Genomic DNA, 57,671 nt, shown 5'->3' with positions numbered 1-57,671 from the left:
AAAAAGGCAATCATGTCGGCATCCTGCTCGATTTGTCCGCTTTCTCGCAAATCGGAGAGGATCGGACGCTTGTCCTGTCGGCTTTCAACCCCGCGGCTTAGTTGAGATAGAGCAATGACGACCACATTTAATTCCCGGGCCATCGTTTTTAGGGCACGGCTGATTTCACTGATTTCCGCCTGACGGTTTTGTTTGTTTTTCATGTTGCCCTCGATTAGCTGCAAGTAGTCAATAACGACGAGCATGCGAAACGGTTCACCATACTCTCTCCTTAGTTTTCGAACATTGGACCAAATGTACGGGACATCCATTCCGGCCCGGTCAAAAATATGTAAATTCACCTTGGATAGCTTTCCGATTGTTTTGGTTAACTGCTCCCAATCTTCCTCTTCAAATTCTTTTTTTGGATTCTTCATTTTCAAACTATTAATTTTTCCTGTTGACCCTACCAGCCGTTTCACAAGCTGTTTTTTCGACATTTCCAATGAAAAAATCAGGCTGATATCGTGTTTGGCCGCATTTAGGGCGATATTGAGAGCAAAGGCGGTCTTCCCCACACCTGGCCTGGCACCAATAATCACCAAATCGGATTCCTGGAAACCGCCTGTCATTCGATCCAAGCTGGTAAAGCCGGAAGGAATACCGGCAAGTTCACTGTGTTCCTTTTCGCAATCGTGGAACAAAGTCTCGAGGGATGTTAGAATGTCACTTTGGTCTTCACCCGTTTGTTCGTCCTCAATCGCCATCAGGTCTAAGATTCCGTTACTTAATGTTTTACTGATTTCATCTTCGTAGGCATTCTCCATGATTTTACCAGCGACCTCAATCGCTTTTCTTTTTTGGTGGTACTCCTTGACGAGTTTTTCATAGAAAGAAAAATGGGCCGTCGTTGGTACATTGCCTGCCAATTGGCTAATATAACTAACTCCGCCCAACTCCTTAAGATTTTCGATTCCGATTTCATCCATAAGCGTGATGATGTCGATAGGCATTCCTTTCTCGTCAAGGCGGCGGATCGCGGTATAAAGCTTCCGTAAATGCCAAGAGTAGATCTGTTCCGGCTTAATGGTACACTCCTTAACCAATCCTCCCTCAAGAAAGAACGAGCCGATCAGTACTTCTTCGGCCTCCTTATTAAATGGGCCAAGCTCCTCCATGCTTCTCACCCCCTCATAATCCCTAATAGGTCTCTCATCTTCGCCAGTTCTCGCTGCACAACTTCCGGTCTGGCCGGGACGAGTCTTGCTGTAAAGATCCCCTTTGTTTCATTCGGGGACGGTACCACCTGCTTAGATTCGGATTTTTGGATCAGGTCGGCCACTTTTGGTGGAAAGGAACTTCCTGTTACATAAGCAAACAGATTTTCCTGAATCTCTTCTATCGAAAAATCCTTTAACACTTCATGCCAAAGGTTTAATTTTTCTTGATCAACGATAAACTGGTCATAGAAAACTTTGATTTTTTTCAGCAATTCAAACGTTTCGCGCTTAGTCATTTAGATCAAAATCCTCCTCCAGAATTGGTTTCCCGCTTGTTTTCTGGTTCAGATAGGATTCAAACTTTGGACCAAATAACGTTTCCGGTCTTAAGAATTTGCTCATACGCGGGTCTGACAGCCATTCGGAAGCCTTTTTATCGATCACTTTCTTAAAATCTTCAACGGTAAAGCCCTCACGCCATCTCGCTTGGATCAGGTCCTTTGTTTTTCGTGTTGTCGGTTTGTAGGATGCAAAGGTTGCTTGATTAAGGTGGGTGATGATCTCGACATAAAGGGGTTGATTCTCTGTTGTATTCTCTGAAGTACTCTCTGTTATTGCTTGGTTCAGACTTGCTTCCTCCACCGTCTCATCTACATCCATCGATGACTCATCTTGAGTCTCGGAGGATTCAAGTTGAATAGACTCCAATTCTTCTATTTGTTGGTAGTCAATCGTATACCATTTCGTTTTATCCATTTTCGTCGAATTCCAATTTCCCGAAATTAAATATCCTTGTTTCTCGAGGGAATGAATAGCCCGCTTGATGGTACTCTCTGACCAGAACGTGAATTGCTTCTTCCAATCCTTATAGGTGTTGAAAATCCACTTTCGACCTTCAATCAAATGATTGCTTTTCGAAACCCAATAATGAATTTGCTGCAAAATGATTGCCTCATTTAAACCAAGCCTTGCTGCGAGTGTCGGACTCACCATCAATGGGTTCTCATTAATAAGTAATTTGCTCATATGCTTATCCTCCTTTTACGCTTGCTGCTCGACGAATGACTGTTTTACTGATTGATCAATCGATCGTCTCACTGCTTTCACTATATAAATAGAAATCTAGATGGAAAAAGGACATGCTAGCTGCAAAATATTAAAAAAAAAACGAAACATTTGTGTCTTAGGTGCTTTCCTTTGATAGGCAGCATGCCTTTTTCGCTCCTGCTCGATTGTTAATTCTGACCGATTTTGTGATGGCTTTCCTTGCGTTTTCCTTTAAATTTATACTCTCCCTTTACTTCCACAATGGTGATCCCTTTTTTTCGTTCCACCATTAAGCTGTTCGGGTATTTTATATTCGTTGTGATTTTGTCTCTTAAACCCTCAGCCGTCCGTCGTTTTTCCCGAAAGGCTGATTCCTTCATTTCCAATTCAAAGGTGTGGCCATTGCTTAAGGTTATGAGTGTTCTTTTTAAGCCCTTTGGCAGGGTTTCGCGAATATGGTTCAGTACAAACCAGACACAATCCTTCTTCTTATAGGACTTCGTCGGAAACAGCCAAATATCCAATTCACCATTCATTTTAATCGGATACATCTTCCGGTTATCCCCAAGAAGATCTTTGGAACTGTCGAGTGCACCTTTTAGATTAGAACCGTATTGTTTTAATGATTCATCGATCAGCTTTTCAGGCGACATCGCGACTAGAAAGCTGTCGTCTCCTTCGATGACGAACGTATAGAATTCTCCATGTTCATAATAAACCCCATATAAGAGAATGGTTTTTCCGTTTATCAAATAAGTGGATTTGATTGTCATTGTTAGCCCTCCTTTAAATTTTTCATGATTGCTTTTTTTAAAATAAAGGGTATACTAACATAGTTGGTATACCCAACTAGCGAGAACCCATGGACGACGTCTGCCAGGACTTATCCGTCTATGGGTTTTTTAGTTTTTCCTTCACATCCGCCTCACCTCCTTATTTGCCCCAAGTGATTCTCTGCCTTGAATCATTTGACCACTATTGGAAATAAACCTCTCATCTGTAATCCATCACAAAAAACGATATCCTAGTCCCTAAATACTAGTAAAGTCTCATAAAATTCCATTTATTTGACTTCGACCTCATTATATCGTTTATGATTATTCTTGCAACCTCAGTGAATAAAGCGCTTGCATTCTCATTTACCTTTCTCAATAGGGTTAATTCTAAATAGTGGAAAGAAATATTGACAAAATTTATTTTATTAGTATAATATTTCAGTTTTTTTGAAATAACATGTTTTTTGGCGTAAAATCAGTCGAAAACAGCAGAAAAAAATAGAATTTTGGTAAAATATGATAGATTTATGAATTTTGATAATATTAGCTTTTTAGCCAAAAAAAGCATTAATCATTATTCAAAATTTAAAAAACGGAAGGTGAGCTCCACCTTCCGTTTGGATTACAAAATTTTTCTTAGAAATAAATGGTTAATTACTAAGTAGTGTTGGTATTGTCACAAACTCGTAGCCTTTTGCTCTCAACTGATCAATGATTTGAGGCAGAGCTTTCAATGTCCCATCCAGTTCTCCTGAACGCACTGCAGCGCAGTGTTGAAGAATGATTCCCCCCGGCGAAATGTCCTTCATTACATGTTGTAGAATAGCTGGAGCCGATGTTCCTTTAAAATCAAATGTGTCTACGGACCAGTCAATGATACGATACCCAAGCTCGTGGATCAGTATTACATCTTCGGCACTCACCTTTCCATAAGGTGGTCGAAACAAGTTGCTTTGCTTTCCCGTAATACGCTGAATCTGGTGAGCTGTTGAAACAATTTCTTTCGTCATCTTTTCGTTGGAAAGTGTATATAGTTTCGGATGATCCCAAGAGTGATTCCCAATCGCATGCCCTTCGCTAACGATACGTCTCGCCATATCTGGATAAAGTTTGACTTTCTTTCCTAGCATAAAAAAAGTTCCTGGTACTCCCTTTGCACGCAATATGTCTAAAATCCTTGGCGTATAGTAACGATCTGGTCCATCATCAAATGTGAGCGCCACTCGTTTCTGCTTAGGATTCCCCTTATAGATCACTACGCCTGGAAATTGATTGGAAAGGCTTTGCGCCTGCTGCCTATGCTGTGCTTTTGATAATCCGAGTTCGACATCGTTCCCACTTTTCAGTGACATTGATTCCTTTTTCTGTTCAGACGTACATCCAAAGAGAGAAGCCAAACAAAAGAGAAAACAGAATAAAAACGTAATAGTACCACGATTCATAAAATCACCTGTCCACAAAATTTATAATACCAATATAGTTTTTGTATTATTTGTTAAGATAATTCTTTCAACACACATATACAAAAACAAATAAGACTATATTCAGGTTAATGAATAAAGTAAAAAAGAGCATAGATTGCCGAATCCAATGCTCTTTTTATGAGATATACTACGATAAATATTTGCTGATTTATATGCATTTCCTTTTCATTAATAAATGACCGTAATCTTCATTCACCCTTTAAATTTTATTTTTTTGCTAAAAACTGAAAAATGGCCGAGAAGTCATGTTCGGCTAATCCTTGTTGTTTAGCTATCGCATAAATTTCCTTTGCGACATTGGCACTCAGTAATGGCATGTTTTGTTCATATGCTGTTTGGGATACAAGCTGTAAATCTTTTTGCATCAACTTTAACGGGAAATCAGCAGCGTAGTCGTTCTGAAGAATTTTATCCTTCTTCCCCTTCAATGCAGGAGCTGTTACAGGTAAGTTTAGAAGTGTTTCTACAACGGTTTCTTTTGCTAACCCAAGTGCCTCCCCGAGATTCACTGCTTCTGCGAAGGCTAACATTGATTGAGCTAGCATCAAATTAATCACTAGCTTAATGGATGTCCCCTTCCCTGTTTCCCCCTGATATAGGACTTGTTTCCCCATCGCTTCCAATATGGGCATTACTTCGTTTAGATCTTCCTGATTCCCGCCAACAAAGAAAACCAATTCTCCTTTTTCAGCTGGACCCCTTGTTCCTGACACAGGTGCATCCAAAAAGCGTATATGACGTTTTTCCGCCTCTAACGCCATTTTTTGTGTAAACCCGGGATCAACAGTACTGCAGTCAACCCAAAGACTGCCTTCTGTCAATTGATCCAAAAAACCATTTTCACCTAAAGCTACTTCTTCGACGGCTTTTGGAGTTGCGAGCATCGTAAAGATTATTTTTGACTGAGCAGCCACTTCCTTTGGTGAATCTGCCCATTTAGCCCCTTGTTGAAGGAGGTGATCCGCTTTTTGTTTTGTTCGGTTATAAATAACTAACTCCTGGCCGCTTTTAAGCAAGTTCCCAGCCATTCCGCTGCCCATGATTCCTAATCCTATAAATCCAATCAAACGAAACATCTCCTCTTCTTGTATAACCATATACATTTTATTTTAACTATCACTCAGAATGTATATTCGCAATATATAACATATTGTAAGTGTATCGAAGTTCACATTAAAGTTAATTGATTAATGACAAAAAAGAGTGGCTGTCACCCTTCATAGAGGTTTTTAAAGAAATAAGAGGAATGATTTTTAAAGGTTATGAAAATGTGGAAAGGTAACATTGAGGTATTAATTTGAGAAAGAGGATTAAGTAATGGTGGATTTATAAGCCCCTGGTTTGATAAATAAGCGGAGAAACCTCTCTTAATTTGGAAATAGCACTTAAAATAGCAAAAATAGACGGAGAGATTCCGCCTATTGACTCGAAAAACATGAAAATGGGGGATTTTCCGTTGCATAACCGGAAATCCTCCGTTTATTTACCCCGAAACGAGCTCCATTTTGCAAATAACTGAAAAATCTCCGCTTAAAATATCACTGGTTACTCAATTAAAGATAAGAATACTTATGTTTCTAAGCATTTTTATAAGGTAAATTGTCAATCAAATTGAGGTTAAATTTGTGGGGTATAACAGCCATTGTACCCCTACAATTGGGGGTGTATTTCCCTATTCCACCCAAATGGCTTTACACCAATAAAAAATGAGTGTCAATTTCATATACAAATTGGCACTCATTTTAACTTACATTTATCCCGTTAGAAAAATAGCATCCTTTTTAATTACATTGTGTAATATGACCAGTTATAAAAACCTATCCTCTCATTTATGGCTGTACCAAATAGGTTTTGTTATCAGCGATGGCAAACAGGGTATTGTTTTCCACCTTCATCACTTCGTTCTCCGGCAAAGAATAGGTTTTCTTTTTGGTCGAGTTATAATACATGTGGCTGTTGACCAAAAGAACGTTTCCATCCTTGGTAATCGCGACTTTGTCAGGATCCTCCGGGTGGGTCAAAGTGTTAACTTTCCTTTCTTTCCCTTTATTCATTACGTAAACGTCGATCACCTTTCCCTCACCATTCAATTCTCCGTAGTAAAACGAATCGTCATAAACGGCAAGCGGTACACTGTTGGACTTCACCATAGTGTCCATCATGTTTTCCCTTTTCCATATCGTATGGTTTTCGTTGCAGTAGAACAACTGGTTGACAGTCGAGAGCATCATCGGTCTTTCGATATAATTTTGATTCAGCGGGACGAGGGTAAACGTTCCATTTGTATCAAAATGATACATTCTCGTAATATGATCATTGCCGATTAGTGTATAAACATCGTTCGTATAAGGACTGTAGACAATCGATTTAAATGTGCTGGTATTGGTTACAGGGCTAAAGGTCATGATTGTCCTTTCAGGTTGGGAACCAATAGTATATGTTTTGAGCGTAAGGGAATTTTCTCCTGATTTATCTCCAATAAAAAGGGAATCGTTCCCAATCCATTTTAAATAGACGATTTGATATTCATCTGCTGTTGAATAGACATTTTCATGTGTTGTCATATTCATCACATGCAGTTCGTTATTTTCATTCACATATGCAGCTAATTGATGATTGTCGGAAATCGAGATGAGCTTAGCTTTTTCATTTGCAGCAAGCGTCATCTTTACGTTTTTCGTTTCTGGAGCGTTTTGCGCTGATGTGTTTTTATTTTCTAGAATACTATTGTAATGATATAAAACACCGAATTCCGCCCCTGTAATCAATAACAAGGCTAGTAAAAAATATTTCATTTCTTCCTCCTAGTGTTCCGGCATGACGACAAAGCTGGATGCAATTTTCCGTTCCCCCAGCACGTCTGTCGGCTGATTCACAAGTACACCGTCTTTTACCATCGTGGAGCTAGAACCTCCGTCTAAGTTCGCCGCATTGACGGCTCCGTATTTAAGCATTAAATTCATCAGGTCATTTAAGGAAGCGCCCAGATTGTTCATCCCGTGCACAAGTCTTCCGTCGGTCACAATCATGATGACCGTTCCGTCTTCTCTCTGGCCGATAGCCGTCCGAGGGGCATACCCCCATCCACCGTCTCCTTTCACGACACCTTGACCATTTTTAACTAATACAGGTCCGAAAGTTAACGCTTCAGTCACATGCATATTCATCAATTCTTCAGGCGAATAGGCTCCTACAACCAGCACTCCGTTTTTTGTAAAACCTACGATGGGGTTCTTCCTGCTGCTTGTTTTAGTGATAAATTGCCCTTTATGGATCGTGGTTCCTAGCGGGATGCCTCCCGTCCCCTGGTAAGCAACATCTTGAAAGGCTCCTCCGTTGATACCGGCAACCGCACCAGCATCATTCACCATTTCACTCACGGTTTCGCCTACATGCCCTTTATATTTTGTGACCTGGAGATTGATTCGTTTAGGGTCATGGACCAGCATGATTTTAGCGGAAAAAGTAGAGTCTTTGTAATTTTCCACCTCAATCGAGGAATCACTCACATTCTGAAACCCGCCTCTTAATAAAGAAGAGCTTCCGGAATCTGTTGGCAGTTGGGTGAACATACTTGGTGTTGAATTATTTAATTTCACAGTCCACAGTGAGAGCGGTCCCAAATATTGCTCATGCATGGTGGTGGAAATCGCCCCAATCACATAGTTTCTCAGATTCGGAAACGGTCCGTGAAAGATTAGAAGAGAACTTGATATCCATGTATAAATTGCCGTCAATATAGTCAATAAAGAGAATTTTAGAACTCTCAATGTTAGTCACATCCTTTTTTCTTTAATAGATTATCATAAAAAATAAATCTTCCATATTTCTTCATGAAATATTAATAAAAGATGACCATGAACCTATGGTTCAATAACAAAAAATGGGATTCGCTGCTGCGATCCCATTAATATCTCTTGCCCCTGTTTAGGTTTTAATTTTTTGGCCTAATAGTGTTGGTACTGTAACAAACTTGTACCCTTGTTGCTGCAAACTATTAATAATTTTCGGCAATGCGTTTAGTGTTCCATTCAGTTCTCCCGGACGACCACCAAAACTATGTTCGAGAATAATCCCACCTGGTGAAACCTCCTTCTTTACAGTTTGGAGGATGACGGTCGCTGAATTACCTTTCCAATCTAATGTGTCAACGGACCAGTCAATTATGCTATACCCAAGATTGTGGATTATGCCCAATTCGGCTGGGGCTAATCTTCCGTAAGGCGGGCGGAACAAAGTAGTTCGACGGCCCGTAATCTGCTGAATTTCATTTTGTGTAGCAACAATTTCTTGTGTAATTTGTTCGTTTGAAAGTTTCCAAAATTCCGGGTGATCCCATGAGTGATTCCCAACAGCATTGTGATCATCCACAATACGCTTTACCATTTCCGGAAACCGTTTGGCCTGTTTTCCTACTATAAAAAATGTTCCTGGTACTCCATTCGCATGTAAGATGTCCAAAATCTTAGGTGTATAGTAATTATCCGGCCCATCGTCGAATGTAAGAGCCACCTCTTTAAGGCGGGTATTTCCCTTATAAAAAACAATATTTTGGAACTGCCGAGCAGGGCTCGTTACCAATTTTCGATGCTGTATTTTTGGCAAACTGTAATCTGCTTCTTTTCTGTTGACTGCTGCTACTTGTGAACTTACTGTACTCTCCGGTATAGATATACTGGTAAAAAAAGCGGCCATGATCAAGAGCAATAATAAACATAATGCCATTTTTCTTGGATTCATCCTAACATCCCTATCTTTAGGTATTGTAAAATCAGTATATTGTTGAATTGATTTATAATGCCATTTGATTTTTTATTCTGCAGTTGCTGATAGGAACAATCCTTATTCTTTATCTTTTTCTACTCTATTTATTATATATTCGATTCCAATAATCTGTATTAATAAAATTTAAATTCCATACAGCAGACCCTCCAAGGTGATATTGGCTAATCAAATTCAAATAAATGTTAAATGATTTTACTGTCGGTAACCAAATTTTATAATGGAGGTTATTCGCAAAATAAGAAATATAATACTCTCCTAAAGTCGAATCCCAAGTTAAATTTCTGTGATTTTGTTCTGCTAAACTTTCAACATATTGAATAGGTTCAGCAGGATCCTTTACAATACTGCCTTGCTGATTTTGTTCCCATATTCTTGTATACGTAGGTAGTCCTAAAATTAGTTTTTCAGAAGGAATTCCTGTTTGGATAAATTCCTGTAAATTCTGGTTTAACCATGGTAAGGATGTAACTGGACCAGGGACGGGATCACTGGACCAGTGCTGATCATACCCCATAAATATAATATAATTACAATATTTACCGATTACAGTGTGATCAAATGGTGATTGATTATTATTTTTTCCATTTGGATCCGGAGGTAGATCAATCGAAAGAATAATAGAAGTTTTGTTTAGTTCAGCCGATAAATTTTTAATAAATTGGGAGAATGCTTCACGATCTTCTTTACTTACGTTTTCTATATCTATATTGACCCCATACCAATTATGAATAAGAGCTACTTGGTGAATTTTTTTAATCAAATCCAGAACTTTCTTCTGATTTATCAGGAATGCATGCACTTTCGTTTTTGTATCAGTGTTCATAATGATTCGAGCCCAAACCATTTTTCCTTGTGCTTGAATGGAGTTCGTTACAGTAGAGTTGGAAATAACTTGTAGGTTATATTGATTGTCGATCGTTGCTAATGCTGGTGACACAACTTTTAGATTCTTATAACCAGTTAATTCTGGAAGACTTTGATTATTTGCAGAAACCCAGCCAATGGTTACCGATTGCTTTAGAACAGACTCTAATCCATTTTGAAAAGTAGTGGAGTTTTGCTTTTGATTTGATTGGTTAAATAAATCATGATAGTGAGCAACATGCCCAGTCCAATAAACAATAATACTTGGGATAACCATAATGATAAAAAAAAGGGAAAGGAAAAATATCCAGACTGATTTATGTGAAAGAAGCTTGCTGGATTTAACTTTAAAATGATTATAGTTATTCGTGATCAATCCCTCTCTTTCCAACCTAGCTATTATTTCAATGATCTTGTATTTGCCATATTTCCCTTTTATTTATATGTAAGTGAACAAGTTAAAGAACAAAATCTATTAACCACCTATTTTTGTGCTATTTTTGGAAAATTCAGTAATTTTTACTCATTTTGTAATTTTTACAAGTTTAGTATAATGGTAATACACCAAGAATTAACCTTAGGTCAAAAAGTCAGGCTTAAGGGGGTGAGAAACTATGTTAAAGGACATTTTTTTCTCAGTAGTAATTGGTGGGACGGTTGGGCTTCTTGGTCATGTTCGGAAAAATGGGAAAATCATCATGCCTCGAAAAACAAAAAAGTTCATTTATCTAGGCTTTCTTGAAGAAATGCTTCTCGGTGCAATTTCATCGCTTCTCCTCATGCTTTATTTAGCTCCAATTTCATCAATAGAAAAAGTGTTGGTTGGGATCATTGCAGGGATTGGTGGAGATGCAGTTCTTATTAAAGTTAAACTCTTAAAAAAGTCCACTAACATAAAATGATCCAAAATATCCTGTATAGGATATGATTCCTTCCGTGAAGACAGTATGAGAAACAGCATACTGTATATCATTGAGGGAATTTTATGTTGGGCCAAAAAGGACAAACGGCCCCTTAAATATATCCATTATTTTGAAATTATAAATCATCCTGAAGTTATTTAGTTTACATAACTATATTATAATACCCCTTTTGAACATGGCATCAGCATATCCAATCATTTCAACAAGACCAAATAAATTCAGACCAAAAAATTTAATAAATTGTTCATCTTTTTTCCGTCCACTCCCTGCATATAATTTCTCAAAGTCGAGATAAAAAGGAGGCGAAAAACATGGATGAAAACAATGAACTTCAACCGGAAACCACCCCAGAAACCTCTCCAGAACTAGCCAGAAATCCAGAACCAGATTTTAAAGCCCAAATGAAAAAGGAATTAAAGGAAGAATTGAAGCAAGAATATATTCAACGCAAAAAGAAAAAAGTATACAAATTATTTAAATATTTGATTGTCTTTCTTTTGGGACTGTTCATCGGACTTCTTGTGGGTCATCATCATAATGGATACCGGCATGGAGGCTATATGATGAACGGTAATTATAAGATGGAAATGCAGCATAAAATGCAAATGGGGAAACATAACGGTCCATGAACCAATACAAAAAGCACAGCATAAATCATGTAATAAAATCGCGTGGTAAGGCTATTGTAGAGTTTTATAATTAGATTAAGTACATTTAGAGTGCAGATTCCAAATCAGACGCAAGTCGAGTAATAAAAAAGTTGATTTTCCTCATTTGGAAGATCAACTTTTTCTACTTTGTGAAGACATGTACTGAACTAACTCCCTGCCTGTTAGTCAGTCAACAAGTCAAAAGATCGGCAATTCCACCATAAAAGTGGTCCCTTCATTTTCTTTACTTCTTACATGGATGCTGCCGTTATGCAAATCGATAATGGTCTTGACGATTGATAGCCCCAGCCCGGTTCCCTCGACCGTTCGGGTACGTGCCTTGTCTGCCCTATAAAAACGTTCAAATATTTGACCTAATTCATGATCATTCATGCCGATTCCTGTATCTTCAAAAGCTACGATGACTGATTCTTCCTTCTGATCGATCGATATCTCAATTGTTCCATTTGGTTTGTTGTATTTTATAGCATTGGCAAGGAGGTTATCCCAAACCGTATTAAGCAAGGATGGATCGCCGTCTATCTCTATATCCGGCAAGGAGTAGCTAAGCATAATCTCCTTTTCACTTATAGCCCATTGATAATTTCGAACCAATTCCTTCAATTGTTTTCCGAGATTATAGGTTTTTTTCTTCATAATATCCTCATTTCGGTCTAATGAGGACAGGAGCAGCAATTGTTTTGTTAAGGTCGAAAGCCTGCTGATTTCACCGTTAATGATTGATACATATTGGCTTCTTTCTTCTTTGCTTAAAGATTCAGTATTTAACAGGGTTGTATATCCTTTTATATTAGACAGAGGTGACTGTATATCGTGGGAAATATTCGAAATAAATTCCTTTCTCATGTCATCTATTTGTTCCAATCTTCTCGCCATCCGCAAAAAACTGTTGGAAAGTTCTCCAATCTCATCATGACGGGACACATTCATTTTGACATTAAAATCTCCATTTGCCAGCGATTTTGTCGCTTTTGTAAGGTTTGAAATCGGTTTTACTAGATACTTTGTATTAATCACAACCATAACAATGGTCAACGTAATGGCGATTCCCAGAATCCAGCCGAATAAAATGTGCATCTCATTGAAAAGGAATTGGATGTCTGGTCTGATAAAAAGAGCAAAGGTTTTTCCATTGTACTTCAATGGTACCCCAATCGTATTTTTAAGTTCATTGGCAAAAAAGCCTGTAACAAAAGTCCCTTGTGGAAAATGAAGCATACCATGAAAAATCTGACCATTTAATACTTCCTTTTCAGTTGAAACAGAAAGACTTTGATCCCGAAAAGGCCTACCAAAATAGGTTTTGTTTCGGTTGGTTTCTACCAGACACATTTGATAGCCAACTTTAGAAATGCTATCCAAATACTGTGTTAAATTTGTTTTAGGGTGACCCTCGACAAATTCAGCAATATCCAACGCGACTTTTGTATTTTTATTGTCATTATAAGGTTTTAACTTTTGTTGATAATAGAAATTTGAAATGACAAAGGCTAAGATAAAGCTAATAAACATCATTCCAATGGTTATGACAATAAATTTCACATAAAGTGTTTTCATAAGCGTTGGGACTCCAATAAATATCCCACCCCACGTACTGTTTTGATTTGAAAATCATCTGTCATTTTATTAAAACGGTCCCTTAATCTTTTGATATGAACATCTACCGTTCTTGCATCACCTTCATAATCCAAACCCCAAATTTGTTCAATTAAATGTTCCCTGGAAAACACTTGTTTAGGATTCAACATGAGATAAGATAATAGCTCGAATTCTTTTAACGGCAAGAGCAATGTGCGGTTGCCTACCCGAACTTCATAGCTCTTTTTGTTAATAGCGGTATTCCCAATTTTCAGTATGGATTCATCCGTCTGGTGATCATATCGTCGCAGCAATGCTTTGATTCGGAAGATTAATTCTTTGGGTTCAAATGGCTTGGTGAGATAATCATCCGTTCCCGCTTGGTATCCTTGCTCCTTATCCTCAATTTCACTTTTGGCTGTTAAAAGGAGCACTGGAATATCATACAGTGTTCGAATCTGTTTCGTAAGAGTGTATCCATCGATAAATGGCATCATCACATCCACTACGGCTAAATCACAGGCAGCCTTTTTCAATATTTCTAATGCTTCCATACCGTCTTTTGCTTGGAATACATGGAAGCCCTGTTCAGATAGGTGAATATTCACAAGCTTTATTATATTAACATCGTCATCCACAATTAAAATATTGGTCATCTATTTTTCTCCTATACTTTTTGCACTATCTGTCCGTCACTCATTTTAATGATATGATCAGCAAATGCAAGCATTTCTTCGTCATGTGTCACCATTAATGTAGCAATGTTTAGTGTTTTCGTTAAATCTCGGATTAACGTCATCACATCTTTCGATCGTTTTGAATCCAAACTTGCAGTTGGTTCATCTGCAAAAAGAACTTTTGGTTTATGGATAATGGCACGGGCGATCGCAACCCGCTGCTTTTCACCGCCGGATAATGAGGCAGGATAGGCATTCTTCCGATGATTCATTTCAACCCATTTCAAGATTTTATCAATTTCATTTTTTTGTTCACGTTTCTTTATTTTCGATTCAGCTACATCCAACATCAGCATCAGCTGCTCTTCTACTGTCAGGAAAGGAACGAGATGTGCGAATTGGAAGATAAAACCAAATTGAGTCGCCCGTATTTTTCGGACTTGTTCTGATTTCATCGCCGTTATATTTTTCCCTTCGAATCGGACTTGCCCATCTGTAGTGGACTGGAGTCCGGCTGCTATCGTAAGGAGGGTACTTTTACCGGAGCCTGAAGCACCAACTAATGCTGTAATCTCACCTTCACTAAGCGAAAGATTAACCCCTTTTAGGATTTCCTCTTTCACTTCACCGTTTGTAAAAGTTTTTCTCACTTCATCTATTGTAAATATTTCCATCTTAAACCTCTCCTTGTTGAATTGCGTGTAATGGTTCGACTTTTTTGATTTGGATACCTGAAAGAGTAGCTCCGACAAATCCAATCATAAGGAAAACAAATGACAATTGTACGGTTGTTTCAGGGGTTAAGCTAAAAGGCATACCTTTAGGTGCAATCCGATTAAAAGCCTGACTAAGTGCAATAGAAATGCTAAGAGCAATCACCGTAATCCAAATCATCTGCGTCCACATCATTTTAAACAAGGTACTGGTCTTAACTCCAAGCGCCTTAAGAATACCATATAAACCCATTTTTTGAACATTCATCATGTAGAAAAAGATTGCAAACAGCATTCCGCTAATGACAACTAAAAACCAAATAATCATATTTAGGGACATTTGCTCTGCTTGATAACTCGAAATTGTATTAAGAAACTGATCCTTCGAAAAGGAATCCATCCCTGCGAATGTTTGTGTTGAATTCCCTCCAGGGATGAAAATCAATTGCATTTCATTAAGCCTGTAAATTTCTTTGTAGTCCTTCATACTGACATAGGCGACTGGAGCATGGCTGAATTTGCTGTGCTCTACAAAGCCTTTAACAATAAACTTGCCATTATATTGATTTGTGGTTAATGCATCTCCAACCTTTATACCAGCATCTTTCATCGAACGGTCCAGTATGATTTCCCCTTTTTTTACGTTTTTAAATAACTTTGAATCGGTCGATGCCACAAAAGCAACGCTTTGTTGCTTACCATCAGAATTATTTAAAAATCCCATTTGAATGGAAAATGCAGCAGCATCTTTTTGTTTGTTTAAAATTTCTTTCTGGAGACTGTTATCGATTCTTGACAAGCTGTAGGTTTTAGCTGCCTCTTTCGTCATATAAAATTGCCCGTCAGGCAAATCTTTTATTAATCCTGCACTTTCTTTTGATAATCCATTTGCCAAGCCGGAAATAATAAACGTTAATAAACTAATGAGAAAAACAATTGATCCTAAAATTAAAAATCTGGATTTATTTTTTTTCATTTCTTTCCATGCAATGTTCATCTTCATTCCCCCACACTCGTTTTAACATCTTTAGTTTATAATCGCTATGTGAATGGAACATGAACAAGAAATTACATTTTGAACTTAAATTCTCTTTCACATAAAAATCCCCTTAAAATAAGGACAGATTTTTGTTTTTATCTTCATTATCACATAAAAAAGGGCATCGGAAATTTCCATGCCCTGTTTTTTGCTTATGAAATTTGTGGTCAGCAAGTTCCTTTGTGTTGCTGGTCTTCGGATTAAAATGGCTCGATGGCTTTCTCGTTTTTACCGGTTTGAGGCTGATTTTCAATATTTCTTGCTTCGGCTTCTTTGGGAATTTCTTTAAGGCGTTGATTTACTTCCTCAACTTGAGTAGTATTTCGCAATTCATCCATTTTCAAAAACCTCAATTCATTAAAATATTGTTGATAAACATAATATGCCGCAGTGATGAAATTTTTATGACTGGTGAATCAGACCGACAATATTTAAATTGGCGAAAGATCGGAGACGAAAATTAAGTTATATAGGCTAGTGATTTCTAATTTTTTCAATCATTTGTTTGATAACGGATGGACCTGACTCTTGCGGATAAAAAACGATAGCAATTACTAACGTTAAAAGAATGATCCCTATCCAGGCCATAGTAAGAGGAGCAGCTTTTAAATTACGAGTAGAAATAAATCCAATTATGAGAATCACAGAATTTACTAAAAATATCATTGGAAGAGCTACAATCCTCCCAAGACCTGTATAGGGAAAAAACCATATTAATATGAAAAAAGTTATTATTGTAGGTAAAATTGCAGCTAAATAGTATGAGAAAAGTTTGACCCCAATCACATTATCACCTTTCTTAATAGAAAATTATTGACCGATGTAAGGGAATCTTTGTCAAGTCCCTGCGTTTTAAAAAAACAAATTGGAATTATGAAACACATATTTTAAAAAACTGACTATGTAGTTTATATTTTAATTGTTTTTTATTAAAATGTATAGAAAAAAAAGCCATTTTTTCCAAATGACTTTTTTACTTAACTTTTATACAAAAGGTATATACTTGTCTTCCGTATGTTTAACGTCCACTTTATCCAAGTAAACATTAATTTTGTTACTTTGCTTTGCCTAATTGCTATTTGTGGCACGTAGGACCTTTCTAGGTGACTGGGTTGCTTTGCCTGATTTCTTTTTCGGGCACGTAGAACCTTTCTAGGTGACCGGTTGCTTTGTCTGGTTGCTTTTTCGGGCACGTAGAACCTTTCTAGGTGACCGGTTGCTTTGTCTGGTTGCTTTTTCGGGCACGTAGAACCTTTCTAGGTGACCGTTTACTTTACCTGATTCCTTTTTCGGGCACGTAGAACCCTTCTAGGTGACCGATTGCTTTGCCTGATTTCTTTTTCGGGCACGTAGATTCTTTCTAGGTGACTGGTTGCTTTGTCTGGTTGCTTTTTCGGGCACGTAGAACCTTTCTTGGTGACCTGTTGCTTTGTCTAGTTGTTTTTTCAGGAACGTAGAACCTTTCTAGGTGACTGGTTGCTTTGCCTGATTTCTTTTTCGGGCAAGTAGAACCTTTCTAGGTGACCGATTGCTTTGCCTGATTCCTTTTTCGGGCACGTAGAACCTTTCTAGGTGACCGGTTGCTTTGTCTGTTTGCTTTTTCGGGCACGTAGGACCTTTCTAGGTGACTGGTTACTTTGCCTGATTCCTTTTTCGGGCACGTAGACCTTTCTAGGTGACCGGTTGCTTTGTCTGTTTGGTTTTTCGGGCACGTAGAACCTTTCTAGGTGACCGATTGCTTTGCCTGATTCCTTTTTCGGGCACGTAGAACCTTTCTAGGTGACCGGTTGCTTTGTCTGGTTGCTTTTTCAGGCACGTAGAACCTTTCTTGGTGACCTGTTGCTTTGTCTAGTTGTTTTTTCAGGAACGTAGAACCTTTCTAGGTGACTGGTTGCTTAGCCTGATTCCTTTTTCGGGCACGTAGAACCTTTCTTAGTGACCTAAACCGAATCCTGAATGACCGAGAATAAATCACTCACATTTTTAGGAATTATTCCTTTTGGCTTTTGTAACTTTTTCAGCCAACTGATTTATGAATTCATTCATTCCCAAACCATTAGCTTTATTAAACACAAGTAAATGATTGAATCTGTCTTAAGCTTATACCCATATAAACCCATCTAAATCCAGTCCAACGCCATCCTGACACAGAGTTTCGACCAACATGGGTTGGATAAAACCAAAATTGCTGAAAACCTCTTAGCCAAATATACGTATATCTGAATAAACATCTTCTAATACTACCCGGATCTACTGCAAATGGCTGTACCCCTGCTTGTTGTGTTTGTGTAGGAACAAAAGACGGCGGTGGTGATGTCGGCGGTCCAGCACTTGGCCCATGGCCAGGTGGTGCAAACGAAGGCGGTCCGGCGCCTGGTCCATGGCCAGGTGGGGCAAACGGAGGCGGTCCTCCATGTAGTCTCTCATCAATAAATTCAGGGTAATAATCCTCCGCTTGGTACGGAGTGAAATATAAATAATCTTCTTGGCTATATGGATAGTAACCATGCTGAGGGATATGACTAGGATACATAAAAGCACTCCTTTACTTCTTCATCTCACATCAGCATATTCCGTAGTCATTCACCTATCAGCTTGTTCTCCTAAAAATGGGTATTTAATTGAATAATTAATAAAAATTCCTGAAAAATCGGGCTTATTCTTTTGATTATTTAACCTAGCTAGATGCATACCCTAGAGTGTAGCCGATATACATCTTTATCCTTTGTGAGCATATAGATAGATCTTAAGAAGCGTAATCTCAAACAAAATAAAAAGCCCTTTAAAAGGGCTTTTTCTTATGGCTCTAATAAACGAATGATGAGCCAACGATGATTAATAAGATAAACAATACGACGATTAAAACAAAAACATTGCCTCCGCCAAAACCGCCGCCATAGCCAAAGCCGCCGCATCCACAACCACCAAAACCATATCCAAACATTATAAAACCCTCCTTTTTTACTTATTCCTTACAACATATGTTGAAGAATTAAGAAGGGAAAGGGCTCTTTCACTATGGTGTATGGGTAGGACATCCCCATAAATTACAACAAAGTTGAGTTTTTCAGGAATCTACATATTCTCGAACTAAGATTTCCAAAAAAGCTAACTTCAAGAGAAGGTTGATCCATTAATTTAGCATGGACCTTTTATAAGTGGTATTACAAATTGAATACCCATTAAAATATACACACGATGATCCATTCCTCCTAAAGGGCTTTTGTTTGATTAAAATAACAATAGACACACCAATCTTCATCCGGGATATCCTTCAACCTTCTCATATCGTTTTTATTCGGATGGACATAAACGAATGCTTGAATGCTTCTATTGCCTATATGAACGGTCTGTTCCACTCGATTGTAAAGATTGTTTTTTCCATTCTTCTCGTACCCCTCCAATCGGTCGAGATCTGAAAGCTCGGAATCATTCACCAGATATAGTTCGCCGTATACACTGCCATCATTAGATGGGGCTAAAAATGGGTAGCCGCAAAATGAATCGTAAAGCTTGCCATTTGTCCAGCACTGCCTGGAAATATTGACGGCATCCTTTAGTAAATAGTGATTGGGCTCTCCTGTTTTTAATGTGCCATAAACGAAAACATAGTGGTTCTTCTCCATGCTTATCACTCCTAAATCATGGTAAGTATATGACGAAGGCAGTTACAGACCTGTAACCGCCTTATTACGTTTTATTTTAGTTAGTTCTGGTTATTCCTTAAAAATGCCTTTTCCCGTTTCCATACTGATTGGTAACGATGAATGTTCATGTATGATTTTCCACGAATTATTTTCGACTTTTAATCCAAATGTAAATCTATTAGTCATCTGGCGTAGTTTCTCTCCAGCCCCATTGTAAGCTATGAAAGACACATTACTATGTATGAAGGCAAGTCCCCCATTTTCTTCAACAACTAAATCATTCCATTCTACTTTGAGTTGAACACCTTCCTCTTTCAAGCCGTTAAACCAACCATTCACAGCTGCCTTCCACTTCGAAATCCCTTTACACTCCCAGTCTTCCCAACAATCATAAACTTGAATGTTCGTTGCGTAGGCTGAAACAAACTTCTCAACATCCTGTTCAAAAACAGCTGCCTTATAATTTTTTATAACGTCCTGAACCTTAGTAAATCCAGCATTCATCATCTAATCTCCCTATTTTTTGATAATTTGCAATAATGAAATAATATATAGTGGAGTTTAACATAAAGTATGAGTGAAATCCATTTTAGCACCTATAAGTTGTACAAGTTCTTTGACTCTAAAGCGAGTTTGAAAAAATAAGAGGAGAAATTTCTTTTAATTAGGAAATAGCACTAAAAATTGCTTAAATAGACGGAAAGATTCCGACTATTGACTCAAAAAACGTGAAAATGGATAATTTTTCTTTGCTTAATCGGAAAACCTCCGCTTAAAACCTCGAACCGAGCGCTATTCTGCAATCTAACCGAAAAATTTCCGCCTATTTATTGGTTTATTGAGTAAACACATATAAATCATTGGTGCAATTAAAAAAGCCGACCTTCGTATTGAAGAATCGGACTTATTTATAAGCTCTTGAGACATGTAGCTATATACGTTTCCTTATTTTAATGGCTGTTGGGAACCAGGTGGAATGTAAAATGGCGGTACTTTAATCCATCCGCGTTTACGCATTAATTGTTTTAATCGAGCTGCGAAGGCAAATTTTTCTGTTTGAAACTGAATAAATAATAAACCAACATCTGTGCGAATCGATTCAGAGGCAGCACCGGCTGCACGTACAATTAAACTTACGATTTTTAATGATAATTCGTTTGCTATCACATCATCCGTTAATTTCGCTCCAAGAGGGATACTATTTGGGTCTGTTTTTGGCATATCTTCAGGAGCAGGAGGCAGCGGAATTCCTTCCTTAATCATGAAATCATGCAGTCTTCTTCTTTGACTGGTTCCTAATTTCATATCTTCTTCAAGTATGGTTTTTAGATCGTCATCTGTTGTAGTATTTATACCTGCTTGAACAGTTGTTTTAGCCAATTCAAGTCCTGCTAAGTAAATCCAGCAAGACATCACTTCTCCAACATGAAGTGGTTGGTCTTCGTCTTGATCTGTCAGTGATTTCATTGCATCCATGACAGTTTCCCAAATATTTACCATGCGAAACCCTCCGAAACTGGTAGTATACAGCATAGTGTTTGTACGGAAGATTTTTTTATTCAGAAAGCCTAAAAAGATATATACCAAATAAAAAGAAAAGAATTTCAATATAACATGTATGGTATTCAGCCATTACACTATTTCGATATACCCCTCTGTTCCATGGACGCGAATTCGTTGCCCGTCTTTTATCCGTTTGGTTGCATTTTCCACTCCTACAACTGCTGGTAATCCATATTCACGTGCGATAACGGCTCCATGGGTCATTAATCCACCCACTTCGGTGACGAGGCCTTTTATGGATACAAACAATGGTGTCCAACTCGGGTCTGTAAAGGAAGTGACTAATATATCGCCATCTTCTAGTTCAGCCTCTTCCATATTTAAGATGACACGAGCGCGTCCCTCTATCACTCCGGAAGAAACAGGCAGCCCTGCAATCGCATCGGCTGGGAGATTTTCTCGTTTGTACTCACCCGCAATGATTTCACCATCAGAGGTGATCACACGTGGGGGAGTTAGTTTTTCATATAAGTTGTACTCGTCTTTTCGTTGGCTGATGATCTGGTAATCCAGTTTGTTTGTACGTACCACTTCGTGAAGTTCTTCAAAAGTGAGATAATATATATCTTCCTTTTCAGGAAGAACGCCCGCTTGTACGAGTTGTTCGGCTTCTTTTAGGAAAGCCTGCTTATATACGAAGTAGCGATTAACCATGCCGTATTTTGGATATTCACGATAACCGATGAAATTCCGGATACGATCGATCATTCGTTTTGTCTCTTTGGCCTTTTGTTCACCATCCGGCAATTGCTTCAATCGAACTAATAACTCTTGTTCTTTTTTCAAAGCCTCCTCTTTCCCCTGCTCAAATTTCCGCTTGCCAGCATTAGGCTCAAAGTTTTTGATGTTAATGAGAATCATGGGGATCAGTGTAGTTGGTTTTTCACTCCAACGAGTTTTCGTAAGATCGATTTCTCCGCTGCACCGCATTCCATATTTGTTGAGATAAGAATAGATAGCGTCCCGTGCTTCCTGTCCGCCATTAAACTGAACCAGTTCTTCCAAGAAGTTATCATCTTTTACATGTTGTAAATAATTAATTACTTCTGGATATGGACGAATCACATCTGCGACATCCAATAATGCTAGACCCATTTCCGAAGTAATATTGTTTGGGACAGATTGAGAAAGTATGTCTGCTACGTTTTTTTCACCTAACCATTCCATCATTTTTTCATTGATCCAATGTGAAGCATTTATAGCAGTCATAAAAACAGCTGTACTTTGTGGGTCAAATAAAATCTTCTTTAACTCTTTGATATCTTCCAAAATAAAATCAAATAGTTCCGATCCAGATTTCGTTTTAATGTTTTGTTTTACCTCTTCTATCGATGTTTGACTGCGTTTAATCAACTCATGAACAATGGTCGGATTGTTTTCGATTTCTTCCGGAATATCTGTATTGTTTCTTCTGGGACTCGGTGCTTTTTGATCATTTGGGAACTTATTTTTAAAATCTTCTCGCTCTACAACAGTCGTAAGTGCGTCTTTCATAAGCGGGTCGTGTTGTCCCATGGCACTTAATAACATGTCTCTGCTAACCGGTGAAGCCAGATGAGGTGTGACATCCACAAACAATCTTCCACCAGCTTTACGCATAGGTGCAGGAGTTATTAACAGGTGAAAAGACAATCCCAAAGGTTTCATGGGGTCGGTCATCATTTGTTGGTGACCGACAGATACGTAAACATGATTTTCTTCATCATTGGCTTCAGGTATGGGGAAAAGCGTCGTGATTGGCCGACTTTGGACGATATAAAATGTATCATCATCAACCAAACACCATTCGATATCTTGCGGACAGCCAAAATACGCCTCAAGTTTCCTGCCAATCCTTTCAAGCTCTAACACTTGCGCTTCTGATAAGGTCGATCGATTCTGCTGATCCGGCGCAATTTTCTTTTCCTCTGTTCCGCCTTCCTTACGTGCATATATCGCCAGCTTTTTGGTAGAAATCGTCTTCTCCACAATCCTGCCTTCCCGCACTTTATAATTGTCCGCAGACACTAAGCCAGAGACAAGTGACTCCCCCAGTCCAAAGCTAGCATCGATCGACAGCACTTTGCGGTTTGAGGTAACTGGATCCGCTGTAAATAGTATTCCGGAAGCTTGTGGAAAAATCATCCTTTGAATAACCACAGACAGATAGACATTAAGGTGATCAAATCCGTTTTGAATTCGATAAATTACAGCCCGATCAGTAAATAGTGAAGCCCAGCATTTCCTAATATGTTGTAAAATGGCCTCTTTTCCTTTGATGTTTAGATAGGTATCATGTTGACCAGCAAAGGAGGCATATGGAAGATCCTCGGCTGTAGCACTTGAACGAATAGCATAGGCCTGCTCGAAGCCAAAAGTTAAGAGATACCGATTGATCTCTTCTTCGATCCCCTTTTTGATCTCGATCTCCTCAATCAGATCACGAATCTTCTTGCTAAGTACACGAATACTTTCTCGTTCGTCCACTTTTAGAATTGCGAGTTGATCCAGCAATTGATGAAACTCCTCATTTTTTCCAATGACTCTTTTATATGCCTCAGTGGTAACACAAAATCCCTCTGGTACAAGAATTCCTTCCATCCTCGAACATTCCCCTAAATTCATCCCTTTGCCACCGACTAGCATTTGTTTCGTTTTATCGATCTCCCGAAACTCAAGGACATATGGTTTCATTTCTTACCCTCCCCTTTATCGCTCCATTCCAAGTCGAATCATTGACAAACATTTTTTTCTGATCAACTAATTACTTTTAAATGGTTCATTGAAGAAGCAACTTCACATGATTAATCCTAACAATTTAATAAAAAAAAAACAGACTAAAAATGGGTTGTTAAAAATGGTATAATTAAATTAGGGAAAAGGACAGTTACCGATTATTTATCGGAACTGTCCTTTTTTTGTTTTGAACAATCCTGCCCTGTTTGCACAAAAAGAATATGGGACAATCAAGAGCAAGTTGGTACAAGCAAGTTTCCTTCTTTACCATATATTATTAAAAATGGGACAAAGGAGACATAAAATGAATTGGGAGAATTTAGGGTTCGTCATTTGTAAACCGGATGCTGTGTACTTAAATCTAGAACAAGGGATTTTATCATTTTTGCAGAAAAAAGGTCTTAAGATCCTTACTTGCAAATATGTGACTGTTACGCCGGAGCTTTGCCGGGATTTATATTGGAAGGAAGGTAACAAAGAGTGGTGGCACGAACTAGAAGCTGAATTCTATAATTTAGGGGAAAGTTTATGTGTGCTGGTTCAAGGTACACCAAAATCACCGTACAAATCTGTTTCCGAGCTGATTGTGAAAAAATTAAAGGGAAACTTCAGACCTGAGAAAGCAAAGGAAGGGACTGTCCGAAATACGTTTGGATCCATGAATGGAATATTTAATTTATTTCACGCTTCAGATTGTACAAGTGCTACGAAAAGAGAAGCTGCCATATTTTTTACAACGGAAGAGTTAGAACGATTAACAGAACAAGGTACCCCATACGTTCTTAAACAAAAAGAAAAGCAAAATCTTGATTTTATTGATATATACTTTCGTATCAAGCAGCAATGCATACAAATTTCATCCTTGAATTCCTGTGTGAAGAAAAAATATAAAAAATTTATTGATGAGAAGCACACTCAGTCGTTGAGTGTAAGCAATTCCATGAAGCAAATTTGGCTGTATAAAACCTTGCAAGAGGAATATCAGATATTTTACAAGTACATTCGCAAAGACAAATTATTGAAGAGTATTACTGATTATAAACGTTTTAAAAAAATAAACTTTGATGAGCTATTTGGTGAGTTTGGTACAGAGAGTATAAAGCTTACAAGATGGGAAACCTGTTTGTTTAAAACGACACTATTATTGGCAGGCTAATACTCGTGACCATTACATTTAGATGAATAATGATAATGAAAATGGACTGCCGAAACAGTCCATTTGTTGTGAAAGTATAGCATCCTATTCAACTTTAAGGGAATATCCTTTTTAGAATGGAGTATTCACGATGTCTTTTAACCTTTTTAGCTTAATTAAAGTAGTGATTTTATCATAATAAAGTCCGTTTGCTCTTCATCCCCCATATAAAACGAGTGGGATCCTGTTTGAACAAACCCCAGTTTCTTATAAAAAGCTATAGCATTTTCATTTTTTTCCCATACACCCAGCCAGATTTGCTTTTTATTACGTTCCATCGCAATTTCTATCGCTTTATTGAGCAGATATTTACCAAGCCCCTGTTTTTGAAATTTATTCCCTATATAGATCCTCTCGATTTCAAGTGATACATCCCCCATTTCTTCAGACTGCGCCCCATTGGTATTGACCTTTAAATATCCTGCAACTTCATGATTAAAATAAACAAAAAAGAATTGCGAAGAAATATTGGATATTTCTTTTTCTAACTGTTCCAAGTTAAATGCCCTTTCCAAATAGGCATTCATATTTTCTGGTGAATTCTGATGCTTAAATGTCTCATTAAATGTTTCATAACTAATTTCTTGAAGTTTGCGTGAATCTTCAAGGGTACATTTTTTTATATTTATCGTCATTAAATATATCGCTCCTTTTTATAATCAATAATTTCTCTTGTTTCCCTTTTTTACAAATTCCCAGTCTATTTCAATATTTTTTCTAACTCTTTGTAGAAGATCAAACATAGTTTCTACTTCCCGTTCGGAAAATCCAGCTAATGCGACCATATTGGAATAATCATTCTCTCTTCTTATGAAGGGATAAACTTTTTTCCCTTTCTCCGTTGGAAAAAGTTTTTTAATTTTTTGGTTATGCTCATCATCTTTCTTTTCAATAAAGGCGTTCATTTCAAGTTTTTTTATCGCACGAGCTGCTGTTGTTCGATCTACTTTGATCATTTCTGCTAACTTTTCCTGAATGATTCCTGGGTTTTCACATATTCGAACAAGGTATAAATACTGCCCTTTTGTTAGGTCATATTCTTTAAATTCAATATTGCTTATAGAATCTAATGCCCTCGCTATCATTCCAATTTCGCGTAGAATTTCAATCATATTTGCAAAACCCCACTAAATTATTTTATATATCATTCTTTAACAAATATTATATTGTTTTTGTTGCATTTGCAACAATTTTTATTTTATACTGTTAAAAGTTATTAACTTAATTAAATAAATCCAGAAAGGAAAGAGGAAAATGGAAACACGAAGAATAACTGAAGATCATGAATTAAAAAAAGCATTTCATATTAGAAAAGAAGTATTTGTTGAGGAACAAGGGGTACTATTAAAAGATGAATTTGATGAATTTGACACACTTAATGGGCAATGTGAACATTTACTAATCTATTACAATGACCATCCTGTAGGGACGGGCAGATTAAGAGTTGTTGATCACTTTGGTAAGTTGGAGAGAATTTGTATATTAGAGCCCTACCGTAAATTGGGTATTGGGAAAGTAATAATTAAAGCTTTGGAAGAAATGGCTGAAGAACAAGGAGTTTCTCAGGTTAAATTGCACGGTCAAACACAGGCAGAGGGTTTTTATAAGAAACTGGGCTATCATACTTCTTCCAACGTGTTTATGGAAGATGGGATTCCCCATATTTTAATGATAAAAAAATTATACAATAATGATGAACAGACAGTGTAAAACGAAATATCTATTATATGGATTAGGAATTCTTATATTAACCCTTGGAATTTCTTGCACGATAAAATCAAACCTTGGGACATCTCCTTTTGATGCACTCCTGGTGGGCCTATCTATAAAAGTTGGTCTTACGGTAGGTAGTTGGGAAATCATAATTGCCTTAATGCTGATTTTTTGTAATTCGTTATTAAAAAGAAAAAGACCTGAATTCTTGGGTTTGGTCACATCCTTTATAACTGGTTTTGGTATTGATATGTGGCTTTTTTTATTACATTGATGCCCCTTACTAAAAAAGGGATCGACCGCATTTTAACACAATCAAGTACATCACCAAATTCCGATAAAAATAAAAACCATTCCATGTAGGATGGTTTTTGTTGTACTTGTTCCAGCCAGTTACTTCAATAAAATTCCTTAGACTTTGTATTGTTGTAACGGTTTTCTTTCTTGTTATAAAAGGAATCATTATGACGCTTTTCTTACTTGATTTCTTTTCCTCCAAAATAGATAAAGGATGCTTGAGAGGATAATTATAAACACAATTAAATGCATACTGTATTTTGACACATATAAATCAACTATACCCCAATCTTCCCCCAATTTTCTTCCTAAAGTGACAAAAGTAAAACTCCAAAGAAAGGCACCTGGATAAGCAAAAGAGGCAAATTTTCTAAAAGGAAAACTATTTATTGCAGCTACATAGGCAGTAAGATGGCGAACCCCAGGAATAAAAAAGCCAACAAATATAAGAGCAGGTCCTATTTTAAAGAATAGTTTTTGGATTCGATTGATTTTTTTTTCAGTGATATGAATTTTTGGACCAAACTTTTTTATTAAAGGCAATCCAAATTTATAACCTATAAAATAGCTAAGAGAAATTCCTCCGACTGCCCCCACAAAAGCACTAAATAAAGAAGGTATGTATGTTAATGTACCTTGAAACACTTTAAAACCAACATAGGTTAGAAGAACCTCGTCAGGTATTGGAAGGCCAACAATTCCTCCAATTAGTACAATTACGATACCGAAGTAACCAAAATGTCCAATAAGATAATCTATATGCTGTTCCATTTTTTATCCCGCCTAAAAAGAAAATATTTATTTATGTGAGTGATGATAATAACTTGACCTATTAGTGCCTCACAGATGACGATAATGGTCTTATTTATGTTTTGTCTCACTTTTAGGCTTTACCAAATAAACAATTAATTATTACTTTCGACAGAATCATCATTTATTATGTGCAGGGTTTTGATGCACCAAAAAAGGAATAGTCCCAAATTAAGGACTATTCCTTTTTGCCCCAGTTATATACGAAGAATGAACATAAGCAATGCTGAAATAATTGCTAGTAAACTACTTACACCAAATGCTGTAAAAGAACCAAATGATTGCCATAAAAAACCTGCCAATACACTTGCAGGCAATGCAGCTATACCCGTTAATGCATTAAATGTTCCCATTGCCGTACCTCGCACGCCTTCTGGTACCATATCTGCCACATAAGACTTTTGAATACCTTCTGTCGTAGCGTAGTACAATCCATAAAAAATGAATAAAATCCATATTCCAAGAACAGTATGTACCAGTCCAAAGCCGAGGTAAATGAGTGCAAAAATCACATATCCTGTGATTAAAACGGGTCTGCGACCAATACGGTCAGAAATCATACCGAATGGAGTTGAGAAGATACTTGTAACGATGTTATATGCAAAATAAGTCAGTGGTATATATTCGGGAGCCATACCAACGTCTTTCGCTCGTAAAATTAGGAATGCATCAGAGAAGTTCCCTACCGTGAAGAGCGTTGTAATAAGTGTGAACCAGAAAAAACGTGAACCAAGCCCCTTAAAGCTAATCTTGGGCAATGATTTTACTTTACTATGCGGTTTTGTTGGGTTCCTTTTATCTTTTAGAGAGAAGATCAAGAGCAACGTTGCAATTAATCCAGGGATAGCCGAGAACCAAAATACAGCCTGATATCCCCTATTCCATAGATTTAGTATCAAGTAAGCGACAAAAGGTCCTAGTGCTGCACCCAATGTGTCCATTGACCTTCTAAATCCGAATGCTTTTCCACGTTCTTCTTTTGTAGTGGTGTCGGCAAGGATGGCATCACGGGGGGATGTACGAATCCCTTTACCCAAACGGTCTGCAAAGCGAATAAAGAGTACTTGCCCCCAAGTTGATGATAATGCGAAAAAAGGTTTAATCAAATTGGATAGTCCATAACCTCCGACCATTAACCATTTTCGTTTGCCAAATCGATCCGACATCCACCCTGAGAAAAACTTTAAAACACTTGCCGAGCTTTCAGCAATGCCTTCGATTATACCTACAGTTCCGACTTGTACATGTAATACAGATGTTAAATATAATGGAAGGATAGGAACAATCATCTGACTAGAAAGATCCGTCATTAGACTTACCATTCCGAGGACAAAAATCACCGAACTTAACCCGAAAAATCGTTTTTTCGATTGGCTCTCAGATTCCATAGTTCACCTCTAAAGATTAATCTTCAATATTTCCGCTACTTCAATAAATACATCAATTTTTTCCTTACTATATTTTATTGCATTATCAAGCAAAATAATAATGACCTGTTTCATTTTTAAATCAATCATTTATGAGTGGTTGCTTAAAAAGTACACAACCAAAAGCATTAGAGAATCAGAAAATAGACCGTCTTTTAACCTGTAAAAGGCTTTTTACGTTTTTAGAAAATGAATTGTCAAATGTTCCTACTCCACAGGAAGAATTTATAAAACCAAAATGGCTAAATTATTATAATGAGTGGTAAATACAAATCTTCTGTTTGTGGAGGAAAAATGGGTACTGTGAACAAAAAAATCCTAATCATTTCTTCTGATTACACAGGTCACGGGCATAAAAGCATTGCTGAATCATTACAAGAAAAAATCACTGAAAATGAGCAAACACAAATACATGTTGTGGATGGTTTCTCATTAGGAGGATCTGCACTTTTAAATATTGGTAAATCGTATGGTCCAATTACAAGATATTCTGCTCAATTATGGAATGCCATATGGCATGTTTCTGCAATCAATTCTTATGCGATAGACAAAGGCGTAGAAAGTCTGATTAAAGATGATTTTATGGTTTTATTGGAGGAAATAAAACCAGATGTAATCTTGTCGATTCACCCAAACTTTAACGGTTCAGTTATTAACATTTTAAGAAAAGAAAGAATTCAAATCCCTTTTGGCACTCTTATTGCGGATTTGGTTAATATTTATCCATTGTGGTGTGATCCCAGAGCTGACTTTATTTTATGTCCGACTAAGGAATCAAAAGGAAAATGCCTACAATATGGCGTGCCTAAAGAAAGAATTCATGTAGTGGGCTTCCCTGTTCGAGCGCGATTTCTAAGGTCGCAAAGAAAACCAATTGACATGAAAGCTGCCCTTAACTTTTTAATCATGAGTGGCGGCGAAGGTGTTGGGGATATGAATACGATTGCGGAAAACCTTCTGAATCACTTTAACTGCACAGTGACAATCATTGCGGGAAGAAATGAAACTTTAAAAGCGGAGTTAGAAAACTCCCTTAAACCTCGCTTTGACAAACGTGTAGACGTTTTAGGGTTTACCAAGAACATTCAGGATCTCATGCTTGCTGCCGATATAGGCATCATGAGAGGGAGCCCAAATGTCATGTTCGAAGCCGTAGCCACAAATTTACCAATGATTATTACAGGAGCACTTCCAGGACAAGAAAAAGACAATCCGTTATTTGCAGAAAAACATCTATTGGGTGTTTATTGTCAAGACAACGAAAATCTTAAAACGATTATCGATCAGTTATTGATAAATGATGGAGAAAAGTTGAAATTAATCATGGAATCCCAAAGAAAGTTTATTAATCCACATGCTGCGCAAGATATTTTGGATTACTTAATTTCGGCTGAAAAGGCAAAGGTGAAATCAAGGAAGAGAAGAAGAACTCCTCTTGCTCTTGCTACAAGAAAATCTATTAAAAAATTAAAACGGAGAAAGCCTTTAAAAAAATTAATACGTAGTGCCAGATCATAATGCTTTTTTGTTATTTAAGATGAAGAATTAAAGCCTTCCTCCGGATGAGGGAAGGCTTTTTATGATGAGTTTCTTTTATTATTATTCGGAATTATGATGACCTTAGTATGTCCTTTGAACTATTAAACTATTTACTTTTATATCTATATAAATGAAGAACACATAGGCATCTTTGTAGGTGAATATAATGGAATGACCCCATATGCAGAGGAGCGAAGGGAATGCCTAGGAACGTGAATAATCGCTTAACAACTGAACAAATGATTATGATTATTAAAAATGGTCTCAAAAAATCAAATACTCCCAAACACATTGTTATTGTTGGTGCGGGATTGGCAGGGTTAGTTGCTGCATCTTTATTAAAAGAGACTGGACATAAAATTACCATCATTGAAGGTAATGATAGGATAGGAGGACGTGTTTACACCTTGCGCTCCCCTTTTAGTAATGGGTTATATTTCAATGCAGGGCCAATGCGTATTCCTGATACACATTTATTAACCATGGAGTATATTAAAAAATTCAGGTTATCCACAAACCTATTTATTAACCGTACTCCGGTAGACATACTTTATGCAAATGGTGTTAAAACACATCTTAACATGTTTGAACATGATCCAAGTATTTTAAAATATCCAGTTGCTCTGAATGAAAGAGGAAAGACATCCGAAGAAATGCTCCTTACAATAATACAACCTTTTATTAATTTTATTAAACAAGATCCATCAAGAAATTGGCCAATTATAGTAAGACAATTTAGAAAATACTCATTAGGTTTCATCTTACAATCTTACCTTTCACCCGGTGCAATCGACATGATCGATGTACTCCTAGATATGGAAGGATTTATGGGGATTTCCTTTGTTGAAACCTTACGGGAAGCAGTTTTCTTTACATCAACCACCCGTTTCTATGAGATAACGGGTGGTATGGATCGATTACCACACGCATTTTTACCACAATTAAAAGAGAACATTTGGTTTCATCAGAAAATGACAAAAATTGTCCAACACCACAACAGCGTAACCATCCATTCTATTCATGGACAAACCTCAAAACCTTCTACCATAACAGGTGACCTTGCAATCACAACGATACCTTTTTCAGCTTTACGATTTGTGAAAGTCGAACCTTTTCATTCTTTTTCCTACATTAAACGAAAAGCAATTCGTGAACTCAACTATATAGCCGCAACAAAAACAGCAATCGAGTTTAAAAGCAGATTTTGGGAAAGAGAAGGGCAATATGGTGGTAGGTCCATAACTGATATGCCAATTCGATTTACATTCTACCCAAGTTATGGGATTGGCACAACAGGACCTGCGGTGTGTTTAGCAAGTTATACATGGGCTGATGAAGCGTTATTATGGGACAATTTATCTGAAAAAGATCGTATTCAATATGCTTTAAGGGACTTAGCAGAAATTTATGGACATCAAGTCTATTCTGAATTTGTTACAGGAGCTTCCGTTAGCTGGAATCAGAATCCTTATTCTTGTGGAGCTTTACCATTTTTTGAGCCGGGACAAGAGGTAGATTTTCAGCCCTATATTGCTATACCAGAGGGAAGAGTACATTTTGCTGGTGAACATACGACCCTTACTCGCGGGTGGATGCAAGGCGCAATTGAATCTGGGGTACAGGTTGCTTATGAAGTGAATGACTTACCAAAATAAAAAAGGAAAAATTGATCAATCAGAATGATTTACAATATATATTGTATAACGGCCTTTCCACGATTGAATACCGAGTAAAGGCCGTAAGGAAGCAAGGCAGCGGATTTCAACAATTTTTCATTCGATTGTACCATGGTCCAAAATTCTCAAAGTTGGTTTTATTGTGACGGTCGCCTTCGAAAACTCAATTGGCCAATTCTTAACTCTTTTCCAATGTTGATATTGAAAGGCACGTGCATATTCGCCATATCCAAACGGATCCAGCTGTTGCTTCTGAATCTTTTTGACTAGACCATTTAGGTCCCTGTTAAGTTGTTTGGTAAGGATAGCGGTTAATTTTTCTTTATATTTTTTCGAATTCATATTAAACGTACGCTCCTGAATCGAAACGTTGAGCTTCATCTTGACATCAAAGGCAAAATGATTTCTATCATAACGTGTTGATAAATGACGGCCATAACTCATAACATTTATGGTTACAAAATTTTTACCCTTTATGTTTTTAGGTGAACCTTCGATTATAAATGGCAGGGAAGGCATGCGTATGGTAAGGGAAACCGGTGGCTTTGCATTCTTCTGCAACAAAAGCAGCAGTGCACTTTCCTTTCGGTCTAACGACATCTTATAGACACCCTGATTCGTTAAGAGCGTGGAGCCGGTAACCACAATGTCTTTTTCTCCCTTTTTGATTTCAGAGATTGCCGGCGTGATTCCCTTATCAAAGGATTGCCTATGAAATTCCTGAAAGGTAGTAAAAACTGCATTGTTGTATTGTTGGTTTACATCGATTACATTGTTCAAATATTCGGGAAGCATTGGCTTATCTTTATATTCACTGTTTAGAATCGAAGAAACCGATCCCTTAACAGCGACCACACGCATATTCCCCGTATTTTTGGGGTTACGATACGCCACATCAAGATAAGGCATAGCCCCTCCTCTTTTTAACATCTTCTCGCTAAATAAGAGTACTTGTACTTTTCCATAAGTACCGATACCGTTGCTTGAGCTGGCGAACACTTCTCTTGCCTGTCTTGCGGTCTCCGCTTTTACACGATAAACTTCATATGTTTTACTTACACTACTATTAAAAATCGGATTTAATTGGTAAACTATCAATTGACCATCTTTATCTATGTCAAAGCCGTAGGTTAATGATATCGATTGCTTCTCCAGTTCAAGCTTGTCCCAACAGCCTGTCATGATGAGTAACAAAAAACAAGACAGGCTGAATGCAGCACACCGTTTCATCTATCTCTTCCTCCTCTGCCAACGTGTATAACCCGTAATGTACAAAAGGAATACAACTGGAAAAGCATAGACGACAAAATAACTGACTACGCCCCACCATTCCCTCAACAAGTCCGTATCTTCAATAGTAGGTCTATAGAAAAACGAAACGATAACAAGTGCTGCGAGCAAAATATAAAGAGGTACCTTCCAATCTTTTTTCTTACATAATCGACTGATCCCATCCGTTACAGAAAAAGCGTAAGGAATAGCAGAATCTGAAAAAATAAAAAGATAGAAAGACAGAAAAACAATTTCAAACCGCTCAAGAACCGCAAATTGAATCGGTTTCACAAGGGTAAGGATTGGCCAAACAAATTCCGATATTTCATCCGGGCTAAAATAAACAAAACAAGTTAACGTAATTTGAAGATAAAATACCAACGTAATGAGATTGGCGATGACGATTCCTTTCACTGCAGATTGTTTCTGATTAAGATAGGGATAAAGAATAAACGCGAATTCAAATCCAAGAAAAGCGAGGACTGTTGTTTTCGCTGCAAAAAAAACCGGCATCCACCCTTCTTTTATAATGGGAAGGAGATAAACCCAATGAGCATCTTTAAGGGGCATTAATAGCAAAAACGGCATCCAAAGCGTAAAGAAAAAAACAAAAACGGTATATCGGCTAATAATCCGCACCCCGCCACGAATCAACATATACGTTGGAATAATTAACAATAGCACGATGGCATAACCAGGAGTTTTGGGTAGAATCCACGTTCGAATAACAAGTACGACTGAAAAAGTCAACGCTAGAAACGCAAGTAAAGAATATAGAATCCAGATGGCCATTCCTGCATTTCCGATCCACTTTCCCATATAGCGTGTTAACACGTCCATCAAGGTATCCCCCGGATGCTTGCTCATAATCTTTACAACACATACACTTACCAAAGTGGTTATTGCCCACCCGATAAGAAGGGAGATCCACCCATCCGTACCTGCAGCCTGTTCCAATTCCCGTGGAAGGGTAAGTAAACCAAACCCGACTTGAACCCCGCAAATAGTCAGAATATATTGCCGTAAGGAGATTTCAGTCTTTCCGTATTTATTCACTCCTCCTCCCCACTTTCACCCATGCTGCCATGGCGTTTCAATTGCAGGGGTGCAATTGATAACGGCCGTTTGCTCAATATCCATTGGGGCAAACGAACAAACGTATCCCTCATATCTGAAATTCTTAACGGTGAAATGGGGCTGCTATAAGGAACACCGAGAGATTCTAAAGAAAGCAAGTGGATAATCACAACCATCATTCCAATAACAATCCCAATCATGCCGAATAAAGCGGAAAGGATCATCATGGGGAAACGAATGATTCGAATCCCCCCCGACATCTCTAAGTCTGGAAGAATAAACGAAGCGATCGCTGTTATCGATACGACAATGACCATGACATTACTCACCAGCCCGGCCTGAACCGCTGCCTGACCAATGACAATCCCGCCTACAACTCCTATGGTTTGTCCAATAGGAGCAGGAAGTCGAACCCCTGCTTCCCGAAGCATTTCCAGCACCAGCTCCATTAGCATTGCTTCTATTATGGGAGGGAACGTAACTTTTTCCCGTGATGCCCCAATTGTCAGTAGCAATTTAAGGGGAATGATTTCATAATGAAAAGAAATCATGGCAATATAAAGAGACGGGGCAAAAAGCGCAATAAAAAATGCTATAAAACGAAGAAAGCGAATAAAAGAAGAAAGGATCCATCTTATATTGTAATCATCAATCGTTTGAAAATAAGCGGTAAAGGTCATTGGTCCAATCAGCACTCCCGGGGAACGGTCTATAACAACAGCGACTCGTCCCTTAAGGAGCTGAAAAGCAGCAGTATCCGGCCGTTCCGTTATACAGAGCTGGGGAAAAGGTGTAAAGGAGTTATCTTCAATGAGTTCTGCTAACTCACCAGTGTTGATGATGGTATCCACTTTGAGAGATTTAATTCGATACTCTATTTCACTGATAACCTCTTCATTCGCTACATCTTCCAGATAAAGAATGGAAAGTTTGGTTTTCGAGCGTTCTCCAACGGTACATTCTTTAATTTTTAATTCACGGGTGCTAATATAACGTCGGATCAGCGCTATATTTTGGCTGGCTGTTTCCGTAAACCCTTGGTGCGAACCTTTTAACGATGTTTCGATACTTGGCTCCTGAATCCCCCGCTGCGGCCATCCTGGTGTACCAATCTCTAATACGGATAGCTGACCATCAATAATCAGAATACTTTTCCCATTTAGAAGAGCCTGCTCAATCTCCGACCATTTTCCCACCTTTTTGATTTGGCCAATCGATATGGAAGACTCCAAAAATTCTTTCTCATTCCATTCCTGAAACAAAAGAGGGCGAAGAATATCCGTATTAATGGCATTTTTATCTACGAGCCCTTCCATATACACAAGAGCTACTTCCTGCCCGTTCTTCAGTTTAAACGTCCGTGTAATTAATTCTGGAATTCCATGAAACAGCATGGACAAATGGTGTAAGTTTATAGAAAGAGAGGAGGAAATCGTTTCTTTCAACAGGTTATCAGCCTGTTCCTTTGTAGAAAAAGCCTTCCTGCCTCTCAGCCGATCATCAAAAAAGCCCATAGGTCCACCCTTTTTCTAGTTGTGTTTTCTTACTGCTTAGTATGAGAGATTGGAGAAAGAATATACCATTTATTGGGTCTCGTTTGGTAAGAATACAAACCCCATTGATGTTATTAGGATGATGCAAATTTTCTACGAATCCTGCCTACAACCAACAATAGCAAGGGAATGCCAATCATGTTAATGGGAAAAACAAATGGAAGCATGTAAAACTTGTCAAAATACTGGCCAAATATCTGGATATTCTTAATCGATACAGCAAAAACAAACGAAATAGGAGCAAGAAACCAAACTACTTTTCGCCAATCCTTCAGGTGAAACCATTGTGCCGTTCCATAACAAGCGATAAACATATATAAAGTCAGTTTAATAAAGATACTGAAAAACCAAATAATGACAATCAGGATATCTACATTTTGAATGAATTCCATTACAGATATGTACCGGCTCATATTATAGAAGGAATACAAAAGCCTTGAAGGCAAAACCGGCCCGAATGTGAGAATAACGGCAAGTGTTCCGATGCATACCATAAACACGGCAACTCCTAATCCCCACATCGCTCGTGATGATGCTTGGTTTGGTTTCTCCATAAAGAAGACTAACATGGTCATCATGACAGACTCCCCGAAAAAGGAGGCCATGGGGACATAGGAGCCTTTTAGGATTGGAAGCCATCCAGTATCTTGATAAATAGGGAGTATATAATGCCAATTCAGATTGCCAAGGTCTAAAATGATTAAGACAGTAATCATCAAAAGAACCATTGGACCAACGATTTCACTTAAGCGCCCAATCCCTTCTATCCCACCTTGATAGGTGATAAAAATAAGCAGCAGCATGGTTGTAAATACAATAACCCACAAAGGAGTCTTATGAAACAACGCAGTAATAATGAAATCACCAAATTCACGGAGGATAAGCCCAATCACCGAATACCATAGAAGTAAATAAGGGATCATCATCAGCTTTCCAAGCCATTTCCCGAGAATGGTTTGACTAAACTCAATCAAGGTTTGGTTCGGATAATGCGAACTAAGTGTGGTTGACAGAAAAGTGATGGCAATGCCAACAAGCCCTGCAATCACGATTGAGATCCATGCATCTTGTTTTGCGTCACGGATCGTCGATGATAGGGTCAGAAGAAGTGAATTTCCCACTTCAAATGTAAATATCATCCAAAAGATTTGTGAGCCAGAGATTTTCATTGATTTTACCAACTCTTACGATCTCCTTATGGTTTTATTTCATCTTGCTTTAACTGCAACGATGGTCCAGTTAAGCCCACTCGCTGAATGTTCAGATTGGCATGGACTGAGACCTCTACCGTTTGGAACTGCTTGCCCCAATTTTTCTTTAATAGTTTCCATTGTGATGGATATTTTTGATGGATGGCTTCACCCACGCCAATGAAATCGGTTCCATATTGTTTTTGAGCCTTTTCAATGGTTTGAAGAGCTTGTTTTTCAGCCCTTCTTTCCAAACCATGTTCTAAAAGAGTAAGATTTTTTGCTTGAGTAAGATCTAAATTCGTATTATTCTCTCGGATAACACCCTCTCCAGATAGAATAATGTTACATTTGATGGTTTGGCCTTGAATAATGGGGATGATTTTGCTGTCAATTTTCGTCATATAGAAACTGGCCGTTCCATAACCTTGAGGCAAAGTTTCCGTAATCGTCTGTTTGCTTAAATGATTAATAAGCCAAAGATAGGTCTGTCCTTCCTCTTTATTTAAAAAACCAACCAATTTAAGGTCTTTGTTAAAAACCGCCCCACCTACAATTTGGAATCCTTTGATCCCCGTTTGTTTTTGTTTATTAGAAGGATGATTTAGTTCAATAACGGGTAAGATTGGCGTGATTCCATCACTCGTGCTGGCAATAAGAAAATTTAATAAAGACGTGTCTCCCAATCCACCCATTTGTACATGTTCTTTCAGTGCCCCAAGTGCCGGAATATCTTCTAAAGGGTAGGATGCTTCCAAAAACTGTTTCGCCGTACTCCCCTTCACTATGAGTGCATCTGCACGTAATCGAATATCAGGATCACGGCTATAGGTATCCAATACAGGAGCAAGGCCGCGTTTAGCCAATTGTTCTCCAATCACAATCACACGCCGGTGCCCTCGAAAAACTTCTCTTGATAATTTTGTCTGCATCTTTTGTACAGCCTCAAGTGTGTCCCTTCCAGTTCCAGATTCTATAAAAACCGTTTTTCCTCCTCCGCTTCTTCCACTCTGCACCAATCCAATTTTCGAAGGGATGATAAATTGAGCACTGATTTCAATCTTGTTATTCTTCGCTTGATCAAGTCCCCAGCCCAACTCTATCGCTAGATCATTTAACTCCGTTCGATCCCAGCAGCCTGCTAAAAAAAATAAAGAAATAACCATCATCATACAAAATACCTTGAACGAACTCATTCCTTCTGGCCCTCTTTTATCGGGCCTGGTTGTTGGCCATCTGGAATACGCATATTCTCTTTTTCCGATATCAGCATGGGACGATGCGTCATGTTCCACCGAGGTGTTCGGATCAATACGTCTTTCAATCCACGAGGAATCTGAGGAGCAACTGGACTTAGATAAGGAGTACCAAAAGAACGTATATTGGTAAGATGTATCATAATCGCAAGGACCCCAAAAGCAATCCCATATAGCCCCAACATTCCCGCCAATAGCAGCATAGGAAAACGCAGCATCCGATAAGCTGTTCCCAAGTCGTATCGTGGAAAAGAAAACGATGCAATACCGGTGGTCGCAACAACAATGACCATGGGTGCTGATATAATGCCTGCCTGAACAGCAGCTTGTCCAATCACAAGCGCTCCGACGATACTGACCGCAGATCCTACGGTTTTTGGCAAACGAATACCCGCTTCCCGCAAACCTTCAAACAAAAACTCCATCATCAGTGCTTCCACGGCCGCCGGGAAAGGAACTCCTTCCCGTGCCGCTGCAATACTAATAAGCAGACTTGTCGGGATCAATTGTGGATGATAGGTTGTAATCGCAACATATAAAGATGGGAGAAGTAATGAGATATTTATTAATACAAACCGGATCCATCGAATAAAAGTGGTGTAGATGGATCGTTCATAATAATCTTCCGCTGCCTGTATTCCTGCCCAAAAGGTCATGGGTACAATCAGAACGAATGGGGTATTATCTACCAAAATGGCGACTTTCCCTTCTAATAAGCTTGCACACACAACATCTGGCCGTTCGGTATTCTGAATTTGCGGAAAGGGAGAAAAAGGAAGATCCTCGATAAACTCTTCGATGAAAGCGGACTCTAAAACCCCATCTATTTGAATTCGCTGCACTCTTTGGCGAACTTCTTCCAATACAGAATTGGGAGAAATCCCCTCAATGTAGGTAATCACCACATCGGTCTGTGTTAAATCCCCTATCGAATAGGATTCCATTTTTAGTTTTGGGCTCCGAATTCTTCGACGAATAAGGGTTGTATTGACTCTAATCGTTTCCGTAAACCCGTCCCGAGGGCCGCGAACAGAGAGTTCGGCAGTAGGCTCTTCAATATTACGTTTGTCATACCCTTTTAAATCAGAAACCAGAGCTTGACTCTCCCCCTCAGTTAGAACGACAATATTGGCTTTTAATACTCCATCTATAACCTCACGAACCTTAGAAACCGTCTTTACTTGAGAAAAAGCAATAAGCTTCTCTTGGATGATTTCTCCTATTGAGCCCACATTCTCTAACCCATCAGGCATTCCTTCGAAAATCATCGGTTTCAACATAACCTGGTCTACCATTTTCGTATCCACTAATCCATCTATATAAATCAGAAGCATTTTAGTGTGTCTATTTACGAGAATGGGGCGAAAGACAATATCGGAACAATTATCAAAAACTTGTTTCAAAACCTCTTCATTCACGGATAGATCCTGTCCGAGTTCCTTATCTTGAACATTTGGGGTCAGAACGCCAGTGGACTCTAATTCCTGAATAGCTTTTTTTAAAGGCTTCGTCTTAAGAAGTTTTTTCATCATACTACCCCATTATCATATGATAATTTTCTTTATAAAAAATTTATTATTTATTACATTTTATTATCCTAAAATGTAAAGGTAGGATAAAACTATATATAAAAAAGAATATAGGTATGCTAAACAGATGATTCCAATGAGTAAGTTTCATATACCCTACCTTTACCACTGACCATTCAATTAAAAAAGAAATAATCGTAAATAAAACTGCCAATTTCCATTTATTTGCTCTAGTTAAATAGTTTAAATAAATAACTGAAAGTGATGAGGGAACAAAGTTGTAGGTTACAAATTCACCTAATCCTACAATTTTAGGATTACCCAAATTTACCAAATTTAAATATTTGGCAAATATGCTATCAGCAACCCAAGTTAAAAACCCAACAACCCCAATTGTAATATAAAGTTCTCTCCAACTTATCTCCTTCTTAGGCATGAGAAGAGCGTACAATAATAATATTATTCCCAATGAAACAGGCAGCCAAAGTCCCTTTGCGCCTAAATCCAAATTCTTAATAAACGACTCCATACATATACCCCCTAACGTCATTTATATCGTTTCCAAATTAAAGTAATATATTAGAAACACAAAAATTTTCTATCAAAAAAACACCAGTACTCAACCGTACTGATGTTTTTTGACATTTTATTAAAATAATTTTCCTAAATAATACGGCATTTGGCGGCGCCACCAAACCCAATCATGGACTACATCTTCGCCCCACTCATCAAACAATGCTGGAATTTGTTTTTCTTTAAAGGCTTTTTTTAATGTAAAGTATGAAGGCAGCCCATCCTGTTCCCAATCACCCCGCCCGGTACAAATAATGATATCTGCTGAACGATATCGATCAATAAACCAGCCGTTATTTTGATTCCATATATAATCACTCGGTGAATTTTCGTATACAAGCGGATCATTTCCGTAATCCCCAAAAAAGTAACGCGCATCGTAAATACCGCTAAGTGCAACGGTTTTTTGGAAGACATCGGGATGTCTCAAGAAAAAGTTCAACGCATGATAGGCCCCCATACTACATCCCGTAGTCATCATGGGGTCAAACCAGCCTGTTTTATGTTTAATAAATGGAATAGCTTCTGAAATCACATAACGGTCATATGCCGCGTGGGCTAATGCACGGTCATGCGCCGGTTTTGAGTCGTGCAGCCAACTTTCGCTATCAATACTAGCCAATGTAAAAAACTGAACTTTTCCGGATTCAATAAAGTCATGACACGCATCAATCATTCCAAAATTATAGTATTCAACATGCGTCCCTCCAGATGAAGGAAAAACGAGGATTGGCATGCCACTGTGACCATATCTGTTTAACGGCATTTCACGTCCTAATTCGCCACTCCAATGGTGTAAATGTTCTATTTGCATATAAAAATCTCCTATCCCTATACGTTTACAATGCTGCAATTTTTTCGTTCATGTACAAAACGGATAATGTCGTCGACTTCTTCCTGCGTATCTGCATTAATCGCATAAAATTGATTTCCCTGAAGTTCCGCAAACGCTTCTGGCATGCGCTGTTCAAACTTTACACGGTTGCCAAATTGTTCATTAATAGCCTGTGTATCATGTTTATACTCATACGCATCACGCTGTGTTATACCGACACAAAACTGGTTTTTGGCATCGGACTCCTTAAATTCTCCTCCCGTCACAAGAGAAGCATATTGAGCAAATAAATCAATGGAGTACGCGAAATTGTACATATCAATCGTATAGCCGCCAGCCAAGCGGTTATTATATTCAAGGGCAACATAATCTCCATTTTCTAATTTAAAAAACTCAATATGGAAAAAGCGTTCTTTCATGCCAAAAGCTTTCACAATCGCCTTTCCATAAGTTTCGAGCTTTGGATCCATTTCTTTTTGAATCACATAAGCTAAATCCAACTGACCCTTAACGAGTTCCAGAGTTGGCACATTATAGGTAAAGCTTGTTTGGAAAACAATGTTCCCTTTCTGGTCCACTAAACCATCAAATGTACAAAGCACGCCTCCTTCGACATATGGTTCTAAGAAGTACACTTGTGCTTCTCCCCATTCTTCTTCAAAATGACGTACAGCCTCTTCTGAACTTAATTTAAAAGTTGCAGCTGATCCAACTCCATTATCCGGTTTAGCGATAACTGGCAGTCCTAATTCATCAATGGCTTTCGATAACTCCTTTTTCGTTTTAACAATTCTTCCTTCTACAACAGGCACTCCTGCTACTTTAAACAGCTTCTTCATTTCCGATTTATACTTAACTTTTTTCAAGTCATTCGGTTTATTGCCGTACACGTTAAATTGCTCACGCAACTCGGCATCAAGTTCTAACCAGTATTCGTTATTGGATTCAATGCGGTCAATGGGACCGTGTTTATAAAATAAAAATGCAACAGCCCGTTTCACTTCATCTATATCCTCTAAATTATTCACACGATAATATTCTGTTAAAGCGTTTTGTAATTCGGAACCTAATTGGTCATATGGTTCTTCGCCAATTCCTAAAACATTGACACCTGCTTCTTTTAAACGAATAGCAAATGGCTGAAAATTAACTGGATAATATGGTGATATCAAAATATAATTCATAAAAAATGCTCCTTTCTTAGAATCATAAAATTCATTATTTTCACAATATAATTATTTTAATATAAAATCAATCTAAATTTTCAAAAATATTCAAAAAAAGTAATCTAATTCAGGCAAATATAATTATTCAGTTCATTCAAGACCACTTCTCACTTAAGAAACGTAAACATTCTGGCAGGTGTTTGGCCCATGCTTTTTCATTATGTTCTTCATCCGCAAAAATATTTAAACGAATGCTATCAATTGGAACAGAGCCTTTTAGCAGTTGTTTATAATACTTCAGAGAGCAATCGATATAGGCCTGCTTCATATTACCATACATCAATTGTCGATCGGCATCATCGCCCTCCTGAGTCCCAACTTGAATGTACACGCGTTGTTCAGGATCCAATTCTTCTCTATCAATATAACTATCAAAGGCTTTATTAGTAATCCAATTCGCTAAAGAAAAAATGCCTAAACCACCAATTTGATCTCTATATTCAATACCCATAAAAGCCGATATATTTCCTCCAAGTGAACTGCCAATCATCGCGGTATGATATTTATCCGATTTCGTTCTGTAATGCATATCGATAAACGGCTTCACGACTGTCATGACAAACTCAGCATATTCCACGCCTCTTCCGCCTAGCTCAATATCTTCAGGAAGTGGACTTTCAGTAATTTTCCAAGGCGTATATTCATTAATTCGTTCTTGTCCAGCGTTATCGATCCCAACCACAATCATCTTCGGTAAATCGGGATTTTGTTTAATGGCCGGAATAACCTTCCATGAATACCCGCTATAAGATTCACTACTGTAGAAAACATTTTGTCCATCATGCATATAGACAACTGGATAATTTTTAGACTCATCTTTATCATAATTTTTCGGCAATAAAACACGAACGCGACGTTTTTCATTTTTATAAGACATATGTAATTGATGTGTTTCTAGTTTTAAATAAAAATAGGATTGATTCATTTTACCTTCCTCGCTCCTTTGATATTATATTAAATATACTGAATAAATCTAATGTTCACAATAAAAACATAGAAAAACCGGGCAAACTGCCCGGTCCTTTTTGTTTACACCGTTTCTTTCCGGTGTCCATATACTATATCATTTCATTTTACTCAACAGGAGGACACATAAATGGACTTAAGCAACATCGATGAGAAATCAAAAGGAACTCATTTTGAGACCCCATTAAACCCTTTGGATGTCACAGATCAGCCCCCTGCCGCTGCAAAAATTACCGAAAAATCTAATAAATATAGGGGTAAGGCTGACTTAGCCAACAACAAAATAGTAAATGCCGAAGAAATAAAAAAAGTAAAACAGGAGATCGAAAGTAATTATAAGGAGCTGGAAGCAGTCAAAGCATCACTCGAGGGACTGCAAAAAATGCAGGAAGCAGAAGAACTAAAATTAAAACAGGAGAATGAAAGTATTTTTAAGGAGCTGGAAGCTGTCAAAGCATCACTCACTGAACTGCAAAAAATACGGGAATCGGAAGAACTAAAATTAAAACAGGTGAATGAAAGCATTTATAAGGAGCTGGATGCTGCCAAAGCATCACTCGCTGGACTCCAAAAAATACGGGCGGCAGAAGATCAAAAATTAAAACAGGAAAATGAAAGTATCTATAAGGAGCTGAATGCGGTCAAAGCTTCACTCGTTGGACTCCAAAAAATACAGGCGGCAGAAGATCAAAAATTAAAACAGGAAAATGAAAGTATTTTTATGGAGCTGGATGCTGTCAAAGCTTCACTCGCTGGACTGCAAAAAATACAAGAAGCGGAAGAACTAAAATTAAAACAGGAGAATGAAAATATTTATAAGGAGCTGGAAGCTGTCGAAGCATCATTCGCTGGACTGCAAAAAATACAGAAAGCGGAAGATCAAAAATTAAAACTGGAGAATGAAAGTATTTTTAAGGAGCTAGATGTTGTCAAAGCATCACTCGAGGGACTGCAAAAAATACAGAAAGCGGAAGATCAAAAATTAAAACTGGAGAATGAAAGTATTTATAAGGAGCTTAATGCTGTCAAAGCATCACTCAATGAACTCCGGATCAAACAAGAGGAGGAACAAGACTGGATAGTCAGAGTGATCGATCTTGCAAAGTTCTGGAAAGGGAACCTCCCACTCCCACCCCGTAAAAATAATAATAATATAGATTGAGAAAAGAAGCCCTTTTTACGGGCTTCTTGATTACACAGCTACTTAATCAAGAACGTTTCCCCTTTTTCATCAAATGCATGCTTAAAATCAAATGCAAAAGGAGTCGGACCACGCTGAATATAGTGGTTGTATCTCTTGAATGCCTCCTCCCATGAGACATCCTTCACCTTTTCTGACCACCAAACTACATAGGAAAGGTGGTTATCTGGATAGGGCTCAATCCATTTGCTTCTATCTCTTAATGCTTGCATATGCTGTCCAGAATAGGTAAAGCGATATAAGGATTGAAGGCTTCTCCATACTGTTAATGTAAGAATAGGAGAACCCTTTCCTTTTACCGTTTCTTCAGGGAAAGGGACTCCTTCAGGTGAAAACGCCTCGATAAGTCCTGATTTAGTTGCCTGACGATATACTTCATTTCCCACTTGAAAAAATTCACGAGAGGCAGGGTGGTCATAGGAATGGTTTAGTCTACCCACAGTATAAATTGAAACTAATGCCATAAAAAGCCCCCAATCGTATTCATTTCCTAGATATATTCAAGTAAAAATGTGAAAATTCCTTCTTCAGCTAACCTGCTTTGATATGTGCATAGAAAAAAGCTACCCTTCAGTAGCTTCACATGTAAGTTTATCCGAATTAATGAAACTACAAGTTCAGCAATTTATCGATAACTCGTTTATTTATTTCTTCAGCTAATAGCATAATAAAATCTTTACTTACATCTTTTTCTTGTGCATTAATAAATAATTCATTCAGCTGTTCCGTACTGAGAGTATTCATTTTGATTCTCCTCTTTTTATACGTTCTTTTTTTTTATTAAATCCCGATATCTGAAATCTATTATTTTTTTATATCTAGAATAATATTTTCACCATAGAAATTTGCCTCATCTGGATCGTGAAGCGGATCCCAAACTTGGGCAAAAAAAGGATTCACTTTTGCTTCCACATCATAATTCCATTGGGCTGGGAAAAACATAATCGGGTCCAGATTATCCAGAATACTCGGATATAAAACACCGGTTTGCCTTAAGGACACCCAATATTTCAAACCAGATTCGATTACTTCGCGCTCGGCAATTGTCTTCGTGATCGCATAATTATCATAGATACTGATCTTTATAGGATCACCGGTTCTTCCCCAGTGAATCGGCGGATTGCGATCACCTGTCTGGGCTACTGTTCCGATGTAAACCAGTTTCATTTCATCTCGATTTGGTTGAGCTTTTATCGCCTTGATAATATTTCTGATTGCCCCTAAATTCACGTTGGTAGTCAAGGAAGGTAGGTAATCAGCTGCAGGGGATACCATCCCACCTACATGGAGGACGTAATCCGCTCCTTCTACGCACTTTAATACATCTTCATAATTCGTTAAATCACCCCATATTATTTTCACACCTGGCTCTTTTTCATAAATGGACATGATATTCTTATCTCTTTCTGTCGGCAGGACTAAAGCCACAATATTAAAACGGTCCCTTCTATTAAGTAACTGCTTAAAGCCTTCATGCCCCATATTGCCTGATGCACCTGTTAAAAAAATAGTTTTTTTATGTTTCAACCTTTTCACTCCTTAATTTCTCCATATAAAAGGCTTGTTCAAATTCACGCATTACGTATAACAAAACAAGAGTTTTGATGTAATTTTAATAAAGTGGAAAGTATTTTTATATTGCTATTTGTACAAAAATAGAAGTTTTTGTACATTATCTAAATCTATATATAGAGGTTGAGAAAAATGCTTTTCCACACAAAAAATCGATAGGTTTATAACCTATCGATCAACAATCAAAGTTCATTTTGAATATGTTTTTATTTCGTCAAAAGTTCATTCTGGCTTTGGTTAAGAGAATCAATCACAATTTTAAACAATTGTTCCGTTTCATCTGGTGCATTGGCTAATATTTCATTAATTGACATCTGATAAGCGAACTGGATCATCGGATTATCCATTAAATCCGGCGCATATTGTTTTAAAATTTGTACTGCGCGTGGCTCGTCAAGAATTTCCTTCAGAGTCGAATCAAAAGTAAACCGTTCTTTTTCCAAATTCGTTTCTGTTTCATATTCATATTGATAGGTTCCGGAACCTAATTCAATTGGTTCTTCTTTCTCTGGAAGGTATATCACTGCCGTTGTATTTGCTGGAATCTCCACTTTTACCTTGATCCATTTATCCTGGCAGACCCAAGCACTTTTTATTTCGCCGTAAACAGAATTAAATGTTGCTTCCACTGAAGTGATTCCTTTAATAAACTGCGGCTTTATCAGGATTCTCTTGTAACCTGGTTCCAATTGGTTGATACCGGCAAGTTTTCGGTACATCCAATCGCCAATTGAACCGTAAGCATAGTGGTTTAAGGAATTCATTCCGGAGGTATCAAAATCTCCATTTGGTAAAATCGAATTCCAGCGCTCCCAAATCGTTGTCGCCCCTTTTTTCACAGAATAAAGCCACGATGGATAATCCTCTCTTAAGAACAGGATTCCCGCTAGATCATGAAGATTATTTTCCGTCAAAGTATGGCATAAGTACGGAGTTCCAACAAAGCCAGTAGAAAGGTGGTTTTTATGGTTTGCAATATTGGTTGCCAAGGATTTTAGAATTCTATCGCGATATTTTTCTTCTGCCAAGTCAAAATAAAGTGCTAATATGCAACCTGTCTGTGTTTCACTCACCATTCTTCCAGTAGAAGTAATATATTCTTCATTAAATGCCTTTTTAATTTTTCCATATAGTTCATCGTACTTTTCGGCATCTTCTGTATAATTGAGAAGTCTTGCCGTTTTTCTTACGATATCGGTTGAATATGCATAGTAGGCATTTGCGACTAAGTATTTATCAGTAGCTCCTGTCCTGTCTGCACTTTCTTCTTTGTCTAATGCAAGCCAGTCTCCATACTGAAAGCCGGTCTGCCATAGTCCATTTTTACTGCAGCGTGATTTGATAAAATCAACCCAGCCCTTCATGCTTTCATATTGTTCTTCTAATATCCTCTTATCTCCATATGTCTGATAAATGACCCAAGGAATAATGACTGCGGCATCGCTCCAGGCAGCCGCACCTTCCTGTTGTCCTAAAATATTCGGAATAACATGAGGAACGCCAAATTCAGCCGTCTGTTCCGACGCCAAATCATGCAGCCATTTAGAAAAGAACAAAGCTACATTCCGATTATAGGCAGCAGTTCCTGCGAACACCTGAGCATCACCTGTCCAACCAAGTCTTTCATCCCTTTGCGGACAGTCTGTAGGAATATCCAGGAAATTGCCTCTCTGCCCCCATTGGATATTGCTTTGTAGTTGGTTTACTAGCGGATTGGAACATGTAAATGTTCCAGTTTCCTCCATCTCTGTATGGAGTACGCAGGCAGTAAAATTTTCGAGTTCAATATCATCAAGTCCCTCAATGCAAATATAACGGAAGCCATGGAAAGTGAAGTGCGGCAGAAAGGTTTGCTCTTCTCCATTGCAAATATAAACATCATGGGATATTGCCTGACGAAGGGTGTCAGGATAAAAATTCCCCTCTTTATCCAATACTTCCGCATGTCGGATGGTAATTTCCTGTCCCGGCTCTCCCTTTACCTTAACCTCTACAAATCCTGTTAGGTTTTGTCCAAAGTCAATTACCTTCTCACCCTTTGGAGTTACAATAAACTCTTTGGCGGAGATTTTTTCGGTAATCCTTACTGATTCACTTTCCTGCCCTACGATTAGGTTCTTATTGAAGGAGAAGCCCACTACGTTTCGCAACTCTTCCCCTTTGAAACAAGAATCGATGGTTTCTCCCATATAAATTTCACTGCTACGAATCTTTCCGGTTGTCACCTTCCAGCTTTCATCGGTTTTAATGATTTCTTTTTTTCCATCAGAATAAGTAATATGAATCTCAGCTATGGCAGCCACCCTGTCGCCATAAATATTTGGTGTCATAGCAAAGCCAAAATTCCCTTTATACCAACCGTTTCCAACTGTTATTTCGATCTTATTTTGCTTTTGAAGCATATCATCCGCCTGATAGGTTTGATACTGGAGTCGTTTTTTATAGTTAGTCCAGCCAGGAGCAAAAAAGGTATCCCCCACTTTTTCTCCATTAATTTTGAGTTCATAAACACCTAATGCGGTAGCGTAAACTCTCACATTTTTAATCTCTTTATCAACTTGAAACTCTTTAACAAAAACTGGACAGGCTGTTTCTTCCTCTGGAAAATCATGTGTAATAAATTCTGCACAGAAATTTGTTCCCTTTAATAAACCTGTTTCAAAGTATCCTTTTACTATTGCCTGATTCCCTTTATTATCCCATGCCTTTACCTGAACCCCGTACAAAGAGCAAGCATCAAGTTCCATCCCCTCGTATTCGACTAACACTGAAGAGCTGCTTTCCCTTTTCCCTGAATCCCAAACAATGGTACCCTCTTTTTCTACAATAATTTGGTATGCAGTCTGTAAAACCTTCTGTTCTTCCGATGCTATTTTCCAAGAAAATCTAGGTTTTTTTACATCCAGTCCAATCGGATTTTCCCGATATTCGATACGAAGATCCTTTAAAATCATACAATAACACCCCAGTTTTAATGATTTGATTTTTTTCTAGTGCCTTTCGATTAGCGATTAAAAGGAATGGCTCTTAAGCGCATGTCCAATTCCTTCATTTGATCTTCTGAAAGAGGTTCAGGCAAATACTGATTAATGACCTTCATAGAATAAGTTTTTGCACCGGCTGCCATCTCACTCTGTGCAAACGAGGGTAAATATTCAATTAATATTTCTCGGCAATCAGTTTGTTCCAATATTGAGCCAATGGTAACGTCGGTCGAATACTCCTTTACATCCTTTGCATCAGAGATTAGACTCTCCTTGTCCGCAGGAAAATCCCCAAGTACCTTTTGTAACCATGAAATACTTAAATCAAACCATTGGGCAAAGTCCTTATCCACAAAAGATTTCAATCCGGATGATGATAGAGGTTTAGCTAACGAAAGTCCATGTGTTCCTTTTTGGAAAATATGCGATTCAAACGGTATCTTGTTTCTATTTAAAGCCATCATGAAGCAAAGTGTATTTTCAATCGGAACAAGGCTATCTTCAAATGTAGAGAATAGAAATGCCGGCGGTGTTTGATAATCCACCTCTTTTTCAAGTGAGGGTACTGGGAAAGCCAAAACATCCCCTATCGATGACAGGATGCATGGGTACCCGAGTATTAATGCGTTTGGTCTGTTTTTCCCCATCGTACCTAATGCGGCTGCCAGATGCCCGCCGGCGGAAAATCCAATTACTGCAATTTTATTAGGAGCTGTGTTCCAACTCTCCGTATTTTCTCGGATCATCGTAATCGCCTCTTCCGCATCGGATATTGCTATTGTAAAAGTTGATTCTTTTCCAACAGAATATCGAAGAACAAAGGCATTATAACCTTCAGCCAGAAATGCCATGGCTATAGGTTCTGCTTCTCTGTCAGAGGTACTGTAATACCCACCACCTGGAAAAATCAACACAGCAGGGCGGGTAGAAATATTATTAAACTCCGTTGAACTGTCCAATAAATAGGCAGTCATCGTTACTACCTTATTAGTATTTAAAATTACTTTTTCTATTCTCATGCCTCCACTCCTTTATATAACAGCTTTAGCAATAATATTATTAAACGTGGAAACGTTTTTATATTGTGATTTGTACAAAAATAGTACTATATGAATATCTCTACTAAAAAATTTTTCCTACTATAAAATTGAATATACGATACTCTTGTTTCAACTCTACTTATAAACTTGTTAAGATTTTTTCTAATGAAATTGCGTGGCTTTATTTTTTGATTTTCCCTGTACAGAGATTTTAATTTTCCCCATATATGGCACCAGAAATAATCCCAATAAAACAAACCCTATACTGCAAATAAATACCAAATGGAGAGAATCAACAAGCGATGCCTTCATGATAGGGACTATTTTCCCTATCATGATATTTGGTAATTTGGCTAAAGCTTCCGGACTAAGCAGTGCTGAAAAAAGCTGTTGCGGATCCTTATTTATTTGAGAAATAATTTGAATCTTTAATGGGTCTGCTTGCTTTGGCAATTGATCCAAAACAGGAACAAGGTGATGAATTAAATATTGACCAGACCTCTGATTCATGACCGCGCCTAAAATGGTCATCCCAAATGTTCCGCCAATTTGCCTAAAAAATGTGCTGGACGATGTGACAATCCCAAGTTCTGAAGCCGGAAAACTTTCTTGTAATACAATTGTTAAACTTGGCATGATAAGCCCCATACCAATCCCAATGATTAAAGTGTACAGGGAGGCGGCTAGTTTCGTTGTATGAATGTCCATCATAGCAAGAAAAATAAACCCGATTGCCATAAGTAACAACCCAGAACCCATCTGTAAACGCACCCCAGTTTTGTGTATAAACAATCCGATAATAACGCTAGTGACAATCATGGCAATGGTCATCGGCATCATGATCGTTCCTGACGCGGATGCACTGACCCCAACAATTCCTTGCATAAATAAAGGAACAAACATCATGGCACCAAACATCCCTACACTCATCAAAAAACCGATTCCGTTGGTTACCGTAAAAATTTTATTTTTAAACAAGCTGATTGGGAGAATTGGCTCTCTTGCTTTGCCTTCAATCCAAACAAAGGCTATAAGAGCAAGAATGGAAAAAGTGAAAAGCCCGATGATTTGCCATGATAGCCAAGCATAATCCTTCCCTCCAAAAGTTAGGGCAAGAAGAAGACCCACAACACCTATCACCATGGTAATAATCCCAGGAATATCAAAAATCACCTCTCCTACCTTGCGATGTCTAGGCAAACCAGCCGCAATTAATATAGTTGCCAAAACCCCTACAGGAAGATTAATATAAAAAACCCATCTCCAGTTCAGTGAATCGACAATCCAGCCACCTGCTTGGGGACCAATAATACTTGCGACCCCAAAAAGGGAACCGAAAATCCCCTGCCACTTCGCTCTTTGTGCCCCTTGAAACATATCACCAACAATAATAAAAGCCATCGGCATCATAATTCCGCCGCCAATCCCCTGAAAGGCACGAAAGATAATCAGTTCGTTCATTCCCTGAGCCATTCCGCAAAGGGCAGAACCAACGATAAATACTACCAGACCTGTAACATAAATTACTTTTCTGCCTAGTAAATCTGATAATTTACCCGCAATTGGGACAATAACAGTCGAGGTTAACATATAGGAAGTAGTTAACCAAGCCATTAATCCGAGTCCTCCTAATTCCCCAACAATACGTGGCATGGCGGTTCCCACAATGGTCCCGTCTAACGCCCCAAATAACATAGCAATAAATAATCCTGCAAGAAGCAAGTTTTGATGCTTAACCGGATTGCTCAAATCTTGTTCATCCATTTCATCTCTTGCGATCAAAGAATCACCCTTTCATTGTTTATTCACACAATAGACCAGGAATCAAATTAAGCGGCTTCACGAGTCCTATATTTTTCTTCGAAATCATTATAATAAATTTGAAAACGCATTTATGGTAATATTCGAACAAAAATAGTATTTTTAAACCAACATCAAAAAATAAACACCACAGCTTAATACTGTGATGTTAATTACTTGCTAAATCATGCATTCTTTTTTCGTTCAGCAAGATCTTTGGCAATTTGAGCTTGCTTATCCTCGGTAAGGTCAAACCATGCTACACTGGCTGTAAAAACGATTATGATGGCTGGCAAAATACCCATTAGGATTTTAATACCCAAGATGGTCTCGCTGCTTTGGTTTGCTCCTGGTACGTACCCAACAAAGGCTAAGGCGCCTGCAGCTATTGAACCTGATAATGCGGTTGCAAAAGTTTGTAAAAATCCAAGGAAAGATCCCATAAAAGCATTTACATTGATTCCAGTCTTCCACTCCGTATAATCCATCGCAGCCGGCATCATAGCGCTCTGGGCTGGACTAGCAAATCCGCTGAATAAACTTGCAATTACACTAATAACTAAGAAAATTGTAGCACCTGTAGAGGTACCAGGAAGGACAATAACTGCTGCCATTGAAACCACATTCACGATCGCTGATATAAGAACATTCGTTTTAATGCCGATACGTTTCGTAATCTTTGAACTTAACATGGCTCCAATAAAGGTCGGAAGCAAACCAACGATACCAACTGTCGCCATTAAACCTACATTATGGAAATAATATTGAAAATAATAAATCATAATACCAGAGCGAATGCCGTTAGCTAAATTGTTAGCGAATATATAAACATATACAATAATTGCTGACTTATTAGTAAATACTGCTGCAAACATTTCTTTTAATGAGGTCTTCTTATCTTCCTTGCTAGGCTGCACAACATATCTTTCCTTTATGTTAAGAAAAGAAAATATCGAAGTAACTATAGTGACTATTGCAAATATTCCCATAAGTAGTGTGAAACCTTTGGTATCATTACCGCCACCCAGAACTTTAACCAAAGGTTGTCCACCAATTACTACTACCATAGCCCCGATCATGACAAAAATATAACTATAGAAACCAATTGATACTCTATCGTCTACTCTCTTAGTGATGGCAGGAGTGAGGGCAGCCCCTGGTGCTTGGGCAATTGCCATACAAATACTGTAAATAAGATAAGTTAAGGTTGCATATATATACTGTGCATTGTGACCAAAATGGAAATTAGTAAAGGTTAGCCATCCGAAAATTGCTGTTGGTACACCTATAATCACGCTGTATGGCCTGTACTTCCCCCAAGGAGTTGTTATTTTATCGACGAATACCCCAAAAACGGGTGCTAAAATGGCGTCAAATATCCGGGCTACTAAAAACAATCCAGCAACATAAGCAGGGCTAATTTTCATTACATCAGTATAAAAGAAAAGCAAAAACATGGAAATCATTTGAAAGTGGGCTGTTCCTGTCATTCCACCGATGGTTACAGCTGCTTTTTCACGAAACTTAAGTTTTCTATCCTCATTTTGAGTGTTAATATTATTACTCAACTCCACATTAGCTTGATTTGTTATATTTGCCTCCATTTTTCTCTCCTCCTTATAATGTAACGCTTTCATTTTATTTATAAAAAAGAACTGTTTATGGGGAGGTGAAGATGAGTTCTTCTTACTTCACCTCTGCCTATATCTATTTCTTTCTATTTATTCTCCTTTATAGCTAAATGCTCACTTTCGGTAGCTTTGTTTAAGTGGAATAGCAATCCATTTAACATTTCATAAGTAAAGGCTCCATTGCTGAAAGAAACGAATGCGCGTAGTGGCATATATTTCGCCATTGCATCGACCATTTCAGAATGTTCTCCTTCCGGCTGAGGGAAGTTTTCACTTAACTTTGCAAGAAATTCCATGACGATAGGTCCTGCGGTCAGATCCTCCATCATATCCCCCAACGGTGTATTTTGGGTAAATCTCTTTTTAACTTGAACAGTAGACTCTACGTGAATCTTATCTTTGAAAACAATCTCTTGTGAAGATTTTCCAATAAGAATTTCGAAATCCCCGCTTTCTACATGCCAGTCCTTTAACGAAACATTGTAATAAGCAAACGCTCTTTTATCTAACACAAAAGAAACCGTCTTTTCTTCACCTGGTTGAAGTGATACCTTATCAAATCCTTTTAATTCTTTTGCGGGTCTAACAACTAAGGAATCCACATCTCTTACATACAGCTGAACAATTTCTTTTCCCGGATACTGACCTGTATTTTTCACATTGACCGTAACGGTTACTGTTTCTGTATCTTTCATTTCTTTCTTACTTAACGAAAGGCTGTTGTATTCAAAATTTGTATAACTTAATCCATAACCGAATGAAAATAAAGGTTGTATTTCTTTAGCGTCATAATAGCGATAACCAACAAACAAGCCTTCTTTATATTCCACTTTGTCGGCTTCCCCTGGGAAGTTCAAATAGGAAGGGTTATCCTGTAAACGTACCGGGAAGGTTTCCGCTAATTTGCCCGATGGATTTGTATGTCCAAATAATATATCTGCAATGGCTCCTCCTAATGCCTGCCCTCCTAAATAACCTTCCAGTAATCCTTTCGCGCGATCAATCCATGGCATTTCAATTGGTGCGCCATTACTAAGGACAACGACCAAATTCTTTTGCTCTTCCGCCACTGCCTCAATTAATCTCTGTTGATTTTCAGGTATCCGCAAATGCTCTCGGTCATATCCTTCAGACTCGTACCGGTCCGGTAATCCGACAAATAAAACGGTAATAGAAGAATTTCGGGCAGCTTCCCGTGCTTCTTGCATGAGTTGATTATTCACTTCATCGTTTTGAAGCTCGTATCCCTGTGCGTATATTACCTTTGCCTCATTACCGGCTATTTTCTCAATCTCTTCAAAAATATTATCAAGCTTAGTAGGATTTATGTGAGAGCTCCCACCGCCTTGATATCGTGGCGTTTTGGCGAGTGTTCCAATCACAGCAATAGTACCTTCTTTTTTAAGTGGAAGAATACCATCTTCATTTTTCAAGAGAACCATGCATTCACTTGCTACTACCCTTGCCAGCTGATGGTGGGATTGTTTATCATAAACGGCGTTTTCTTTTTTATGTTCGACTGCTTTAAATATTACCGATAACATTCTTTCTACAGCTTGATTTAACTTTTCCTCCGAAAGCTCTCCATTCTTCACCGCTTCTACAATTTTCTGGTCACTCAAACCACCTGTTGGCGGCATTTCAAGGTCAAGCCCGGAGGATAAACCGCTTACCCGCTCATTTACCGCTCCCCAGTCAGAAACGACGAACCCTTCAAGTCCCCATTCTTCTTTTAAAATGTTGGTTAGCAAGTATTCATTTTCCGACGCATATTCGCCATTTACCTTGTTATAAGCACTCATAACGGTCCATGGTTGCGCTTTCTTGACAGCCCCTTCAAAACTTGCCAAATAAATTTCTCTTAGCGTTCGTTCATCTACGACAGCATCAACAGACATCCGGCGATGCTCCTGATTGTTGGCGGCAAAGTGCTTCAGAGAAGTTCCCACGCCTTGACTTTGTACACCATTAATGTGGCTGGCAGCTAGTTCAGAAGATAAATAAGGATCCTCTGAAAAATATTCGAAGTTCCTGCCGCATAACGGGGACCGTTTAATGTTGGCACCTGGTCCGAGTAGGATGGCCACATCCTCCGCCTGACACTCTTCCCCTAATGCAATCCCAACCTTCTCGATCAGGTTTCTATCCCATGAACAGGCTAATCCGGAAGCGGATGGAAAACAGGTGGCTGGCACACTTTCATTGAGTCCTAAATGATCTGCGCCATCTTTTTGCTTCCTCAGCCCGTGGGGACCATCTGTCAAAACAATTGATGGGATACCTAGTCTTTCAATCCCTTTTGTTCGCCAGAAACTAGCACCTGAACATAAACTAGCTTTCTCTTCTAGCGTCATTTGCGAAATGATTTCTTGAATGTTTCTTTGCAAAATATTTCTCTCCTTTATTACTTGTTTCACTCGAGTTGAGATTATTGTATTGTTTTTGAAACCGCTTTTATATTACGATTTGTATAAATATCGAACTATTTGTACTTCTTTATTTTTTAAATTATGTTATTTGTTTCGAACATGGATAACTTGGATTTTGAAAATCAATCCTTCCTAATGACAAATTACCAAATTTGCCCGTAAAAAAAGTCGATAGTTTTAACCTATCGACTTAAAATTATATAGGGCGCTTTTTATCATTCCTTGCTGAAATACATGCTTATGCTTCCCTTACTTTTCTGAACAAATCAGATATTTCCCGCTTCCTACTGTTTTTTCTTCTTTTCCTATCTTTAACTGGGCAGTTACATTGACTGGAACTTCAACTTCCGCCACAACTTTCCTCCCTTCAAGTTTGCAGTCTGATAAACATTCAATCTGTCAGACTGTAGCTGCCAGCTGAATCTTGGTGTTTTCGTATCGATCGTTAATGGATTCGATTTATTTTCACACTGTAATTTTGTAATGTTTAACATATCTTTCTCCCAATTTTAAAATCTTTTAATTTGATAAGACCATTAAAAGACTTAATGTAATTTCCTTGATCTTCTAATCACTCGAGTTGAGAATATTATATTGCTTTTGAAACCGTTTTTATGTTATGATTTGCACAAAAATCGAACTATTTGTACTTTTACTTTAAAAACTAAGGGGATTATGATGAAAATCGAAAACTTGGACTATATTTGCAGACTTGTATTTGAATCTTGTAAAGTTCCTGTTACCTTTTTCAATAAAAATGATGAAATAGTTATTGAATTTCCAAAGTCCCCTATTCAAAATCCAATTATTCCGGATAAAAAACAACAGTTGAAACAACTTATATTTACAGACGCTCCCTCCGATTTTCCTGTAATAAGGACAACTAACTATTTAGAAAATTACCTTATTATCAATCTGCCAACTGCCTCTCTAATTGCAGGACCTTGTCTGTATAAAGAGATTTCCGATGATCTCATAACAGGCATCTTGAACGATAATAACATTAGTAATATGTATAAAAACGATTTAATCTCTTACTACCAACAGTTACCGACTATGAGTCCACTAAAATTTATGCATACCGGTTTATTAATTTATTACATGATATTTCAGCAGAAATTAGATGTCGGGGAAGTTATACAAAAAAATGTCCTTGTCCAGAATAATTTCGATGTTCAAAAGACTGTTGATGCCAATTT

Annotated in this window: 53 protein-coding genes and 1 pseudogene (2 of these 54 only partly in view); 9 read left to right on the top strand and 45 right to left on the bottom strand. The window is 38.0% G+C overall.

Annotated elements, in window-relative coordinates:
- From dnaB to ACZ5XR_RS11025, 10 genes are all read right to left on the bottom strand, one after another.
- Window positions 1–1,157, bottom strand: partial view of a replicative DNA helicase gene (gene dnaB / locus ACZ5XR_RS11070; protein WP_464501709.1) — the 5' portion only. Its footprint begins 166 nt before the window's first position; the window shows 1,157 of its 1,323 coding nt (coding positions 1–1,157); the start codon lies at window positions 1,155–1,157; its stop codon lies off the left edge, out of view.
- 5 nt (window positions 1,158–1,162) lie between these two features.
- On the bottom strand, window positions 1,163–1,495 hold the full coding sequence (locus tag ACZ5XR_RS11065; RefSeq protein ID WP_464501708.1) for a hypothetical protein: 333 nt from the start codon (window positions 1,493–1,495) through the stop codon (window positions 1,163–1,165).
- Window positions 1,488–2,225 carry a conserved phage C-terminal domain-containing protein gene (locus ACZ5XR_RS11060; protein WP_464501707.1) on the bottom strand — a complete coding sequence of 246 codons (738 nt, stop codon included), beginning with the start codon at window positions 2,223–2,225 and terminating at the stop codon, window positions 1,488–1,490. The genes ACZ5XR_RS11065 and ACZ5XR_RS11060 overlap by 8 nt, the downstream gene beginning before the upstream one ends.
- 209 nt (window positions 2,226–2,434) lie before the next feature.
- A complete protein-coding gene (locus tag ACZ5XR_RS11055) occupies window positions 2,435–3,019 on the bottom strand; it encodes a competence protein ComK (protein WP_464501706.1) in 585 nt (194 codons plus the stop codon).
- 653 nt (window positions 3,020–3,672) lie between these two features.
- On the bottom strand, window positions 3,673–4,464 hold the full coding sequence (locus ACZ5XR_RS11050; protein WP_464501705.1) for a polysaccharide deacetylase family protein: 792 nt from the start codon (window positions 4,462–4,464) through the stop codon (window positions 3,673–3,675).
- 248 nt (window positions 4,465–4,712) lie between these two features.
- Entirely contained in the window at window positions 4,713–5,573 is an 861-nt protein-coding gene (locus ACZ5XR_RS11045; protein ID WP_464501704.1) for an NAD(P)-dependent oxidoreductase, read from the bottom strand.
- Window positions 5,574–6,335: 762 nt separating this feature from the next.
- The gene (locus ACZ5XR_RS11040) at window positions 6,336–7,301 is read right to left on the bottom strand and encodes a hypothetical protein (RefSeq protein WP_464501703.1); all 966 of its coding nucleotides are present in this window, start codon (window positions 7,299–7,301) and stop codon (window positions 6,336–6,338) included.
- A gap of 9 nt (window positions 7,302–7,310) precedes the next feature.
- A complete protein-coding gene (locus ACZ5XR_RS11035; RefSeq protein WP_464501702.1) occupies window positions 7,311–8,276 on the bottom strand; it encodes a phosphodiester glycosidase family protein in 966 nt (321 codons plus the stop codon).
- 157 nt (window positions 8,277–8,433) lie between these two features.
- Window positions 8,434–9,246: a polysaccharide deacetylase family protein gene (locus ACZ5XR_RS11030; RefSeq protein ID WP_464501701.1), complete on the bottom strand. Its 813-nt coding sequence runs from the start codon at window positions 9,244–9,246 to the stop codon at window positions 8,434–8,436.
- Between the two features lie 124 nt (window positions 9,247–9,370).
- Window positions 9,371–10,531, bottom strand: a complete 1,161-nt coding sequence (locus ACZ5XR_RS11025) for a glycosyl hydrolase family 18 protein (RefSeq protein ID WP_464501700.1) — start codon at window positions 10,529–10,531, stop codon at window positions 9,371–9,373.
- 238 nt (window positions 10,532–10,769) lie between these two features.
- On the opposite strand from ACZ5XR_RS11025, the gene ACZ5XR_RS11020 reads away from it, so the two are divergent.
- Together ACZ5XR_RS11020 and ACZ5XR_RS11015 are read left to right on the top strand one after the other, a co-directional pair.
- Window positions 10,770–11,057, top strand: coding sequence for a DUF4257 domain-containing protein (locus ACZ5XR_RS11020; RefSeq protein WP_464501699.1), 288 nt, complete (start codon window positions 10,770–10,772; stop codon window positions 11,055–11,057).
- A gap of 332 nt (window positions 11,058–11,389) precedes the next feature.
- Window positions 11,390–11,707: a hypothetical protein gene (locus ACZ5XR_RS11015; protein WP_464501698.1), complete on the top strand. Its 318-nt coding sequence runs from the start codon at window positions 11,390–11,392 to the stop codon at window positions 11,705–11,707.
- A 219-nt stretch (window positions 11,708–11,926) separates the two neighbouring features.
- Here ACZ5XR_RS11015 and ACZ5XR_RS11010 read toward each other — a convergent pair whose 3' ends face one another.
- The 12 genes from ACZ5XR_RS11010 to ppsA form a co-directional block, all read right to left on the bottom strand.
- Entirely contained in the window at window positions 11,927–13,306 is a 1,380-nt protein-coding gene (locus ACZ5XR_RS11010) for a HAMP domain-containing sensor histidine kinase (RefSeq protein WP_464501697.1), read from the bottom strand.
- On the bottom strand, window positions 13,303–13,983 hold the full coding sequence (locus tag ACZ5XR_RS11005; RefSeq protein ID WP_464501696.1) for a response regulator transcription factor: 681 nt from the start codon (window positions 13,981–13,983) through the stop codon (window positions 13,303–13,305). Before ACZ5XR_RS11005 ends, ACZ5XR_RS11010 begins: the two co-directional genes overlap by 4 nt.
- Before the next feature lie 11 nt (window positions 13,984–13,994).
- Window positions 13,995–14,678, bottom strand: coding sequence for an ABC transporter ATP-binding protein (locus tag ACZ5XR_RS11000; protein ID WP_464501695.1), 684 nt, complete (start codon window positions 14,676–14,678; stop codon window positions 13,995–13,997).
- Window position 14,679: 1 nt separating this feature from the next.
- Complete coding sequence (locus tag ACZ5XR_RS10995) at window positions 14,680–15,714, bottom strand: ABC transporter permease (RefSeq protein ID WP_464501694.1); 1,035 nt, start codon at window positions 15,712–15,714, stop codon at window positions 14,680–14,682.
- A 242-nt stretch (window positions 15,715–15,956) separates the two neighbouring features.
- Complete coding sequence (locus tag ACZ5XR_RS10990) at window positions 15,957–16,094, bottom strand: hypothetical protein (RefSeq protein ID WP_464501693.1); 138 nt, start codon at window positions 16,092–16,094, stop codon at window positions 15,957–15,959.
- Between the two features lie 136 nt (window positions 16,095–16,230).
- A complete protein-coding gene (locus tag ACZ5XR_RS10985) occupies window positions 16,231–16,542 on the bottom strand; it encodes a hypothetical protein (RefSeq protein WP_464501692.1) in 312 nt (103 codons plus the stop codon).
- A gap of 1,279 nt (window positions 16,543–17,821) precedes the next feature.
- Window positions 17,822–18,289, bottom strand: a complete 468-nt coding sequence (locus ACZ5XR_RS10980) for a hypothetical protein (RefSeq protein ID WP_464501691.1) — start codon at window positions 18,287–18,289, stop codon at window positions 17,822–17,824.
- Between the two features lie 273 nt (window positions 18,290–18,562).
- Window positions 18,563–18,700 (bottom strand): YjcZ family sporulation protein, encoded by a 138-nt coding sequence (locus tag ACZ5XR_RS10975; RefSeq protein WP_464501690.1) that lies wholly within the window; start codon window positions 18,698–18,700, stop codon window positions 18,563–18,565.
- Window positions 18,701–18,968: 268 nt separating this feature from the next.
- Window positions 18,969–19,382 (bottom strand): gamma-glutamylcyclotransferase family protein, encoded by a 414-nt coding sequence (locus tag ACZ5XR_RS10970; protein WP_464501689.1) that lies wholly within the window; start codon window positions 19,380–19,382, stop codon window positions 18,969–18,971.
- 90 nt (window positions 19,383–19,472) lie between these two features.
- Window positions 19,473–19,910, bottom strand: coding sequence for a YybH family protein (locus ACZ5XR_RS10965; protein ID WP_464501688.1), 438 nt, complete (start codon window positions 19,908–19,910; stop codon window positions 19,473–19,475).
- Between the two features lie 438 nt (window positions 19,911–20,348).
- Window positions 20,349–20,903 (bottom strand): DUF3231 family protein, encoded by a 555-nt coding sequence (locus tag ACZ5XR_RS10960; RefSeq protein WP_464501687.1) that lies wholly within the window; start codon window positions 20,901–20,903, stop codon window positions 20,349–20,351.
- A 132-nt stretch (window positions 20,904–21,035) separates the two neighbouring features.
- Entirely contained in the window at window positions 21,036–23,639 is a 2,604-nt protein-coding gene (gene ppsA / locus ACZ5XR_RS10955; protein ID WP_464501686.1) for a phosphoenolpyruvate synthase, read from the bottom strand.
- Window positions 23,640–23,985: 346 nt separating this feature from the next.
- Between ppsA and ACZ5XR_RS10950 the strand changes: the two genes are divergently transcribed.
- Window positions 23,986–24,837 (top strand): nucleoside-diphosphate kinase, encoded by an 852-nt coding sequence (locus ACZ5XR_RS10950; protein ID WP_464501685.1) that lies wholly within the window; start codon window positions 23,986–23,988, stop codon window positions 24,835–24,837.
- Window positions 24,838–24,992: 155 nt separating this feature from the next.
- On the opposite strand, the gene paiA is transcribed toward ACZ5XR_RS10950, so the two are convergent.
- Both paiA and ACZ5XR_RS10940 read right to left on the bottom strand, forming a co-directional pair.
- A complete protein-coding gene (paiA, locus tag ACZ5XR_RS10945; RefSeq protein ID WP_464501684.1) occupies window positions 24,993–25,511 on the bottom strand; it encodes a spermidine/spermine N(1)-acetyltransferase in 519 nt (172 codons plus the stop codon).
- 24 nt (window positions 25,512–25,535) lie between these two features.
- A complete protein-coding gene (locus tag ACZ5XR_RS10940) occupies window positions 25,536–25,988 on the bottom strand; it encodes a MarR family winged helix-turn-helix transcriptional regulator (RefSeq protein WP_464501683.1) in 453 nt (150 codons plus the stop codon).
- Window positions 25,989–26,130: 142 nt separating this feature from the next.
- On the opposite strand from ACZ5XR_RS10940, the gene ACZ5XR_RS10935 reads away from it, so the two are divergent.
- Entirely contained in the window at window positions 26,131–26,586 is a 456-nt protein-coding gene (locus tag ACZ5XR_RS10935; protein ID WP_464501682.1) for a GNAT family N-acetyltransferase, read from the top strand.
- Window positions 26,570–26,857: pseudogene (locus ACZ5XR_RS10930) on the top strand (DUF6198 family protein); the annotation flags it as partial. The gene ACZ5XR_RS10935 and the pseudogene ACZ5XR_RS10930, both read left to right, overlap by 17 nt.
- A 194-nt stretch (window positions 26,858–27,051) precedes the next feature.
- Here the strand turns inward: ACZ5XR_RS10930 and ACZ5XR_RS10925 are convergent.
- Window positions 27,052–27,657 carry a DedA family protein gene (locus ACZ5XR_RS10925; protein ID WP_464501681.1) on the bottom strand — a complete coding sequence of 202 codons (606 nt, stop codon included), beginning with the start codon at window positions 27,655–27,657 and terminating at the stop codon, window positions 27,052–27,054.
- A 236-nt stretch (window positions 27,658–27,893) separates the two neighbouring features.
- Window positions 27,894–29,084 (bottom strand): MFS transporter, encoded by a 1,191-nt coding sequence (locus ACZ5XR_RS10920; protein ID WP_464501680.1) that lies wholly within the window; start codon window positions 29,082–29,084, stop codon window positions 27,894–27,896.
- Window positions 29,085–29,417: 333 nt separating this feature from the next.
- On the opposite strand from ACZ5XR_RS10920, the gene ACZ5XR_RS10915 reads away from it, so the two are divergent.
- A complete protein-coding gene (locus ACZ5XR_RS10915) occupies window positions 29,418–30,641 on the top strand; it encodes an MGDG synthase family glycosyltransferase (protein ID WP_464501679.1) in 1,224 nt (407 codons plus the stop codon).
- A gap of 221 nt (window positions 30,642–30,862) precedes the next feature.
- Entirely contained in the window at window positions 30,863–32,317 is a 1,455-nt protein-coding gene (locus ACZ5XR_RS10910) for a flavin monoamine oxidase family protein (RefSeq protein WP_464501678.1), read from the top strand.
- A 117-nt stretch (window positions 32,318–32,434) separates the two neighbouring features.
- Here the strand turns inward: ACZ5XR_RS10910 and ACZ5XR_RS10905 are convergent, their stop codons facing one another.
- The 10 genes from ACZ5XR_RS10905 to ACZ5XR_RS10860 all read right to left on the bottom strand — a co-directional run bounded on the left by ACZ5XR_RS10905 (window position 32,435) and on the right by ACZ5XR_RS10860 (window position 43,774).
- Window positions 32,435–33,568, bottom strand: coding sequence for a Ger(x)C family spore germination protein (locus ACZ5XR_RS10905; RefSeq protein WP_464501677.1), 1,134 nt, complete (start codon window positions 33,566–33,568; stop codon window positions 32,435–32,437).
- Window positions 33,569–34,666 (bottom strand): GerAB/ArcD/ProY family transporter, encoded by a 1,098-nt coding sequence (locus tag ACZ5XR_RS10900; protein ID WP_464501676.1) that lies wholly within the window; start codon window positions 34,664–34,666, stop codon window positions 33,569–33,571.
- Complete coding sequence (locus tag ACZ5XR_RS10895) at window positions 34,663–36,201, bottom strand: spore germination protein (RefSeq protein WP_464501675.1); 1,539 nt, start codon at window positions 36,199–36,201, stop codon at window positions 34,663–34,665. The genes ACZ5XR_RS10900 and ACZ5XR_RS10895 overlap by 4 nt, the downstream gene beginning before the upstream one ends.
- A gap of 113 nt (window positions 36,202–36,314) precedes the next feature.
- Window positions 36,315–37,409 (bottom strand): GerAB/ArcD/ProY family transporter, encoded by a 1,095-nt coding sequence (locus ACZ5XR_RS10890; protein ID WP_464502285.1) that lies wholly within the window; start codon window positions 37,407–37,409, stop codon window positions 36,315–36,317.
- A gap of 26 nt (window positions 37,410–37,435) precedes the next feature.
- Window positions 37,436–38,626 (bottom strand): Ger(x)C family spore germination protein, encoded by a 1,191-nt coding sequence (locus ACZ5XR_RS10885; RefSeq protein ID WP_464501674.1) that lies wholly within the window; start codon window positions 38,624–38,626, stop codon window positions 37,436–37,438.
- A complete protein-coding gene (locus ACZ5XR_RS10880) occupies window positions 38,623–40,218 on the bottom strand; it encodes a spore germination protein (RefSeq protein WP_464501673.1) in 1,596 nt (531 codons plus the stop codon). Before ACZ5XR_RS10880 ends, ACZ5XR_RS10885 begins: the two co-directional genes overlap by 4 nt.
- A 43-nt stretch (window positions 40,219–40,261) precedes the next feature.
- Window positions 40,262–40,744: a hypothetical protein gene (locus tag ACZ5XR_RS10875; RefSeq protein WP_464501672.1), complete on the bottom strand. Its 483-nt coding sequence runs from the start codon at window positions 40,742–40,744 to the stop codon at window positions 40,262–40,264.
- Window positions 40,745–40,864: 120 nt separating this feature from the next.
- A complete protein-coding gene (locus ACZ5XR_RS10870; protein ID WP_464501671.1) occupies window positions 40,865–41,602 on the bottom strand; it encodes an esterase family protein in 738 nt (245 codons plus the stop codon).
- A 17-nt stretch (window positions 41,603–41,619) separates the two neighbouring features.
- Window positions 41,620–42,807 (bottom strand): ATP-grasp domain-containing protein, encoded by a 1,188-nt coding sequence (locus tag ACZ5XR_RS10865; protein ID WP_464501670.1) that lies wholly within the window; start codon window positions 42,805–42,807, stop codon window positions 41,620–41,622.
- Window positions 42,808–42,943: 136 nt separating this feature from the next.
- Window positions 42,944–43,774, bottom strand: a complete 831-nt coding sequence (locus tag ACZ5XR_RS10860) for an alpha/beta hydrolase (RefSeq protein ID WP_464501669.1) — start codon at window positions 43,772–43,774, stop codon at window positions 42,944–42,946.
- 171 nt (window positions 43,775–43,945) lie between these two features.
- On the opposite strand from ACZ5XR_RS10860, the gene ACZ5XR_RS10855 reads away from it, so the two are divergent.
- Window positions 43,946–44,977, top strand: coding sequence for a hypothetical protein (locus ACZ5XR_RS10855; protein WP_464501668.1), 1,032 nt, complete (start codon window positions 43,946–43,948; stop codon window positions 44,975–44,977).
- Between the two features lie 38 nt (window positions 44,978–45,015).
- On the opposite strand, the gene ACZ5XR_RS10850 is transcribed toward ACZ5XR_RS10855, so the two are convergent.
- The 9 genes from ACZ5XR_RS10850 to ACZ5XR_RS10810 all read right to left on the bottom strand — a co-directional run bounded on the left by ACZ5XR_RS10850 (window position 45,016) and on the right by ACZ5XR_RS10810 (window position 56,966).
- Entirely contained in the window at window positions 45,016–45,480 is a 465-nt protein-coding gene (locus ACZ5XR_RS10850) for a DUF3291 domain-containing protein (protein WP_464501667.1), read from the bottom strand.
- A gap of 145 nt (window positions 45,481–45,625) precedes the next feature.
- The gene (sda, locus tag ACZ5XR_RS10845) at window positions 45,626–45,760 is read right to left on the bottom strand and encodes a sporulation histidine kinase inhibitor Sda (protein WP_464501666.1); all 135 of its coding nucleotides are present in this window, start codon (window positions 45,758–45,760) and stop codon (window positions 45,626–45,628) included.
- 60 nt (window positions 45,761–45,820) lie between these two features.
- Window positions 45,821–46,543: an NAD-dependent epimerase/dehydratase family protein gene (locus tag ACZ5XR_RS10840; protein ID WP_464501665.1), complete on the bottom strand. Its 723-nt coding sequence runs from the start codon at window positions 46,541–46,543 to the stop codon at window positions 45,821–45,823.
- Between the two features lie 251 nt (window positions 46,544–46,794).
- The gene (locus ACZ5XR_RS10835) at window positions 46,795–49,542 is read right to left on the bottom strand and encodes a family 78 glycoside hydrolase catalytic domain (protein ID WP_464501664.1); all 2,748 of its coding nucleotides are present in this window, start codon (window positions 49,540–49,542) and stop codon (window positions 46,795–46,797) included.
- A gap of 50 nt (window positions 49,543–49,592) precedes the next feature.
- Window positions 49,593–50,591, bottom strand: coding sequence for an alpha/beta hydrolase (locus tag ACZ5XR_RS10830; RefSeq protein WP_464501662.1), 999 nt, complete (start codon window positions 50,589–50,591; stop codon window positions 49,593–49,595).
- A 183-nt stretch (window positions 50,592–50,774) separates the two neighbouring features.
- Window positions 50,775–52,376, bottom strand: a complete 1,602-nt coding sequence (locus ACZ5XR_RS10825; RefSeq protein WP_464502284.1) for an MDR family MFS transporter — start codon at window positions 52,374–52,376, stop codon at window positions 50,775–50,777.
- Between the two features lie 221 nt (window positions 52,377–52,597).
- Window positions 52,598–54,016: an MFS transporter gene (locus tag ACZ5XR_RS10820; protein WP_464501661.1), complete on the bottom strand. Its 1,419-nt coding sequence runs from the start codon at window positions 54,014–54,016 to the stop codon at window positions 52,598–52,600.
- Between the two features lie 113 nt (window positions 54,017–54,129).
- The gene (locus ACZ5XR_RS10815; RefSeq protein WP_464501660.1) at window positions 54,130–56,430 is read right to left on the bottom strand and encodes a beta-glucosidase; all 2,301 of its coding nucleotides are present in this window, start codon (window positions 56,428–56,430) and stop codon (window positions 54,130–54,132) included.
- 365 nt (window positions 56,431–56,795) lie between these two features.
- On the bottom strand, window positions 56,796–56,966 hold the full coding sequence (locus tag ACZ5XR_RS10810) for a glycoside hydrolase family 78 protein (protein ID WP_464501659.1): 171 nt from the start codon (window positions 56,964–56,966) through the stop codon (window positions 56,796–56,798).
- Between the two features lie 181 nt (window positions 56,967–57,147).
- Here ACZ5XR_RS10810 and ACZ5XR_RS10805 point away from each other — a divergent pair, with 181 nt between their 5' ends.
- Window positions 57,148–57,671, top strand: partial view of a helix-turn-helix domain-containing protein gene (locus ACZ5XR_RS10805; RefSeq protein WP_464501658.1) — the 5' portion only. The gene runs 685 nt beyond the window's last position; only the first 524 of its 1,209 coding nucleotides appear in the window; its start codon is at window positions 57,148–57,150; the stop codon falls past the right edge of the window.

It is taken from the genome of Neobacillus sp. Fa239, assembly GCF_055395235.1.
The sequence above is the reverse complement of the archived record's forward strand: the minus strand, read 5'-3'. Positions and strand labels throughout refer to the sequence as shown.

Coding starts and splice junctions, on each gene's coding strand:
- ACZ5XR_RS11065 (WP_464501708.1), bottom strand. CDS start 1,495: ATGACTAAGCGCGAAACGTTTGAATTGCTGAAAAAAATCAAAGTTTTC.
- ACZ5XR_RS10975 (WP_464501690.1), bottom strand. CDS start 18,700: ATGTTTGGATATGGTTTTGGTGGTTGTGGATGCGGCGGCTTTGGCTAT.
- ACZ5XR_RS11050 (WP_464501705.1), bottom strand. CDS start 4,464: ATGAATCGTGGTACTATTACGTTTTTATTCTGTTTTCTCTTTTGTTTG.
- ACZ5XR_RS10990 (WP_464501693.1), bottom strand. CDS start 16,094: ATGGATGAATTGCGAAATACTACTCAAGTTGAGGAAGTAAATCAACGC.
- ACZ5XR_RS10935 (WP_464501682.1), top strand. CDS start 26,131: ATGGAAACACGAAGAATAACTGAAGATCATGAATTAAAAAAAGCATTT.
- paiA (WP_464501684.1), bottom strand. CDS start 25,511: ATGACGATAAATATAAAAAAATGTACCCTTGAAGATTCACGCAAACTT.
- ppsA (WP_464501686.1), bottom strand. CDS start 23,639: ATGAAACCATATGTCCTTGAGTTTCGGGAGATCGATAAAACGAAACAA.
- ACZ5XR_RS10835 (WP_464501664.1), bottom strand. CDS start 49,542: ATGATTTTAAAGGATCTTCGTATCGAATATCGGGAAAATCCGATTGGA.
- ACZ5XR_RS11020 (WP_464501699.1), top strand. CDS start 10,770: ATGTTAAAGGACATTTTTTTCTCAGTAGTAATTGGTGGGACGGTTGGG.
- ACZ5XR_RS10960 (WP_464501687.1), bottom strand. CDS start 20,903: ATGGTAAATATTTGGGAAACTGTCATGGATGCAATGAAATCACTGACA.
- ACZ5XR_RS10860 (WP_464501669.1), bottom strand. CDS start 43,774: ATGAATCAATCCTATTTTTATTTAAAACTAGAAACACATCAATTACAT.
- ACZ5XR_RS10855 (WP_464501668.1), top strand. CDS start 43,946: ATGGACTTAAGCAACATCGATGAGAAATCAAAAGGAACTCATTTTGAG.
- ACZ5XR_RS10865 (WP_464501670.1), bottom strand. CDS start 42,807: ATGAATTATATTTTGATATCACCATATTATCCAGTTAATTTTCAGCCA.
- ACZ5XR_RS10895 (WP_464501675.1), bottom strand. CDS start 36,201: ATGGGCTTTTTTGATGATCGGCTGAGAGGCAGGAAGGCTTTTTCTACA.
- ACZ5XR_RS10810 (WP_464501659.1), bottom strand. CDS start 56,966: ATGTTAAACATTACAAAATTACAGTGTGAAAATAAATCGAATCCATTA.
- ACZ5XR_RS10970 (WP_464501689.1), bottom strand. CDS start 19,382: ATGGAGAAGAACCACTATGTTTTCGTTTATGGCACATTAAAAACAGGA.
- ACZ5XR_RS10875 (WP_464501672.1), bottom strand. CDS start 40,744: ATGGAGTCGTTTATTAAGAATTTGGATTTAGGCGCAAAGGGACTTTGG.
- ACZ5XR_RS11055 (WP_464501706.1), bottom strand. CDS start 3,019: ATGACAATCAAATCCACTTATTTGATAAACGGAAAAACCATTCTCTTA.
- ACZ5XR_RS11040 (WP_464501703.1), bottom strand. CDS start 7,301: ATGAAATATTTTTTACTAGCCTTGTTATTGATTACAGGGGCGGAATTC.
- ACZ5XR_RS10940 (WP_464501683.1), bottom strand. CDS start 25,988: ATGATTGAAATTCTACGCGAAATTGGAATGATAGCGAGGGCATTAGAT.
- sda (WP_464501666.1), bottom strand. CDS start 45,760: ATGAATACTCTCAGTACGGAACAGCTGAATGAATTATTTATTAATGCA.
- ACZ5XR_RS11005 (WP_464501696.1), bottom strand. CDS start 13,983: ATGACCAATATTTTAATTGTGGATGACGATGTTAATATAATAAAGCTT.
- ACZ5XR_RS10905 (WP_464501677.1), bottom strand. CDS start 33,568: ATGAAACGGTGTGCTGCATTCAGCCTGTCTTGTTTTTTGTTACTCATC.
- ACZ5XR_RS10965 (WP_464501688.1), bottom strand. CDS start 19,910: ATGATGAATGCTGGATTTACTAAGGTTCAGGACGTTATAAAAAATTAT.
- ACZ5XR_RS10915 (WP_464501679.1), top strand. CDS start 29,418: ATGGGTACTGTGAACAAAAAAATCCTAATCATTTCTTCTGATTACACA.
- ACZ5XR_RS11030 (WP_464501701.1), bottom strand. CDS start 9,246: ATGAATCCAAGAAAAATGGCATTATGTTTATTATTGCTCTTGATCATG.
- ACZ5XR_RS10980 (WP_464501691.1), bottom strand. CDS start 18,289: ATGTATCCTAGTCATATCCCTCAGCATGGTTACTATCCATATAGCCAA.
- ACZ5XR_RS10910 (WP_464501678.1), top strand. CDS start 30,863: ATGCCTAGGAACGTGAATAATCGCTTAACAACTGAACAAATGATTATG.
- ACZ5XR_RS11015 (WP_464501698.1), top strand. CDS start 11,390: ATGGATGAAAACAATGAACTTCAACCGGAAACCACCCCAGAAACCTCT.
- ACZ5XR_RS10920 (WP_464501680.1), bottom strand. CDS start 29,084: ATGGAATCTGAGAGCCAATCGAAAAAACGATTTTTCGGGTTAAGTTCG.
- ACZ5XR_RS10880 (WP_464501673.1), bottom strand. CDS start 40,218: ATGATGAAAAAACTTCTTAAGACGAAGCCTTTAAAAAAAGCTATTCAG.
- ACZ5XR_RS11060 (WP_464501707.1), bottom strand. CDS start 2,225: ATGAGCAAATTACTTATTAATGAGAACCCATTGATGGTGAGTCCGACA.
- ACZ5XR_RS10850 (WP_464501667.1), bottom strand. CDS start 45,480: ATGGCATTAGTTTCAATTTATACTGTGGGTAGACTAAACCATTCCTAT.
- ACZ5XR_RS10820 (WP_464501661.1), bottom strand. CDS start 54,016: ATGGAGGCAAATATAACAAATCAAGCTAATGTGGAGTTGAGTAATAAT.
- ACZ5XR_RS10890 (WP_464502285.1), bottom strand. CDS start 37,409: ATGAAAATCTCTGGCTCACAAATCTTTTGGATGATATTTACATTTGAA.
- ACZ5XR_RS10925 (WP_464501681.1), bottom strand. CDS start 27,657: ATGGAACAGCATATAGATTATCTTATTGGACATTTTGGTTACTTCGGT.
- ACZ5XR_RS10995 (WP_464501694.1), bottom strand. CDS start 15,714: ATGAACATTGCATGGAAAGAAATGAAAAAAAATAAATCCAGATTTTTA.
- ACZ5XR_RS10870 (WP_464501671.1), bottom strand. CDS start 41,602: ATGCAAATAGAACATTTACACCATTGGAGTGGCGAATTAGGACGTGAA.
- ACZ5XR_RS10950 (WP_464501685.1), top strand. CDS start 23,986: ATGAATTGGGAGAATTTAGGGTTCGTCATTTGTAAACCGGATGCTGTG.
- ACZ5XR_RS10885 (WP_464501674.1), bottom strand. CDS start 38,626: ATGAGTTCGTTCAAGGTATTTTGTATGATGATGGTTATTTCTTTATTT.
- ACZ5XR_RS11000 (WP_464501695.1), bottom strand. CDS start 14,678: ATGGAAATATTTACAATAGATGAAGTGAGAAAAACTTTTACAAACGGT.
- ACZ5XR_RS11010 (WP_464501697.1), bottom strand. CDS start 13,306: ATGAAAACACTTTATGTGAAATTTATTGTCATAACCATTGGAATGATG.
- ACZ5XR_RS10825 (WP_464502284.1), bottom strand. CDS start 52,376: ATGGATGAACAAGATTTGAGCAATCCGGTTAAGCATCAAAACTTGCTT.
- ACZ5XR_RS10830 (WP_464501662.1), bottom strand. CDS start 50,591: ATGAGAATAGAAAAAGTAATTTTAAATACTAATAAGGTAGTAACGATG.